This window comes from Nocardia jiangxiensis NBRC 101359, assembly GCF_000308615.1.
GTDB lineage: Bacteria > Actinomycetota > Actinomycetes > Mycobacteriales > Mycobacteriaceae > Nocardia > Nocardia jiangxiensis.
In genome coordinates this window covers 229,493-285,131 of the sequence record NZ_BAGB01000047.1, presented here as the reverse complement: position 1 = coordinate 285,131, position 55,639 = coordinate 229,493, and the positions used below count along the sequence as shown (strand labels likewise).

The following is a 55,639-nucleotide window of genomic DNA, read 5'->3' as shown; positions in this document are numbered from 1 at the left end:
GGCCGCTCCATGGTGCGCAATATGCAGATCGCGCAGGATCTGGGTTATCTGGAAATTCCGGACGGCGTGGTGGTGGATCTGGATCAGGCCGCCAACCTGCCGGTGCACAAGCTGGTGCTGATCTCCACCGGATCGCAGGGTGAGCCGCTCTCGGCGCTGTCGCGGATGGCGCGCGGGGATCACCGCCAGATCAACATCCGCGCCGACGATCTGGTCGTGCTGGCCTCCTCGCTGATCCCGGGCAACGAGAACGCCGTGTTCGGCGTGGTCAACGGCTTGGCCCGGCTCGGCGCGACCGTGGTCACCCAGCAGAGTGCCAAGGTGCACGTCTCCGGGCACGCGTCGGCCGGTGAGTTGCTGTACCTGTACAACGCGGTGCGGCCCACCAACGCGATGCCGGTGCACGGCGAGTGGCGGCATCTGCGCGCCAACGGTGCGCTGGCCGCGGCGACGGGTGTCCCGGTCGATCGGGTGATCCTGGCCGAGGACGGCGTGGTGGTCGATCTGGTCGACGGCATCGCCTCGATCGTGGGCCGGGTGCCGGTCGGACAGGTCTACGTCGACGGCCTCTCGGTCGGTGACGTCGGCGAGTCGACCCTGTCCGATCGCCTCGTGCTGGGTGAGGGCGGTTTCATCTCGATCACCGTCGCCGTCGACGCGACGACCGGTAAGGCGGTCAGCACTCCCGAGGTCAGCGGCCGCGGCTTCTCCGATGATCCCGACGCCCTGAGCGAGGCTCATACGCTGGTCGAGGCCGAGTTGGTGCGCCTGGCCGGTGAGGGCATCACCGACACCCACCGCATCGCCCAGAGCGTCCGCCGCGTGGTGGGCCGCTGGGTCGCCGACACCTACCGCCGCCGCCCGATGATCGTGCCCACCGTGATGGGGGTGTAGTAGCTCCGGCGCGGGGTCGCCCGGCGCTGTGGGTGTGGTTAGGGTTGGCCTATGAGTATGGCTCAGGACGAGCGGCGGGCGTTGGTCGTGGCGATGACCGCCGCCGGGCCGGACGCACCGACGTTGTGTGGGACCTGGAGGGTGCAGGATCTGGCCGCGCATCTGGTCGTGCGGGAGCGGCGGCCCGATGCCGCGCCCGGCATCATGATCAAATCCCTTGCCGGGTACCTGGATTCGGTACAGGCCAAGGCGGCGCAGCGGCCGTTCGCCGAACTGCTGGAGCAGATTCGCACCGGCCCGCCGTGGTGGTCGCCGCTGCGGCCGGTCGACGCGGTGGCCAACCTGACCGAGATGTTCGTCCATCACGAGGATGTGCGGCGCGCCGAGCCGGGTTGGGAGCCCAGGGAATTGGCCGTCGAGGATGAGCGGAATCTGTGGAATGCCCTGCGCCGCATGGCTCGTATGGCCTATCGCAAGGCCCCGGTGACGGTGGTGCTGGCGACCCCGGACGGTGAGCGCGTGACCGCGCACAGTGTCGATGGCTCCGAGGTGGTGCTCACCGGCCCGCCTTCGGAGTTGCTGCTGCACGCCTTCGGTCGCAAGGAGGTGCGGCTCACCGCCACCGGCAGCGACGAGGATGTGCGCGCGGTACACGACTGCGACCGGAGCATCTGAGCGGCGCTCGATCGCTTCCGAGGCCGGAGAATCGGTCGTCCGTCGGAACGTCGCGGGGCGTGTCGAGTGGGCGGCGGCCCGGTCTGCCGATATCCTGTGACACAGCTCTCGGCGGGATGTTCGTTGACATCGGTTCGCCGGACGGTCGCCCAGATTTCCCCGGCTGATGTGTGTGGGGTGGGTGTTGCGGATGGTCTGGATGGGGCTGTTGCGGCTAGCCTGAGGGTATGGCAGGCAAGTCCCGCAGCACCACGGCGTCTCGTTCGCGGGCGGGATCGGCGCGGGGGCGGGCTCCGGCACGGTCCCGTTCGGCCGGTTCGCGTTCCGGATCATCCTCGGCCAACTCTCGTAAGAATCCCGCGCCACGCGCGCGCAAGGCCCCGGCTCGCCGTCCGGCGCCGCGGGCCCGTTCCAACACCGCACCTTTGGCGGTTTTCCGGCGCGGCGTCGGCAACGGCTGGACCATGCTCGCCCGCGGGATGGGCGCCACCACTCGCACGCTGAGCCGTGCCGGGGAGATCGAGCACGGGCATCGCCGCGACGGAATCGCCTTGGCGCTGGTGGCATTCAGCGTGATCATCGCCGCGGCGGTCTGGCTGTCCGCGGGCGGTCCGGTCGGGCACGCGATCGATACGGCCGTGCGGCTGTTCACCGGATCCGCCTCGGCCGCACTGCCTCTCGTGGCCTGCGCGATCGCGGTGGTGCTGATGCGCACCGAACCGCGCCCGGAGATCCGGCCTCGACTGGTACTCGGCGGGCTGCTCGTCGCGCTCCCGGCCCTGGGGGTGTGGCATATCGCGGCCGGTTCGCCGGCCGATGCGCACGGCCGCGCGCACGCCGCGGGTTTCGTCGGTTACGTGATGGGCGGGCCGCTGCGCAACGGCCTGACCGCCTGGCTGGCCACCCCACTGTTGTTGCTGGCCATCGCATTCGGTGTGCTGCTGCTGACCGGGACTACGGTGCGCGAGGTGCCCGATCGCCTGCGCTGGCTGTTCGGCACCGACGCTCGCGACGAATACGACTCGTACGACGACCGATACGGGCGGTACGACTCGGACGAGTACGACGCCGACGGCCTGCCGGTGCACGAGCCGCGTCCGCGTCGGCGGCGCGGCCGCACGCCCGAGGAGAACTACCCCGCCGACGAATTCGGCGGATCCGATTCGGCCACCGAGGTCATGGGCGAACCTCCCCTGCAGGACGCCAAGCCCATCGCCGCGGAGAAGTCCGAGCCCGCACCCGAGCCGAAGCCGAAGCGCAAGGCTCTCAAGGTCATCGATCAGACCCCGCCGCCCCCGGAACCGCAGCAACTGGAATTCGTCACCGAACGCGAGGTCGACGGCGACTACCAGCTTCCGCCGCTGTCCCTGCTGACCGATGGCGAACCGCCGAAGAAACGCAGCGCCGCGAACGAATCGATGATCGAGGCGATCACCGAGGTGCTGGTGCAGTTCAAGATCGACGCCGCGGTCACCGGATTCGTGCGCGGCCCGACGGTCACCCGGTACGAGGTGGAACTCGGTCCGGGTGTGAAGGTCGAGAAGATCACCGCGCTGGCCCGCAATATCGCCTACGCCGTCGCCACCGAGAACGTCCGCCTGCTGGCCCCGATCCCGGGCAAGTCGGCCGTCGGCATCGAGGTGCCCAACGCCGACCGCGAACTCGTGCGCCTGGCCGACGTGCTCAAGGCGCCCTCCACCCGCAACGACCAGCACCCGCTGCTGATCGGCCTGGGCAAGAACATCGAGGGGGAGTACCTCTCGGCGAACCTGGCCAAGATGCCGCATCTGCTGGTCGCCGGTTCCACCGGTTCGGGTAAGTCGAGCTTCGTGAACTCGATGCTGGTCTCGCTGCTGCACCGCGCCACCCCCGAGGAGGTGCGGATGATCCTGATCGACCCGAAGATGGTGGAACTCACACCGTACGAGGGCATTCCGCATCTGATCACGCCCATCATCACCCAGCCGAAGAAGGCCGCCGCCGCGCTGGCCTGGCTGGTGGAGGAGATGGAGCAGCGCTATCAGGACATGCAGGCAAGCAAGGTCCGCCACATCGACGACTTCAACAAGAAGGTCAAGTCGGGGCAGATCACCACGCCGCTGGGCAGCGAGCGCGTCTACCGGCCGTACCCGTACATCCTGGCCATCGTCGACGAGCTCGCGGATCTGATGATGACCGCGCCGCGCGATGTGGAGGATGCGATCGTGCGCATCACCCAGAAGGCTCGTGCGGCGGGCATTCACCTGGTCCTGGCCACGCAGCGTCCCTCGGTGGACGTGGTGACCGGTCTGATCAAGACCAACGTTCCTTCGCGGCTGGCCTTCGCCACCTCCTCGCTGACCGACTCGCGCGTCATCCTCGATCAGCCCGGTGCGGAGAAGCTGATCGGTATGGGTGACGGGTTGTTCCTGCCGATGGGCGCGTCCAAGCCGACCCGTCTGCAGGGGGCGTTCATCTCCGACGAGGAGATCCAGGGCGTCGTCGATTTCGCCAAGAATCAGGCCGAACCCGATTACACCGAGGGCGTCACCGCCGCCAAGGCCGGGGAGAAGAAGGACGTCGATCCCGATATCGGCGACGATCTGGACCTGTTCGTGCAGGCGGTGGAACTGGTCGTCACCTCGCAGTTCGGCTCCACCTCGATGCTCCAGCGCAAGCTGCGCGTCGGTTTCGCCAAGGCCGGTCGCCTGATGGATCTGATGGAGACCCGCGGTGTCGTCGGTCCCAGCGAGGGATCCAAGGCGCGTGACGTGCTGATCAAACCCGACGAACTGGATGGTCTGCTCTACACGATTCGTGGTGGAGATCCGGCCGACGTGTCCGACGACGGCGCATCCGAGAGTGCGGAGTAGCCGAGAGTGCGGAGTAGCCGGGATCTTCGGGGCGGTACGACGACAGTCTCGGGCAACTGCTAGGTGCGGGACTGATCAGCCGGTGTAGGACCAGCCCGAGATTGTCTGCACGGCGATACGGACGACCGGGCCCTGTGGTGGATTGTCTTGGTACTGCGGGTATTTCGCGGTGAGCCAGGCGATCGGTGCGGTGTGGTCCGGGGGTTCGGTCAGGATGTGGGCCGTGCCGTCCAGGCGAACCCACCACAGCTGGGTCCAGTCCTCGGAATACTCGTCGGCCAGTAGCGAAATTCGTTCCGTGGCAGCGATATTCCGCAGGCGTCGCAGATTCGTCGTGGTCTTGGGTTTGTGATCGATGGCGAAGACCGCGACCGGCTCGGGCGTATCCGGGGCCAGAGCGAAGGTCACCGGGACGACGTGCGGTTGCCCGTCCTCGCTCACTGTGGCGAGGCGGGCGACCCGCGCGTCACGGAACCGCGTCAGCGCATCCTGTTCGGTCAACCGCACGTGATCAGGGTATCGACCATCGACGGCGGGTGGCCGATTCGCTCAGGCTCCGGCTGCCTCGCGCTGGATCCGCTCGGTCGCCTCGCGCTGAATCTGCTCGAACTGCGCGCCCATCGCCTCGGCCAGAGCGGTCGCGGCCGAGAGCGGGCGGACCATCACCGTGAGCTCGTCGACCTTGCCCTGCTCGTCCAGGTGGACGAAATCGCAACCGTTGACATGCTTTCCGTCGACAGTGGCCTCGAAGACCAACGCCGCGTCCCGGCCGTTCGCATCGACGATCTCCCGGACGTAGCGGAAGTCCTCGAACACCCGCAGCACCCCGCGCAGAATGGCCGCCGTGATCGCCTTACCCGGATACGGCTTGAACGCCACCGGACTCGTGAACACCACGTCGTCTGCCAATGTCGCCTCGATCGCCGCCGCATCGTGCGTCTCGACCGCCTGCCGGAATGAATGCATCGCCACCTCACCTATGCAACTGGTTGTATAGGTGCACTGTACCGAACCGTGCCGGTTGTGCGTAGTGCGTCAGGTAGCGGCACGCTCGAGTAACACCGAGAATCCGGCAGCGAAACGGATTTGTTCGCTGCCGGATTCGTGGCTGATTCGATGGTGAAATTGGTTGTGGTGCAGGGGGTTTCGGTGTGGATCAGTCGACGAACGCGCCCATGGTCGGCTTCCATTCCACGATGCGCGCCTCGTGCAGCAGGTCGTGCTTGGCGAACGGGTCCTGGGCGAACAGGGTCTGCGCGGCGGTCAGGTCATCGGCGCGGACCAGGATCAGGGCGCCGGAGCCGTCCGGGTAGGGGCCGCTGGTCAGGACGGTGCCCTGGTCGACCAGATCGTTGAGCCAGGCGCGGTGGGCCGGGCGGTGCTCGTCACGGCCCGCGGCCTGGGCCTCGGCGTAGGTGTAGAGGACGGCGAAGATGGCCATGGTGACTCCCGGGGCGTTCGGCGATGGGTGGTAGCGGAGGCTCGATCGTGCGATCAGAGGTTCAGCAGCATACGAGTATTGCCGAGGGTGTTCGGTTTGACGTAGCTCAGGTCCAGGAACTCCGCGACGCCGGTGTCGTAGGAACGGCACATCTCGGCGAACACCTCCGCGGTCACCGGCGTCCCATCGATCTCGGCGAAACCGTGCCGCTCGAAGAACGGCACCTCGAAGGTGAGCACGAACAGCCGGCGCAGCTGCAACTCCCGCGCGATCGCGATGAGCTGATCGACGATCAGGCGGCCGACGCCCTTGCCCTTGACGCTCGGATGCACCGCCACGGTGCGCACCTCACCCAGATCGGCCCACAGCACGTGCAATGCGCCACATCCGATCAACTCGCCGTCCAGTTCGGCGACCCAGAACTCCTGGACCGCCTCGTAGAGGGTGACCAGGTTCTTCTCCAGCAGAATCCGTCCGGCGTACACGTCGACCAGGGTCTTGATCGCGGGCACGTCCGAGGTACGGGCGCGGCGGACGATCGGGGCGTCCGCCACCGTCCCGTCGCTCGAACCGCTGTGTGTCGCCCGTGTCGTCATGGGGTGCACAGTAGTCGGGTTCGGTACCGATAGTCTGGTGTGGTGCCGCACATCCACTCCGCCCGCTCGCCCGAGGTTTTCCGGGCCCGTCCCGGACGAGGGTGCCGGTGAGCGTGCAGAGCGACGATATGGACGGCGGCTGGTCGGACTCGCTGCCCCCGCGGACCGAAACGCCCCGTTCGCGCCCGAATCTGGCCCCGGCCCCGGCCGTGCCGAGCACCGAACCCGCTGCGGTGCCGGTGCTGAACATCGCCAACATTCTGACCGTGTTGCGGATTCTGATCGTGCCGTTGTTCCTGGTGGCGCTGTTCACCGGGACCGGGCACGACACCGGCTGGCGGATTCTGGCCGCGGCGCTGTTCGGCATCGCGGCGATCACCGACCGCATCGACGGACAGGTGGCCCGCAAATACGGTCTGGTCACCGATTTCGGCAAACTCGCCGACCCGATCGCTGACAAGGCGTTGATCGGCGCGGCGTTGATCGGGTTGTCGGCGCTGGGGGATCTGGCGTGGTGGATCACCGTGGTGATCTGCGCCCGTGAGATAGGAATCACGCTGTTGCGCCTGGCCGTCGTGCGGCGCGGAGTCATCCCGGCGGGCCGTGGCGGCAAGCTGAAGACGCTCGTGCAATCGCTCGCCATCGCGGTGCTGCTGCTGCCGCTCTCGGGTGCGTTCGCCACGGCGGGACTGTGGTTGATGTACGTGGCCGTGGCGCTGACCGTGGTCACCGGCCTGGATTACGTCGTGCAGGCCGCGCGTCTGTGGTCGCGCTCGGCCAAGTCGCGATGACCGATCCGCTGACGGCGGCGGTCCCGGCCGCGGACCTGGTGCAACGCCTGCTGTCCGCGCGCGCGACGGTGGCGACGGCGGAATCGCTCACCGCGGGCCTGCTCTCGGCCACCATCGCGGGCGTGCCCGGCGCCAGTGCCGTCCTGCGCGGGGGCCTGATCGTCTACGCCACCGACCTCAAACACACCCTGGCCGGGGTGGACGAGCACCTCCTGGCCACCGAGGGCCCGGTCGCGGCCGGAACCGCCGAACAGCTCGCGGCCGGGGCGCGGCGGGTCTGCGGAGCGGACTGGGGAATCGGCCTGACCGGGGTGGCCGGGCCCGACTCACAGGACGGTCACGCGGTGGGTACGGTGTTCCTGGGGATGTCCGGTCCGGAGAGCACCGAGGTTTTGCGGTTGAAACTGGCCGGTGACCGGTGGACGATCAGATTGGGAGCGGTGCACGCCGCCGTGACCGAACTCGCTCGCGGCCTGGGCGGGGGATGAGCGCGTAGCGCTCGTGACGCCGGGGTACCGGCGAGGCAGCGGCCACGGTTGGGAACCAGCCGAGGGCATGTGACGTTGTCACTTGCATAGGCTCGTCCGGCCAGGCATGAACCGTTAGGAGAACGAGATGACGCTGCTGCGAGAGGCAATCGGAGATAGTTTGCGGCGTGCTCGGATCGCCCAGAGCCGGACCCTGCGGGAGGTGTCGACGTCCGCCCGGGTGAGTCTGGGATATCTGTCCGAGGTGGAGCGCGGTCGCAAGGAGGCTTCCAGTGAGCTGCTGGCGGCGATCTGCGAGGCCCTGGACGTGCCGTTGTCCGAGGTGCTGTCCGATGTGAGCATCAATATGGCAGAGCAGGATTTCGCCGCCGCGCGGACCCGGCGCGAACCGGCCGCGGCCGAGCGCGCCACCGCGTCCGCCGCACCGGTCGACGCCGCGCCCGCCCCGTCGCCGTCGACCTTCGCCCGGATCCCGGGTGAGACCAGGATCGTCATTCCGGCGCCCACCGCCGACAAGCTGGTGCTCGTCCAAGCGAACTGACCCGGTGAAGTTATTCGACCGGCAAAGGTATGTGATCGGTATCGGCGAGGCTGTGCGACGGAACGGAAACGGATAGATTCTCTACTGAGCATCGGTCCCGGGCGAGTTCGCTTGCCCGGGGCGCCGGGCAATGGAGGATAGGTACCACAGGGGTGCGTGACGGTCGCGCACCACAGTCGCGTTGGAGCGCGGCGCGTCAGATGGAGGCGGGATCAATCGATGGCTAATCCGTTCGTCAAGGCCTGGAAGTACCTGATGGCCCTCTTCGACTCCAAGATCGAGGAGCACGCGGATCCGAAGGTCCAGATCCAGCAGGCCATCGAGGAGGCTCAGCGGCAGCACCAGGCACTGTCGCAGCAGGCCGCATCGGTGATCGGAAACCAGCGTCAGCTGGAGATGAAGCTGAACCGTCAGCTCGACGAGGTGGAGAAGCTCAACTCCAACGCCCGTCAGGCGGTCATGCTCGCCGATCAGGCCACCACGGCCGGTGACACCGACAAGGCGATCCAGTACACCAACGCGGCCGAGGCGTTCGCCGCGCAGCTGGTCACCGCCGAGCAGTCGGTCGAGGACCTGAAGGTGCTGCACGACCAGTCGCTGCAGGCCGCCGCGCAGGCCAAGAAGGCCGTCGAGCAGAACGCGATGCTGTTGCAGCAGAAGGTCGCCGAGCGCACCAAGCTGCTCAGTCAGCTCGAGCAGGCCAAGATGCAGGAGCAGGTGTCCGCCTCGCTGCAGTCGATGGATTCGACGCTGGCCACCCCGGGCAGCACGCCGAGTCTGGACGCGGTGCGGGAGAAGATCGAGCGCCGCTACGCCAACGCGCTGGGTGCGGCCGAGCTGGCCGGTAACTCGGTACAGGGCCGCATGATGGAGGTGCAGCAGGCCAGCGTGCAGATGGCCGGGCACAGCCGGCTCGAGCAGATCCGCGCGTCGATGCGCGGTGATTCGCTGACCGCCGGCGATGCCACCCCGCAGGTCACCGCCCCGAACTCCAATCCGGCCGCCGCGCAGCCGCAGGCCAACCCGGGCCAGGCCGCCCAGCAGCAGTAGTCGTCCGTGCGGCGCTCGCGCCGAGTTCGAAAGGCATCGAGGTGATGGGGAGATCGCAGGCCGCCGACGAGCCTGCGATGGGCCGTGTCCGCGGCCGCGCATCCGGTGCGATGCGCTCCCGGGTGGCGCGAGAAGTGTTGGCGCAGTCCGGGATCGAGCCCGCACAGCTCGACCGCGCACGGCGGCTGCCCGACACCCTGCGCGAGGCGGGGGAGAGCGCGATGCACGCCGTGCGCGCCTGGGCAGATCCGCGTGAGCGGGAATTGCGACGGCGCAGGCGCGCACGGCGACGCAGTCTGCGGTGGAGTGCCGCCTCCGGAATCACCGCCCTGGGCGCCGCGGGACTGGCGGTCGTCTCGGCTCCGGCCTGGGCGGTGATCATGCTGGGCAGCGGTGCGGCGGCCATGGTGACCGGCGCCGCCGTCAGCACTCGGAATTATCTGCAACTTCGTCGAAATCCCTTGCCACAGGCGGCGTTCGTGCCGCGTCGCCTGCCGCCGGTCCGGTCGGCGGCGCGCGGGCCGATCGCGCGGCTGGTGCGCGCCGAGGCCGCGTTGCACGCCCTGAGCGGGCAGATCTCGCAGGGCGGCCGGATGCCCGCGGAGGATCTCGCCGACACCGTCGAGACCGCCGCCTCCTGCGCCGCGGCGCTGCACGCACTGGCCGCGGACATCGCCGCCATGGAGAAGACGGCCGAACTTGTGGGCGAGGGGGATTCGATCCCGGGCCTGGACCTGTCCGGTCAGGTGCGTGTGGTGATCGCCCGGCTCGACTCGGGCGTCACCGAATACGAGGCGTTGGTCGCCGCCGCGGGCCGTATCCTCGCGGTCCCCGAATCGGCCGCGGTCCTGTCCGAAACCGATTGGGCCCTACTGAATCTGCGCGAATCCGCCGACCGCCTGGACGGCTGGGCGCAGGCGCTGACCGAGCTGGCGGACAGCCGGTTCCGCGCGTAGTCTCCGGTCGACCGGAGCGGCGGCAGTTTCGCTGCGCCGCAACGTCTTTTACCCGACATGGCCGGAGCGGTTACTCCTCGGCGGTTATGTCGTGTTCCCTGTCGTAGGCCGCGCGGGCGGCGGTGACGGTATCGCGATGGCGGGTCGCCCATCCGGTCAGGCCCTGCAGGGAGTCGAGTAGTTCGGTCGCGATGTCGGTGAGGGCGTATTCGACGCGCGGCGGCACCGTGGGGTAGACGGTGCGGGTCAGCAGGCCGTCGCGTTCGAGTCTGCGGAGTTTGAGGGTCAGCATTCGGCGGCTGATTCCGGGCATCGCGCGGTGCAGGTCGGCGAAGCGGACCGGGCCCTGGGCGGCCGCGGTGAGGATGCTGATACTCCATTTGCCGCGTACATGATCGATCACCTCGGCGACCGGGCATGCGCGGCTGACCAGGGCAGGTACATCGATGTGACTCGGGGACACGAAAGTGCCTTCTTCCGCTCGTGCTGAACCGACACCACCATGGTCGCTGATACAGGACGGCCCTGGTCGAGTTGGACGCCCGATGCGCGAAATCCGCAGTGCCGGGAACCGCGCGGCTGGGCTTGCAGACGAGGAGGAACATGCGTATCGGCGTGAACATCGGCGGCACTCCGCCGTTCGAGGAGATACTCGCCACCGTCCGCGCGGTGGCCGAGGCCGGGCTCGACGGCGTGTACTTCAATCAGGTGCTGGGCTGGGATGTGCTCACCCTCGCCGCACTGGCCGGTCGTACCGCGCCCGGTCTCGAGGTCGGCACCGCCGTGGTGCCGACCTATTCGCGGCATCCGGTGGCCCTGGCGCAGCAGGCGCTGACCGTGGCGGCAGCCACCGGCGGACGGCTTGTGCTCGGCGTCGGGCCGAGTCACGCGGCGGTGGTGGAGCAGGTCTACGGCGTACCGGCCGAACGACCCGTCCGGCACCTGCGCGAGTATCTGGCCGCGCTGCTGCCGCTGTTGCGCGGGGAGAGTATCGAATTCGTCGGCGAGACACTGAAATCGACTGCCGGGGTGGATGTTCCGGGTGTCGAGGCACCGCCGGTGCTGCTGTCCGCATTGCGTCCGGCGATGCTGGAACTGGCGGGCTCGACCGTCGATGGCATCGTCACCGTCTGGACCACAGCAGAATTCATCGCAACGAATATCGCGCCCCCGCTCACCGCCGCGGCCCGCGCGGCGAATCGCCCGCAGCCCAGAATCGCCGCCATCGTCACCGCCGCTGCCGCCGCCGAGCCGGTGCGGGTCTCGCGGCAGGTCGCCGAACGCACCGCCGCCGCATCGAATCTGGCCAATTACCGTGCGCTACTGGAACTTCAGGCGCTGACCGGCGTGCACGAAACCGCGGTGATCGGCACCGAGACGGCGGTGGCGGCAGGGCTGCGGGCCTACGCGTCGGCAGGCGTGACGGATCTGCTGATCAGCCTCGCCGGTGACGCGCAGGACCGTGCCCGCACCCTCGCGTTGCTGGCGGACCTGCGCCGGGATCTCGCCGCGCCCGGCCATCACCAGGGCAGCGGCCCGGAGATGTCGAAGTAACTCCCGGTCGGGCCGTCCGGCGGGGTCTGGGCCATCCGGACGACGATCTCGGCGGCCTGCTCGACGGTCTGGTGCCCGGAGTGGCCGTTGAGATCGGTTGCGGTGTAACCGGGTTCGACGACGTTGATCCGCATCGCCGGGAATGCCTTGGCGTACTGCACGGTGAGCATGTTCACCGCGGTCTTGGAGGTCGGGTAGGCCAATCCGGGATAGGCGTGCGCGGGACTGTCCGGGGCCGAGACGGCGGTGAGCGAGCCCAGGCCGCTGCCCAGATTCACCACCACGGGTGCGGTCGAGCGCGCCAGCAGCGGCAGGAAGGCGTGCATCACTCGGACGACGCCGAATACGTTGGTGTCGAACACTTCTCGGATCATCTCGCCGGTCGTCTCGCCCGCGCCGGGGACGTTGTTGTCCGGGCCGCGGGTCTCGATGCCCGCATTGTTGATCAGTACGTCCAGCCCGCCGTCGGCCTCGATGGTCTTCGCCGCGGCGGCGACCGAGGCGTCGTCGGTGACGTCGAGCTGGACCAGGCGTCCGCCGATCTGCTCGGCCGCCCGGCGGCCTCGTTCGAGATCGCGTGCGCCGATGTAGACGGTGTGTCCGGCGGCGATGAGCCGCCGCGCGGTTTCCAGGCCGATTCCCTTGTTCGCTCCGGTGATCAGTGTTGTCGTCATGGCTCCAGCCTCTCTCCGCCCGAACCGCTCAGCCAGTCGCCTGGATGTCCTGGGACTGGCGGTACCAGGCACGACGCGATCGGATATCGCAGACTGGAACCATGACGACCTCGGAGTTCGGTGCCGCGATGCGGCGGTGGCGCGACCGGCTCGAACCGGGGGATGCCGGGCTGCCCGCGGGTGAGCGGCGGCGGGCTCCGGGACTGCGTCGTGAGGAGTTGGCGTTGCTGGCGGGGATTTCGGTGGACTACATCACCCGCCTGGAGCAGGGGCGGGCATCGAATCCGTCGGCGCAGGTGGTCGAGGCGCTGGCGCGGGCGTTGCGGTTGTCCGGCACCGAACGGGCGCATCTGTTCCAGCTGGCGAATCTGGCCCTGCCTGATCCGGATCTGGTCCCGCGCCGGATCACGGCCAGTGTGCAGCGCGTGTTGGATCGCCTGACCGGGACGCCGGTCGCGGTCTACGACGCGACCTGGCAACTTCTGCTGGCCAATCCGCAGCATGCGGCGCTGGTCGGCGATCAGTCCGGGCTGGTCGGCGTGCAGCGCAACGGGGTGTGGCGGCATTTCCTCGGGGCCGCGCCCCATGCTCGCCGCACCCCGGAGGCCCTTGCCGCCTACGAGACCGCGCTGGTGACCGATCTGCGCACGGCCGCGGCCCGTTATCCGGCGGATCGTCAGTTGCAGGAGTTGATCACCACCTTGCACACCGGCAGTGCCCGATTCGCCGAGATCTGGGATTCCGGTGCCGTCGGCCGGCGCGACGCCGCTCCGAAGATCATCGATCATCCGCTGGTCGGCCCGGTGACGCTGGACTGCGACATTCTCACGGTCACCGGCAGCGATCTGCGCATCATGATCTACACCGCGGAACCGGGCACCGAGGATGCCGAGCGCCTGGCCCTGATCACCGTGCTGGGGACGCAGACACTCACCGGGTGAGAGCGGGCCACCATGCCTCGCTCGCGCCTGCGGTCATGCGCTTCGGCGTGGTCGTCCGGGAGTGTGGTCGGCGGCAGGTAGGGTCGGCGGCCGTCGGTGTCGTCGATGGTGGGAGTGGGATCCATGCGCATCAGAGCAACACTTGCCGGAGTGGTCGTCCTGGCCGGATTCGCGGCAGTGGCGGTGACCGCACCGGCGGCCGGTGCCCGCCCGATCGCGCAGCAGAGGTACACCTGCACCGGTACGGACTGGTCCGGAAAACCCTTGCAGCCGCTCACTTTTCAGATAAAGGGCAATCGATATCAGGCCGCGCACCGGGCGCAGACCACCTGGCGCGGCGTGGCCAAGTTCTCCTCCATCGTCTGCCAGTCGAGTTGATCTGCACCGCAACCCGTCGACAACCGTACGCATACTCAGGTTAGGCTAAGCATCGCCGAGTAGGCCGCCGGTCGATTGCGCGGCGGCGGGTCGGATCGTGGCGAGGAAAGCCGAAGTGGTGCGAGCGAACACTCCCACCACTACGTTCTGCTGTCCGAACCGGATCTGGTCGCCGACGAGATCCGCCGGGTGGCCTCGAGAGATCCTCGGGAAGTACCCTGATTTTACCCTGATATCGGGGTTGACCTGGTGATTTTCTTCGGTGGGGTCGGCACTATGGAGGGTGTCGGATCACGTGAGGCGAGGTTCGACGGAAACCTTCGGGAGGAATGGACCAAATGAGCATGTTCTGGAAGATTCTGGGCGTGGTCGCAGTCGTGTGGCTGGTGTTGATCGTGGTCGGAGCGCTGGTGAAGGCGCTGTTCCCGATCCTGATGATCAGCTTGGTCGTGTTCGGGCTGTACCTGCTGTACAAGGCGGTGTCGGGCTCGAAGTCCACGGTCGACAAGCTGTAGATTTCGCTGCGCGGGCCGCCCGGATTCGGTTCCGGGCGGCCCGTTCGCATGTGCGGTGATTCAATGGGATTCATGGATCAGGTACCCGAGGACTGGCAGACCGGACTCGTCATCGTCGCGCATCCCGGCGACATCGAGTACGAGGCTTCGGCCGCGGTGCACCGATGGACGATGCAGGGCAAGCGCATTCGCTATGTGCTTGCCAGTCGCGGTGAGGCCGGTATCGCCGGATTGCCTCCGGGACAGACCGGGCCGCTGCGCGAGCGGGAACAGATCGCCGCCGCCAAGGCGGTCGGCGTGCAGGACGTGGAATTCCTCAGCTACCCGGACGGCAGGATCGAGGACGGCCTGGCGCTGCGGCGGGATCTGGCGCGGGCGATTCGCCGCCATCGTCCGGAGATGGTCGTACTGTTCAACTTCCACGACACCTGGGCGCCCGGCCGCGCCAACAGTGCCGATCACCGCGCGGTGGGGCGGGCCGCATTGGATGCGATCGCCGATGCGGCCAACGAATGGATCTTTCCGGAGCTGAGCGGGCTGCCGATCTGGACGGCCCGGTGGGCGGCGGTGACCGGATCGGTCGTCACCCATGCTGTCGACGTCACCGATTCGATCAAGGCGGCGACGGAATCCATTCTGGCGCACGGCCGTTACCTCGCGGCGCTGGGCCGGGTGTCGGTTCCCGAGCAGGCGCGGGCGATCATCGAGGAAGCCACCGCACCGATCGACGGTTTTCCGGCCGAGCGGGCCGTCGGATTCGAGTTGTTCTACGGCCGCGGCTGAGCCGCGACCCGTTCGATCACCGGCCGCCAGGATTCCAACGGTGCCACCGCGAGCCCGACGACCTTGCCCGAATCATCGGCCCGGCGCAGGGCCAGCGCGGCCGCGAACTCCGGATCGGCTTCGAATGCGGCGGCCTCGGCCTTGGTCATCGGGCCGCCCTGAGTGACGAGGGTGCGCTTGCTCGATGCGGACAGCCCGGCCGTGTGCTGCGAATCCGTCGCCGCCAGATAGCGTTTTGCGACGACGTGCAGTTCGACCAGCCGCGCCACCCGCGCGCCGAGCAGCTCGCGCACCGCGGCCGCGCCGGTGCGGCCGTGCCCGGCGTCGTCACCGGGGGCGAGCAGATGGCCGATATCGTGCACCAGCCCCGCGATCTGGAGCTCCTCGTCTTCGGGGTGATAGCGGCGCAGCAGTTCGGCGCACTGCCGGTCGTGATCGAGGATGTCGACCGGATCGCCGCTGCGATCGGGCATGTCCCAGACGTCGGCGCAGGTTGCGAGCAGCGACATCAGCTCGTCCACGGTGCCGGGTACGCCCCGCGCCTCGCGCTGATCGGTCTGCTCGCTCACGGCTTCCTCCTCGCGTCGGTGCCGTGATGGTAACCAGCGCGTGCCTACGGCCCGGCCCACGCCTGTCGGGGCGATGTGGCAGGCTGGGCGGATGCGAGTTGCTGTGGTCGCGGGACCGGATCCGGGGCATGCGTTTCCGGCGATCGCCCTGTGTCTGCGGTTGCTGGCGGCGGGGGACGAGCCGGTGCTGTTCACCGGTCCGCGCTGGCTCGACGCGGCGCGGGCGACGGGGATCGGCGTGCGGCGGCTGAAGGGGTTGGCGCCGCGCCCGCAGGACGACGATCTCGATGCCGGGCAGCGCATTCACGAACGCGCCGCGCACATCTCCACCGAGATCCTGCCCGAACTCGGGGCGATGCTGCCGGAGCTGGTGATCGCCGATGTACTCACCGTCGGCGGCGGGATGGCCGCCGAACGGATCGGGGTGCCGTGGGTGGAGCTGTCGCCGCATCCGCTGTATCTGCCGTCGAAAGCGTTGCCGCCCATCGGAAGTGGGCTGGCGCCGGGGGAGGGGTTGCGTGGGCGCGCGCGGGATGCGGTGCTGCGCGGTATGACCGGGCGGGCGATCGCCCGCGGTGAACGCCAGCGCGCGGCCGCTCGCGCGAGTGTCGGTCTGCCCGAACAGGATCCGGGCCCGGCCGCCCGGCTGGTCGCCACCCTGCCCGCGCTCGAGCTGCCGCGGCCGGACTGGCCGAGCGACGCGCAGGTGATCGGCCCGCTGCTGTGGGAGCCGACCGAGGAGGTGCTGGCGTTGCCGCCCGGGGACGATCCGCTGGTCGTGGTCGCCCCCTCGACCGCGCACACGGGTGTGTCCGGGATGGCGCAGACCCTGCTCGATGCGCTGGCCGGGGCCGGTGTGCGGGTTGCGGTGTCGACGCTGGACACGCCGCCCGCGGATCTGCCGCCGTGGGCGACCGCGGGACTGGGCCGTCAGGACGAGTTGCTGCGGCACGCATCGGTCGTGGTCGGCGGCGGCGGACACGGGCTGCTGGCGAAATCACTGCTGGCCGGTGTGCCGATCGTGACTGTCCCGGGCGGCGGAGATCAGTGGGAACTCGCCAATCGCGCTGTGCGCCAGGGTAGTTCGATGCTGGTTCGGCCCTTCACCGCCGAATCCGTGCGCGCCGCGGTGCGCACGGTGCTCGCGGAGCCGTCCTTCACCGCCGCCGCGCGGGCCGCCGCCGCGAGCGCTGCCGAGGTCGCCGATCCGGTGGAGATCTGCCATCGCGTCCTGGACCGCGCCAGTTCCCATTGAGCCGCGCGGGACCTGTAGCCTCGGCACCGTGCGGTTGACGGAATTCCAGGAACTGTTGCATACCGAATTCGGGGTGTCCCGCGGCGACGTCCTGCTATCCGATCATGTGCTACCCGCCATGGGTGGCCGCACCGGCGCCCAGGCCATCGAGGACGGCGTCGATCCGCGCGATGTCTGGCGCGAGCTGTGCCGCGAATTCGACGTTCCGCGGCCCCGCTGGTAGGAATCGGTGCGCTGACCGGGATGTCCGGTCCGGACGGTACGGCGAGCGCGCCGACCGGCCGTGCTGCTGTGCGGGTTTGACCAATAGCCCGATGCGTGGCGACTTCGGGGTGGATCATCATCGGCGGATCCACCCGTCTGCGCCGCGGTCGGTTATGTGCATTGGACATTGTTCGGGTCTCGTCGGTTGTCGGGTGAGATGCCGTGCCGGGTGCCGCGTGCCCGGCTGACATGCCGATCGATTCCGGTGTCGGCGGGCGGGTCCGGCCGATGGTTCGAACCGGTCCCGAGTGAGCAGATCAGGGGCAGCCGAGGTGTTGCCGAGGTCTGATCGGCACTGCTCGCCGACTTGGTCGAGATCAGGTGAAAACGGAGCTTCCGTCAGACGGAAATGCTACTCTCGTCACTTGTCCGAACTGCCGAACGTGCATGTTTGGTACTGGATGTGCACGCTGGGGCGTTGGTCGGGGGTTGCCGGATGAATGTCGAGGGTGTTGCCCGGGGCGGAATGTTGCTACAGTAACTGTGTTACGGAGGTAACATTCTCCTTTGAGGAGAATGGCGCTTCCTACCCCAGGAGGAGGCAGGATGCCGGGGCAACACCCTGACGGATCCGCCTCACCGATGCCGGGTGAGTACACAGCCCTCGTACAGCCCGAGCGCTCGGCATGCTGCGTCGGTCGCGCAACTCGCGGTTGCGGCATGGAAGTACGCCGGATCAGGGAGGAATCGATGACCGACAGTGCCGAACCCGATGCGAGTGAAGCGAGGCCGTGATGAGCGCACCAGCGGCCGGAATGGATGCAGCCGGACCGTCGGCGGTCGGTGAGGTCAAGCAGTGGATGGGTGGATATCTGCGCCGCCACCCGCTCGCCTCGCTGGAAACCGTTGGCGGACAAGTCATTCTCGCTGTTCAGGCCATCCGGTACCTGTGCACCGACATCGTCACCGGACAGTTCCCGTTCCGGGAGTTCGTGCAGCAGGCCACGTTCATGGCCAAGACCGCCTATGTGCCGACCGTCGCGGTGGCCCTGCCGATCAGCGCCACCATGTCGATCCAGTTCGGTCTGCTGGCCGGACAGGTCGGCGCGACGTCGCTGGCCGGCGCCGCGGGCGGCCTCGCGGTGATTCGTCAGGTCGCCCCGCTGGTCACGGCGATTCTGCTGGCGGCCGCGGTCGGCTCGGCGATCTGCTCCGACCTGGGCGCGCGCACGATCCGCGAGGAGATCGACGCCATGGAGGTCATGGGCGTCTCGGCGCTACGGATGCTGGTGGTGCCCCGGTTGGCGGCCGGGATCCTGGTCGCGATGGGGCTGACCGGCTTGAGCTGCTTCGTCGGATTCCTCGGCGGATATCTGTTCAACGTCTATGCCCAGAATGGCGTTCCGGGAAGTTATCTGGCGACGTTCTCCTCCTTCGCCACCATCGGTGATCTGTATCTGGCGATGGTCAAGGCCATCACCTTCGGGGTGATCGTCACGATCGTCTCGTGCCAGAAGGGATTGAGCACCAAAGGTGGACCGGGCGGTGTGGCCAATTCGGTCAACGCGGCGGTGGTCGCCTCCATCGTGCTGCTGATGATCGTGAACGCCGGATTCACCGAGCTGTACACCCTGCTGTTTCCGAGGACGACGCTCTGATGGCATCACGATATTATTTCCCGGGCACGAAAACGGTGGCGGTCGCCGGCAACGCGGCCTCGGCCCCGGTCATGCGACTGGGTTATATGGCCACATTCTTCTTCCGGATGATCGGTGGAATTCCCGTGGTGCTGCGACACTATCGGAACGAATTCCTGAAGATTCTGTCGAATGTGACCTGGGGTAACGGCTCCATCGTGGTCGGCGGCGGCACCGCGCAGGTGATCCTGGTCCTCGGCGCGGCGGCCGGAGTCGTGGTCGGCATCGAGGGGTTCAGTGCGCTGAAACTGCTGGGTATGGCCCCCGCGACGGGCATGATCGCCTCGACGGTGGCGACCCGCGAACTCGCGCCGATCATGGCCTCGATCGCCTTCGCGGCCCAGGCGGGCTGCCGATTCACCGCGCAGCTGGGATCCATGCGGATCGCCGAGGAGATCGATGCGCTGGACGCGATCGCGATCCGCCCGATCCCGTATCTGGTCACCACCCGGATGCTGGCCTCGATCGTCGCGATGATTCCGCTGTATCTGGCCTGTCTGGCGGTCAGCTATCTGGGCGTGGAAATCGTCGTCGGGGTGGCGGGCGGGCAGTCGCCGGGCACCTACGAACATTATTTCCGACTGGTACTCAGCGGATCGGACATAATTTATTCCCTGGTGAAGGCGATCGTCTTCGTCATCACCACCACGACCATTCAATGCTATTTCGGCTTCTACGCCTCGGGCGGCCCGCAGGGCGTCGGGGTGGCGGCCGGGCGGGCGATGCGCGCGAGCATCACCGTGATGATCTTCGTGGATCTGATGTTGACACTGACGCTGTGGGGGTTCAACTCCGGCGCGAGAATCAGCGGGTAGCCGATGTCCATTGCATTCGAATCCGACGGCAAGGTTCTGCCCAACTGGAAATTGTTCCTGCGCGGGCTGGGATTCCTCATCGTGCTCGCGTTGATCGGGGTCGCGATGATCGCCCGATCCCAGGGCGTGTTCGACAAGACCGTGCAGGTCACTGCCGACCTGGTCAACGTCGGCGACGGCCTGCCCGCGAAATCCGATGTGAAGTACGAGGGCGTGCTGGTCGGCATGGTGGACAGCGTCACCCCGGCCACCGACGGCGGGCCGAACCACGTGCACATCTCCCTGCTGCCGCAGTACTCCTCCGGAATTCCCGGTACGGTGACCGCGCGCGTGGTGCCCAGCAACGTGTTCGCGGTGCCCTCGGTGCAACTGGTCTACAACGGTCAGGGCCGGTCGCTGGCCTCGGGCGCGCACATCGCCGAGGACCGGAGCCTGGCGACGGTGCGGTTGCAGACCTCGCTGACCGCCCTGGACAAGATCGTCGCCGCCGCCGGACGTTCCGAGTCCGATCCGGTGCTGGGCATCCTGACCACCGTCGAACAGGCCACCGCCGGACACGGCGCCAAGGCCGCGCAGGCCGGCGCCGATCTGACCCGAATCGCCCAGGCGCTCAACGGAGTCATGGCTCCGGACGGCACGCCCTCGACGATCGACACCCTCGCCGCCGCGCTGACCGGACTGCGCGATTCGGCGCCGGATCTGCTCAGCGCGGTACACAATGCGGTGGGCCCGCTGCGCACCGTCGCCGAACAGCGAGATCAGTTGACCGCCTTGCTCAGCGGCGGCCTGACCACCACCGGGACGGTCGCCGCGGCACTCGAGCACAACACCGGAACCATCACCGGCCTGACCGGCAAGTTCTCCCCGGTGCTGGATGTACTGGCAAGGGGCAGTGCGAATTTCATGCAGATGACGACCTCGGAGACGATCCTGTCGAGCAAATTCCGTACCCTGTGGCATCCCGACGTACAGAACATGACCGCGAAGGTCATCATCGAACTCACTCCGCACAAGCAGTACACCCGCGCGGACTGCCCGCGATACGGCAATCTGGTGGGCCCGAGCTGCGCCACCGGCCCGGCCGGCGGGCCCACCATCGTCGCCCCGCACACCGCACCGGCGAGCTATACCGGCGGCAACGTCGGTGATGTCGGCAGTGCGCGCGAACAGCAGCAGATCGCTTCGATCCTGGGCGGAAAGCCCAATGTCGCAACGGATCTGATCGTCGGCCCGCTGCTGCGGGACAACGCGGTGACCGTCGCCCCGGCCGCGGATACGCAGCCCGCCGACCCGTCAGGAGCGCATCGATGAGCTACCGCAAACCGCTGATCGGCCTGATCCTGTTCCTGACCGTCTCGATCCTGCTGACCTGGACGGTCTATATCACGTTGGCGCGCAGCGTGAGTGGGCGCACCGACACCTACTCGGCGTTGTTCACCGACGTGTCCGGACTGCATTCGGGCGATGACGTGCGGATGGCGGGTGTGCGGGTCGGCCGCGTCAAGGCGGTCGAACTCGACGGGGTGAACGCGAAGGTGAGTTTCGAGGTGCAGCACGACCAGGTGCTGTACGGCAACACCTCCGCATCGATCACGTACCAGAACCTCATCGGGCAGCGCTATGTCGGTCTGTCGCTGGGCAATTACGGCGACCCGAAGGTGCTGGCGCCGGGCGGGCAGATTCCGCTCGCGCACACCGAGCCCTCCTTCGACATCTCCAAGCTGCTCAACGGATTCGAGCCGCTGTTCAGCGTGCTCGACCCGCAGCAGGTGGACAACATCACCCAGGCGGTGGTCCGGGCGCTGCAGGGTGACAACGGCGCGATCACCTCGCTGATCACCCAGACTTCCGCACTGGCACAAGCTTTTTCGGGTCCGGACCAGATCCTCGGGCAGATCATCGACAATCTCGCCGGGGTGATGTCGGATCTGGCGAAGCAGAGCGGCAATCTGCAGACGGTCGTCCAGCAGACGCGGCGGATCTTCGACGGCCTGTCGCAGGATCGCGACGCGCTGTTCGGGCAGGTCAGTTCGATCTCGGCCGTGGTGGGCCGGGCGGCGGCCGTGGTGCGCGGCTCGGCGCCGGCGATGAACGACTTCGTCGTCCGCCAGCCGGGATTCGCGCAACATTTCATCACCAACAAACAGAAGTTCGCGTATCTGGGATTCAACCTGCCCTTCATGCTGAAGGGCCTGTCCCGCATCACCAATACCGGTGCCTACCTCAACGCGTACGTCTGCAATGTGCAAGTGAGCGCCGTTCCCGGAATCGATCCGCTGATGTCGGCGATCCTCGGGGCGACGACGCCGAGTGGCAAGGTCGAGAATTCGGCGATCTGTCGATAGGGATTATGGTGAGACGACTCAGGCAAATGTGGCAGCGGATGCGCGGACGTCCGCTCGAGGAGTACGGCAAACTGCGCATCGGCATTGCCGCGATGGTCGTGCTCGCGGTCGTCGTCGGCGTCACGGTCTTCGTGAACTCGCTACATCTGGGCGATGAGACCTACACCGCTAATTTCGCTCAGGCGGCTGGCGTTTCGGCCGGTGACGCGGTGACGCTGGCCGGTATCCAGGTCGGCACGGTCACCGGCACCCGGCTCGACGGCGACCACGTCGTGCTCACCATGAAACTGCATCGGGATCTGCCGCTGGGCAAGGACACCAAGGCCGCGATCAAACTGACCACGCTGCTGGGATCGCGCTACGTCGAATTGCGGCCCGCGGGGCAGGGGCATCTGCACGACAACGTCATTCCGTTGTCCGACACCGAAGTTCCCTACGATCTACAGACCGCGCTGGCGAACGCCACGACCACCTTCGGCGGTATCGATGCCGACCGGATCGCCAGTTCCATGCAGGATCTGAGCACCCAGTTGCAGGGGACGCCGAAACTGGTGCCCGAGGTGCTGCAGAACGTCAAGGACCTGGCGACCGTCATCGCGGACCGGCGCAATCAGCTGGGTTCACTGCTGACCAGCACCCAGCAGGTGACCGACGTGCTGGTGCAGCAGAAGGCCGAACTCGCGCAGCTGATCGGTCAGGGCCGGGATGTGTTGTCGCAGATCATCTCCCGGCAGGCGGCGGTGGTGAATCTGCTCAATGCCACCACCACGCTGATCCAGCAGCTCGAGCCGATCGCGGCGGGCGACCGCGCCGAAATACAGCAACTGCTCACCAATCTGCGGCAGATGACCGGAATGCTGGCCGGTCACGACGATCTGCTGCGCAATCTGCTGCAGATCCTCCCGGTGCCGTGGCGGCTGTTCGCCAATGCCACCGGAACCGGCCAGGAATTGGTGGGCAACGGCCCCGACGGCGCGTTCATCGACTCGTTCATGTGCGCGCTGAGCGGATACGCCCAGAAGGTGAATCGACCCCCGTACCTCGAGGACTGCAGATGAGTTCCCTGAGTCGCGCGTTGAAGCTGCTTGTCGTCGTGATCGCCGGTGCCGCGGTGGCCGGCTGCTCGAGCGGGCCGGTCGGCGGTCTGGTCGATTCCTCGATCACCGTCACCGCGCAATTCGCCTCCGCGAACGGTCTGTACAACGGCAATACCGTTGCGGTGCTGGGGATGAAGGTCGGCAAGGTCGTCTCGGTCACCCCGCATCCGACGCACGTCGATGTGACCATGAAGGTGGACAGGTGGGTCAGGATCCCGGCCGACGCGATGGCGGTCACGGTCTCGGATTCACTGCTCACCGACCGGCACGTGGAATTCACACCCGTCTACCACAGCGGCCCGACCATGCAGGATAACGCCGTGCTGAGCACCGACCGCACCCGCACGCCCGTCGAGTTCGACAGTCTGCTGTCCATGGCCGACAGGCTGTCCCAGTCGCTGGGCGGGGACGGTAAGGGCAACGGCCCGGTCGCGGGTCTGCTCGATGTCAGCTCGCAGATCGCCACCGGCAACGGCAAACAGATGCGGGACGCGATGACCGAGTTGTCCCGCGCGCTGCGACTGGGTTCGGACAACGGCGCCGCGACCAAGGATGCGGTGACCACGATCGTGCGCAACCTGGACGTGCTGACCTCCGCCGCGTCGCGCAACGATCAGCAGATCCGCCAATTCGGTTCGGGCGTGGACCAACTCAGCGCAATCCTCGCCGATCAGAACCTGGGCAACGGGGACACCGGTAAGAAGCTGAACGAGATCCTGGTCCAGGTCACCGATCTGCTGCAGCGCAACCGGGACAATCTGCACGGCCTGGCGACCGATACCAACACCGTCACCAAGTCGATGGCCGACTACAACGACAACCTGGCCGAGTTCCTGGACATCTTCCCGATGGTCACCGACAACGTCTACAACGCCCTGGACACCAAGAACGGCGCGTTGCGCGGCACCGTCGGCTTGGACAAATTCCTGCTGGACGGCCAGATGGTCAAGGAGGTCTGCAACCTACTGCAACTGCACAATCTGGGCTGTGCGACCGGCTCGATGCGCGATATGGGGCCGGACTTCGGTATCGGCCAGATGCTCGCCGCGATGGCGGGAGCCCCGGCGAAATAGCAAGGGATACCGAGGAAATGATGACATTCGGACCGAGACGACGCGTCGCCGCCCTCGCCGCGGCGGTGGCGCTGTCGACCACCGCGTGTTCGGTGAGCCTGGACAAGATCCCGCTGCCCGCCCCGGGCGTGGGCGCTGATTCGTATTCGCTGACAGCGACATTCGCCAATGCGCTCAATCTGCCGACCAAGGCGAAGGTCCGGCTCAACGGTGCGGATATCGGTGAGGTCGAGTCGATGCAGGCGAAGAATTACACCGCCGTGGTGCATATGCGGATCAAGTCCGGGGTGCTGCTGCCGACGGGCACTTCGGCCGAATTGCGTTCCGCCACACCGATGGGCGATGTCTTCGTCGCGTTGACCCCGCCCGCGCATCCGGACCCGGACGCCCCGCGATTGGCCGACGGCGCGAGCATTCCCGAACAGTCCACCGCGGCTGCCGCCACCATCGAGGAGGTGCTCACCCGCGCCGCCCTGCTGGTGAACGGCGGCGCGATCGAGAACGTCACCACCCTGGCGAACAGTCTCGGCGAGGCGGTCGGCGGGCGCGGGGATCGCCTGGCCACCATGATCCAGCAGACCCGTCAGCTGGTGGACAGCCTGCTGGCCCGCACCGATCAGATACGCCGGATCCTGGCCACCACAAAGGATTTGAGCGCGACGCTGGCCGCGCACCGGCCCGATGTCGACAACGCGGTGGCCGCGGCCGGACCGGCGATCCAGGTCATCGGCGACAACACCCAGCAGATCGTCGACCTGATCGGTCAGCTGAACCGGATCAGTCAGCAGCTCTCGCGGTATCCCTCGGTGCAGGGCGCCAACGATCTGAGCCTGATCAAGTCGGTCAACGAGCTGGCCGCCAATATGAATGCCGCGGCTAACAATCCGAGGGCGGATCTCGATCCGCTGATCGGGATCCTGCCCATCGTGGTGAAGGTGACCGACGCACAGTCCGCGCACGTGAACGTCGACATCGCCCGCCTGGCCGTGGGCGCGGGAGCGGATCCCGGATATCCGGGCGATCCCGGCGCCACCGCGCCGACACCCACCGATTGGACGAATTTCGTGGGATCGCTGGAGTACACCCTGAACAGATTGAAGGACCGGGTGACGGTGCCAGGGGCGCCGACTGCACCGGGACCGGCGGCTGCGCCGGGGCCACTGCCACTGCCGGTACCGGGACGAGTGACGGGACCGGGACGAGTGACGGGACCGGGACGATGAGTATCTCCGCGGTGTTCGAACCGCCCGCACGAGTTCTGGTGTTCGGCGCGCGTCAGCTCACGCGTCACCGGCTGCTGACCTCGATGGTGGGCCTGGCGCTGGTGTTCGTGGTCGGTGCGGGCTATCTGCTGCTGGGTTCGTTGAAGATCGATCCGTTGCATTCGCAGTACCACGTGCGGGTCCAGCTGGCCCAGTCCGGTGGGCTGCTGCCCAATCAGGATGTGACGCTGCGGGGTGTGCCGGTCGGTCGCGTGCAGTCGGTGAGTGTGGACGGCGACAAGGTCGTCGCGATCGCCGACATCGATGACGGGGTGCACATTCCGGTGGGCGGTGACGTGCGGGTCGCGGCCCTGTCGGCCGCGGGGGAGCAGTATCTGGACTTCCTGCCCACCACCGACAAAGGGCCCTATCTGACCGACGGCGCGGTGGTCTCCCCGGATCGGACTTCGACTCCGGTTCCGCTGGCGACCCTGCTCGACCATCTCAACGGTCCACTGCAACAGCTGGATCCGGCGAAACTGAAGGCCATCGAGAACGAACTCGGGGTGGGGCCGCAGGGGCCGGAGAAGCTCTCGGCCATCCTGGACGGCGGCATGTTCATGCTCTCGACGCTGGATTCGGTGCTGCCGCAGACGGTTTCGCTGCTGCACAACAGCAAGACGGTGCTGACCACGATGAGTCAGGTGAGTCCCGGACTGCGGGCGACGTCGCGCAATCTCGCCGAGATCATGGCTGGCGTCGGCTCGATGACCGGCGGCTACCGGACGATGGTGAACACCGTGCCGGGGATGACGACCGCGCTCGATCAGATCATCGCCGACAACTCGCCGACCATGGTGCAGCTGCTGGGGAATCTGACGACCACGTCGCAGATGGCCTATCTGCACATTCCGGCGTTGAACGAGTTCTTCTGGCCGCAGCAGCGCGCCGGGTCCGCACTCGACGCCATCTCCTCGGCCTTCCACGACGGCGGGGTCTGGGCCGAGGTGAGCGTCTATCCCCGGACCGCCTGCGATTACAACGTGCCGCGTCTGCCGGGGTCGGTGCCGAACACGCCCGAACCGTATCTGAACGTGCGGTGTACGAGCCCGGCCCCGAATCTGGTTCGCGGCGCGGCGAATGCGCCCCGTCCGCCGGGCGACAACACCGCCACCGCACCTCCCGGCTCGAATCCGCTGCAGCGGGCGGATCCGACCCCGACCGGACCACTGTCGATTCCGGCCCCGTACGGCGGCGTGCACGCGCACGGTTGACATGCGCCGCGGTGATCGCACGAGGCTCGACGATTGGAGATACGAATGAACGACCAGACCGCGGTGGTGACACCGGACGAGTCGCGGGCTGCGAAAGAAACTGCGGCCGTGGGGGAGTCGGAGGATGCGGCCGAAGAGGCTGCGGTGGAGAAGTCGGCTGTCGGCGATGGGACGGTGGTCGCGGAATCCCGGTGGCGGCGATTCGTACCCCGGCCGGTCACCGCGGTGCTGTTGTTCCTGCTGATCGTCGCGGTCGTCCTCGCGGCGGTGTTCGGGTGGAAACTGAAGGCGCGCAACGACGACGAGGCGGCCGGGCAGGCCGCGATGGCCGCGGCGAAGGATTACGCCGTCGCGCTGACCAGTATCGATTCGGCACACATCGACGCCGATTTCTCGACCGTGCTGAACGGGGCGACCGGGCAGTTCAAGGATATGTACAGCCAGTCCGCCACCCAGCTCAAACCGCTTCTGTTGCAGGCGAAGTCGGTCAGCAAGGGGAATGTGGTGGCCGCGAGCGTGCAGTCCGCCTCGTCCGATCACGTCGTGGTGATGCTGTTCGTCGACGCCCAGATCACCAACGTGACCAATCCGGACCCCCGCGTCGACCGAAACCGCATCCTGATGACCATGGATCGGGTCGGCGGGCGCTGGCTGGCCAGCAAGGTGGACCTGCCCTGAGGCGATGCGCGTGACCGCGGCCGGAAATGGCTGCGGTCAGCGGCTTTTCGCGTAGGGCGCGCTGACCGCGGGCGTCGCGACGCCCACCTCCACCCGCACCCGGTCCTGATAGAAGGCGATGTGCCCGCGCAGCAGCGCGACCTCCGGATACGGTTCGGCGTATTCCCAGGCGATCGGTTCCGCGCCGTCGCTCGCGCGCCAGTACCGCGCGGTGCCCTTGAACGGGCAGCGGCTGGTTGTCTCGTTGGGGACGAGCAGATCGAAACGGACATCGGCCCGGGGCAGGTAGAACGCGATGCCGTGATCCTGTTCCGCGACGAGCAGACCCGCGCTCGTCTCGGCCAGGACCCGATCCCCGGCGGTCACCCGGATCAGATTGCGGACCCGCTGCACGTCCACTCGGTAGTCCGGCCAGTCGACATACCCCGACGGCTTCATGATCCTGCCTTTCTCCTGGTCGGGCGCGGCGCCGGGCGGCACCGGGACAACGCGTGAACCCGGCACCGGAGCGTTGTCCGGTACCGGGTTCACGATAGATGTGCGATCAGCCGACCCGCTGGGCGTAGGCCGCGGCGTACTCCTTGCGGGAGGTGGTGGAGGTGTCCACATCCTTGGCCTGGGCGCGCAGCGCGCCGACGCTCGCCTGCTCCTTCGGGATGTGCGCGAACGGATCCCAGTTCAGGAAGCGGCAGGCGTTCTGCCAGGTGATCTTGTCGATATCGGAGTCGTCGGCGTCGACGGCCTGCAATTCGTCCAGCACGAATTCGGGCGCGTTGGGCCAGATCGAATCCGAGTGCGGGTAGTCGCACTCCCAGGCGATGTTGTCGATGCCGATCTCGTGCCGCAACTTCAGCGAGGTCTTGTCGGTGACGTAGCAGGCGACGGTGTGCTCCCGGAACACCTCGCTGGGCAGCTTGCCGCCGAAGTCGCGGCGCAGCCAGCGCTGGTTGGTGTAGTGCCGGTCCGAGCGGTCCAGGAAGAACGGAATCCAGCCCACGCCGCCCTCGGAGAAGGAGACCTTCAGGCCCGGGTAGCTGCGGAACGCCGGGCCCCACAGCAGGTCCTGGGCGGCGATCAGCGAGACGCTGGGCGCGAGCACCATCAGATTGTCGATCGGCGCGTTGGGCGCCAGGTTCAGCACCCGGAAGCCTTGTCCGATATGCAGATTCATCACGGTGCCGTGATCGGACAGCGCCTGGAACACCGGGCCCCAGTACTCGATGTCGTGGTAGCTGGGCAGGCCGTCCAGATGCGGCAACTCGGGCATGGACACCGAGTGGCAGCCCTTCTCGGCCACCCGCTCGATCTCCGCGACGGCCAGCTTCGGATCCCACAGCGGCAGGATCGACAGCGGGATGAACCGTCCCGGGTACGCCCCGGCCCAGTCCTCGATGTGCCAGTCGTTGTACGCCTGGATCATCGCGACGGTGATCTCGTCCTTGAAGTAGGCCAGATGCCCGGCGCTGAACCCGGCGAAGGTCGGGAAGCACATCGAGGCCAGGATGCCGTTGGCGTTCATATCGCGGATGCGCTCGTGCACGTCGTACACCCCGGGACGCATCTCGGCGTATCCGGCTGGGTCGTAGCCCCACTCCTCGGCGGGCCAGGAGACCACGGCGTTGAGGCCGGTGACGCCGGTCGGGCGGTCACGGTAGACCCACCGGTCGATGCCCTTCTCGTCGACGATCACCTTCGGGGCCAGATCCGCCCACTTCTTCGGGACATGGCCGTCGAACATGTGAATCGGTTCGACCACATGGTCGTCGATGCTCACCAGGATCATGTCGTCGATATTCACGGGACTCCTCGCTAGTTCGTGCGGAATGTCGTATGGGTCGACCTCGGCTGCCTCTTGGAGATGAACAATCTCCGTCAAAGAGAATGATACTCTCGCGCCCCTCCCGGCCGCCAGGGGAGCCGGACGATGTGGTGGTGGTCGAAGTCGTGTCGGACCACGATCAAAACCTCCCATTGCCATCTTGGAGAATGATATTCTCATTTAAGTTATACGAGTGCGCTGCCGGAGGCGTTTTCGATCGGTGTCGTTCTCGTCGGAGTTCCCGCAGGGGCTGGATGGATGGAGAAACACGTGCGAACGACGACGTACAGCGCGCGGGCCGAGACCTTGAATTCGCTACGCGAGGGCCTGCGGGTGCAGGCCACCCGCACGGTCGTGCTCTACTCCGCGGTCGCGGCCGATCTGGGTATCACCGTCGCGGATCTGACCTGTCTGAATCTGTTGTGGATGCGCGGGCGGCTGACGCCCGGCCGGCTCGCGGAGTTGCTCGGCATCGCCCGGGGTGGCGCGATCACCGCCGTGGTCGACCGGCTCGAGCGCGCGGGTTACGTTCGGCGGACCCGTGATTCGGAGGATCGCCGCAGGGTGTGGGTGGAATTGGTGGCGGTGCGCGCGGAGGTCGCCGTCGCCCCGCTGTTCGGTGAGCTCGCCGCGCTGGACGAGACCCTGCCGCAGGACGAGGAGAGTCTGGCGACGCTGGTGGATTTCGTCGAGGAGGTCAATACGGCGCTGGCGCAGGCGACCGCGCAGGTTTCGGGCAACCGCGCGCTCTGAGTGGTCCGGATCGGCGCGGATCGCGCCCTCGCCGATCCCTTCGCACGGATCTCGTCAGAACGACTCGCTTCCATGGGGAGAATGATATTCTCGCCCTGATGCCGCCCCGGCTCCGGCGAAGGATGGAAATCATGGTTGCTCACAAATCCGGTCCCCGCGATTGCGTCCCCGGCGAGGTGTACTCGGTCGCCGGCTGGCGGGCGCATTCCCGCAAACACCTGCTGCGGTACCGGCTCGCGGTCGTCGCGTCCGATGCCGTGGAGGCCGTCCGGCACGTCGGCGGCTGGATGTACGACCGGACCATGGCGGGCTGGGAGGTGACCGCTCTGCTGGCCGACACCACCGATGTGCGCCCGCTGCGGATTCTCGGTGCGGCGGTGCTGGATCTGGAGGATTCGCTGGCCTCGCCGGTGCACGACATCTGGCCGCACGCGGTGGCCGTCGCGCCGGAGTTGATCGCGAACGATCTCCGGGTGCGTCGCGGTGTGCTCGAATCCCTCGAACAACGGCGTACCGAGGTGGCGCTGTGGGGTGCGGATCTGCCCGCCGAACTCGACGGGCGCCTGGATCTGGCCCAGCACCGGCTCAGTGTCGCCGCGCGGGCGTTCAAGAGCGCCGCGCTGGCCGCCGCGGGTGAACCGGCGGCCGAGGTGGGCGGCGTCGAGGTGTTCCACTGCGGCGAACTGCTGCTGACCGGACTGTGGGGCGGGGCGGATCTGACCACGCCCGCCTGAGCCACCATGGCGGATATGTTATTCTCGTATAAAGAGAATGGCGATACCGCACCTCGGAGGGATCCGCGCGGATCGTCGTGGCCGAGGAAAGGATCGCAATGGTCAAGAACGGCAATCGGCTACGCAGCCAGGTGTGCGATACGGAGGTGATCGTCGTGCGGGCTTCGGACAGCCTCGACGATCTGCGTGCCGGAGGTGTTCCTATGATTCCGATCGACGGGAAGCCGGAACCGGGCGCGACGGTGGCCGCGGACCTCAGCGACGGCAATCTGCTGGGCAAGCGGTACGTCGACGAGTCCGGAGCCGAGGTGCTGGTGACCAAGGCCGGTGCGGGCACCCTGAGCATCGGCGCGACGCCGCTGGCGCTCAAGGAGGCCAAACCGCTTCCCGCCAGCGATTGAACCGGGAAGGATTTCCGTCATGAACTCGAAGATGCTCGTATTCTCCAATGCCGTTGCCGGACAGGACGATGCGTTCAACGACTGGTACGACAACACACACCTCGCCGACGTGGCCGAGGTGCCCGGCGTGGTGCGTGGTGAGCGGTACGAGATCGTGCCCAGCGCCCTCGGCGGCGGCGGTGAGCCCGCGCACCGCTACCTCGCGGTGTACGAACTCAGCGGTGATCCCGAGGATGTGGCCAAGGCGTTCGGCGCGAAGGCGGCGACGGGGGAGATCAAGCTCAGCCCCACCCTGGACATGTCGACGCTCTCGGTCCAGATCTGGCGCGCCCGCGACACGGGCAGCAGCGCGGACTGAACGTTCGCAGGATCCGAAAAACCGTGTGGCCCGGCATAAATGCCGGGCCACACGGTTTTTCAGGATTCGGGGTCGGCGAGCCGGATGATGGCATGGGCCGGGCAGTCCAACAGGGCACGCATCACTCCGTCGCGATCGGCGGGATCGACCACGCCGTCGCCCTCCAGCGAGGCGTAACCCCAGTCGTCCAGGGAGAAGTATCCGGGTGCGTGCTTGGCGCAGATGCCGAATCCGTCGCACATCGTCCGGTCGAGTCGAATCTTCACGGCACCAGTACCTTTCGTGCGTCGAACGGCCGATCGGCCAGGTAGAGCTGCTGTGCGCAATCCGGGCACCGGCCGTCGAGGTGGGTGGCGACCTCGGCCGGGAATCGGGTCAGCAGGGTGGCGGCGGTATTGCACGCGCCGTCCAGGGTGCCGCAGGCGCCGCGGCCGCGCAGCACCACCGACCAGCGTTGCAGGCGTTCGACATCCGCGTCGGTGGCGCGTCCGTCGCGCAGGGCGGCCGCCACTGCCGCCATGGCCGCGGTGCCGTTGAAGCAGGAACCGCACTGTCCGGCGTTCTCCCGGTCGAAATATCCGAGTACCGAGGCCGCCACCGCGACCGGGCATTCGCCGGTGATCAGCGATATCGCCCCGCAGCCCAGGCCGTAGCCCAGGCCGCGGATCGCTTCGTGGTCCAGGGTGGCGTCCAGGATCGCGCGATCGGCCATCCCCGAGAAGTAGCCGCCCATCAGCGCGCCGCGCACGTCCTGTGGTGAAATCCGATGTAAGGCAAGCAGATCGGCGAACCTCGCGCCGTGCGGGAGTTCGTAGAGACCGGGCCCGCGGCCCGCGCCGGTGACCGTGATCAGGAAGGTGCCGGGCGATCCGGCGGTACCCTCCTCGCGGAACGCCTGGCCGCCGTGCCGATGGATGAACGGCAGATTCGCCAGGGTCTCCACATTGCTCACCGCCGTGGGCAGATCGTCCACGCCGGATTCGAACGGCCGCGGCGGTTTGTCCGAGGGTTTGGCCGGGCCGCCGTTGATCGCGCGGATCGCCGCGGTCTCCTCTCCGGCGACGTAACCCGGTGCGACGGTGACCAATTCGATCCGCACTCCGATGAGGCCGGTGCCGTCCAACTCGGTCAGCGCCGCGTCGACGCGCCGCGCGGCCTCGGCATCGGAGACGTACACGTAGGCGTGCGCCGCACCCGCGATCGCGGCGGCCAGGCGCAGCCCGTCCAGCACCAGATGCGGGCGGTGGCACAGCAGCCAGCGGTCCTTGACCGAGGCGGGTTCGCCCTCCTCGCCGTTGGCGACCACCACGGTCGCGCTGCCGCGCAGGTGCGCGTCGCGCACCGAACCCAGTTTGATCGCCGTCGGGAACGCCGCGCCGCCGCGGCCGCGCAGACCGCTGTGCCGGATCTCCTCGAGCAGCTCCGCCACCGAGTCCGACGCGCGATAGCCTCCGCTCGCACGGTAGGCGGCCAGATCCTCCACCTCCGATCCGGCGCGGAGCAGACGTGGTTCGATACCGGGGGCGGCGAGCACCCCGACCGGGTCGAAAATCTCTTGCATGGCAACCTCTTTCGGCTGGAAACAGGCCAGTGGGCGGAAGGTCGGCCGCGGGCTGGTGGGTGCGCCGAGCCGGTGGTTACGCTGGCAGACATGAGAACCGCAGTGCTGCGCATCGATGTCGACCCGGCCCGGGAGCTCACGGCGGCCCGGTGGGCGCAGGGGATGGGCGCCCTGCGTGCCGACGCCGCGACGCTCGGGGCCGAAATTCAGGGGGACAGTGCGGAACTCCCGCCGCGACGCGAGGTGCAGCTGCTGATCGACACCGCCGACGCCGACGCCGGCGTGCGCGAGGCAGTGCTGTTGTGTGCCAAGGCATTCGGCACCGAACCGGTGCCCGCGGCGGTGACCTACGTCAGCCGCGGCACCGACGACGACGCGCACGGCGTCCTGGCGGGCTTCGGCCTGACCGGCGAGGTCGTGCGCGAGGCGGACGCGGACGGCTTCGACATCGTGCACATCACGCTGCGGTCCGCCGACCTCGAACGCATCCCCGAGAGCCGGATCCACACCGCGCTCGAGGCGGCGCTCAACTGCGAGGTCCGCATCAGCACCCGGTGAGGGGCGGGCGGCCTGCGTCATCGGCGGTCCAGGAATTCCAGGATCGGCGGGGCGGCCTGCACCCAGGTGTCGAACAGGTTGAAGTGATCGACCCGCCCGCTGCCCTGATCCTCGACCGCGCGTTCCCAGGCGTCCTCCGGCCACGGCGGTTCGATCACCGTCGAGCCCGCGATCAGGCAGCTCACCTCGAGCGAGGTCCGCTTCGGATGATCCAGATCGCCGACGCCGCCGCGAATGATCAAGGTGGGCACCGTGATTCGCTCGAACATCTCGTCGTCCACCCCGGCGATGGTCTGCCCGGGTTTGGGCACGTACGCATTGAGCCAGCGCAGCGACAGTTTGATGAACTCGTCCCGGTCCAGATTCCGCAGGCGCTGGTCGTTGCGGGGATTGGCAGCCACCCGCTCGCGCCACTCCCGCATCTTCGGCAGCGCCTCGGTGCCGCCGCCGCGCACGGTCTGCAGGCTCGGCAGCACGTAGAACGCGCCCAGATTGAACATCCCGTAGACGCCGCCGACGATATTCCACAGCGCGAGTTTGGTGACCCGCTCCGGATACAGCATCGCGGTGAGCATCGAATCGCGCGCACCGCCCGAGCCGCCCGCGAGGATGCACGGACCCTCGTCCAGTGCGTCGAGCAGGCCGTCGAGCGTCTCGGCGCGCATATGCGATTCGGACTGCCCGTAGAACTGCACATCCGAAGCGCCGCAGTTGGGCCGATCCCACAGCAGCACCCGATAGCCGCCGGCCACGATCGCCTCGGCCAGCGGGCGCAGTCCCGGAACATTCATGCCGAATCGGCCACCCGGCGTAAGGACGACGAGATCGCCTGCCTCACCGAGGATTTCGTAGACGACCTCGCCGCCGTTCACCGTCACCGAAGCCATGGGCATCCTCTCTCACGCCAGCACGACGACGGAATCGCCGACGACCCGCACCGGATAGGTGCGGATACTCCATTCGGGTTTGACCGCCGTGGTCCCGGTCGCGAGTTCGAAACCCCACTGGTGCCACGGGCAGTAGATGTACTCCTGATCGCGCACCATGACCTGGTCGCCGGGCACGGAGTCGTCGACGATCGTGCGCCCGCGCGCGCGTCCGGAACACAGCGGGCCGCCCTCGTGCGGGCAGTAATTCGCGATCGCGTAGAACGTGCCGTTGACGTTGTAGACCCCGACGCCGTGCCGTCCGATCGGCACCACCTTGGACGACCCGGGCGGAATCTCCTCGACCGTCGCGACGACGTGTTCGCGCCCTTGGGCCAGCCGGGACGGTTCGTGCTCCTCTGTCATCAGAACACCGGCCTGCGGCCGTCGAGCGCGGGCACCGACTCGGGCAGGTGATAGGTTTCGATGCCGTTGAGGTACATGACCCGATCGCGCGCGTGCACCGGCAGGTGTTTGACCAGCCAGCGCGGATCGTCGAACGTCCAGTGCGGATAGTCCGAGGAGTACAGCAGGATCTTGTCCGCCTCCATCCACTCGAACGCCCGGGTCAGTTCGGTCTTGTCCTCGGGGTAGTCCAGCGGCTGGGTGGTGAACCGGATGTGCTCCTTGACGTACTCCGAGGGCTTGCGCCGAATTCCGGTGAAGGACTTGCGCGCTCGGTAGATCGCGTCCATCCGCCACATCAGCGGCAGGATCCAGGTGAACGCGTGCTCGACGAATACGATGCGCAGGTTCGGATGCCGGTCGAACACGCCGTCGAAGATCAGGCTCATGATCTGATTCGCCGCCAGCAGCGAGTAGGTGACCATGAAATCGTGGTTGTAGCTGGGGAATCCGACCGGCGGCATGGGCATCGTCTCGTACGCGCCGCGGCCCAGATGACAGCTGACCACCAGATCGTGTTTGGTCGCCGTGGCCCAGATCTGGTCGTACTTGGGATCACCCCAGGACGGCCGCGGCTCGGCCTTGATCAGGATCTGCGACATGAAGGGATGTCCGGCCCATTGCTCGATCTCGCGGACCGCCTGCGCCGGATCGTCGATGGCCGCGCAGATCGATCCGCGCCACCGCTGATGCCAGTTGTTCTTCGAATCCAGCCAGTGATTGGCCAGCCAGTGGTTCACCCCGGTCGCCATCGCCGAGGTGGCCTCGGGCAGCCGGGTGGCCTTGACCGTCGGTTCCAGGATCGCGATATCGGATCCGGCCTCGACGATCAGCTGCCGGAACGCCAATTCCGGGTCGCTGCCCGGGAATTCGCCGCCGTCGGGGAAGGTGTCCGCACGCATCGCGTAGGTGTGCGCGTAGTCCGGGGCGTCGTAGATGATCGTGTCGCCGACGCGGTGGCTGAGGAAATACGAGCTGCGGTACGGCTCGGGGAGGTACTCCACGAGCTCGCCGCGGCGCGGTACCGGATGGACGTCCGAGTCGACCACCCGGACCGCGGTCTGCTCCGCGGCCGGTGCGCGATGCTGCTGATGAGCCAGCGTCATGGTGCTCTCCTTCACACGGTGGCCGAGGCGGCCGGGACGTCGATGCCGTAGAGGCGGGATGCGTTGCGCCAGCACAACTTCTCCCGCTGCTCGGTGCCGAGCGCGGACGGCAGCTCGTCGACGTCGCCGCAGTGCCAGTGCGGATAGCTGGAGCCGAACATCACCATGTCCTGTTTGCCGGTGAAGTCGAGCCATTCGGCGGCGAAGTCGGCCTCGCCCGGACCGTCGAGACTGTTGTGCACGAAGTACACGTGTTCGGGCAGATAGTCACTGGGCATCCGCGGCGCCCACGGGGTCTGCTCCAGATGCGGTCGCCCGAAGGTGTCCATCCGCCAGGTGAACGGCGTGAGCATGTCCGCCGCGCCGTCGGCCCAGACGAATTTCAGCTCCGGAATCCGCTCGAACACGCCCTCGGCGATCATGTTCATCAGGTGATAGATGTAGTTCAGTGAGGTGAAGCCGAGGTACTGCTCGTAGGTGCGGGTGTGCCCCGACGGCGTCGGCGGGAACGCGACGCTCTCGCCGGTCTCGCTGTGCACGGCCACCGGCAGGCCCGCGTGCGCGGCGGCCTCCCACAGCGGCCAGAACTGCGGCTTGCCGTACAGCTCACGCGACTGCAACGGAACCCCGAGCTGCACGACGCCGGGATGGCTTGCCCACCGGTCGATTTCGCGCAGGGCGCCGGTGATGTCCTCCGGATTCACCCGGATCGTGCCGCGGAACCGGTCGGCGTACGGATTGGATTCCAGCCAGCGCGAAACCATCATCTCGTTGTGCGCGGCCAGTACGGCCGTGGTCAGATGCCGGTCCGGCAGGATGCCGCGGGTCATCGGATGCAGCACCGCCACATCCACGCCGCGGCCCCCGAACAGCGCCTCGCCGACGAGTTCGGGGTCCGAGCCCGGGTACTGCTTGTTCGGCCCGCGGGTGCCCTCGGCGTATTCCCCGCCCGGCGCCCCGTACCAGTCCATCTCCACATCCGGGATGCCCCGGCTGGCGAACGGCTCGCGCAGGAATCCGCGCATATCGCGATTCGACCCGAAGAAGATGTGCACGCTGGCATCGATGACGGGTATGCGGGTCCCGTCGGCTAGTAATCTGCTCATCCGCTCTCTCCCGGTGCGCTGTTCGCGTCAGTCGATCCGCGCGATATCGGGCCGCTCCGTCACGGGTGCGGCGAGTTCCTGTGTGTCGCAGATCTTCTGGAGCTTGTCCAGGGTCTCCTCGAGTCCCGCGCCCTGGCGCTTGCCGGGGGTGAAGGTGGCCGGGAGATTGCGCATGCCCTGGATGACGCCGATGGTCTCGTAGTGCACGGTGCCCTCGGGGTCGCACTGGTAGTCCGGCATCCGGTCCAGCACCGCGGTGAGCATCTTCTTGAACACCGCGCGCGCGACGTTCGAGCCGATGCAGCGGTGGATGCCCAGGCCGAAACTGAAGTGGCGGTTACCCCTTCGGTCCAGCACCACGTCGTTCGGGTCGGGGAAGACCTGCGGATCGCGGTTGGCCATCGCCCAGGACAGCCACAGCCGGTCGCCTTCGGCGAACCGGGTGTCCGCGACGGTGACATCGGCGGACATGGTGCGGCCGTCACCGGGCGCGGGGGTGAAGTAGCGCAGGAATTCCTCGGTGGCCGGATCGAGCAGATGCTCGCGCTCCTTGCTGAGCATCTCGCGCTGGTCCGGATTCTGCGACAGCCACTCCAGCGAATGCGCGGTGAGCGCGGTGGTGGTGTCGAAACCGCCACCGATCAGCAGGCCGAGCATGCCCAGGATCTCGAGGTCCGGGGCGGGCTCGCCGTCGAGGCGGAGTTTGATCAGGCCGTCGACCAGGCCCGGTCGCGGATTCGCCTTGATCTCGACCAGACTGTTCAGCAGGTCCAGCCCCATCGCGCGGTGCATCTCGGCCACGCGGGCGGCGTCCGGGGAACTCTCCGGGGTGTACACCGCGGCGTGCACCGGCTCGCTGTAGAGCGACCACCGCTGCAACGGGATGCCGAGCATGGCCAGGGTCAGCACGGCCGGGACGATATTGGCCAGGTCGTCCACGAAATCGATGCGGCCGGACTCGATCTTCTCGTCCAGGGCCGCGCGCACGATCTCGTCGATGACCGGATCCCAGCGCTTGACCGCGGCGGGGGACAGGTACGGGTTGAGCACCTGCCGGTACAGCCGGTGTTCGGGGTCGTCCATCTCCAGCATGCCGCCGCGCACGGCCTGGGCGCGCTGCGCGGTGGGGATCGAAATGCCTTTGTAGCCATTGCGATCGCCGGTCAGGTCGTGGTCGTTGGACACGTGCGGGCAGCGCGCGAGTTCGAAGACCGACGTGCTGTCCGCGGCCACCCAGTGCCCGCCGTGCGTGTCGCTCCAGGCGACCGGGCACTTGGCCTGCATCTCCTGGGTGATGTCTTCGAACCGGTGCCGGTATTCGGGGGTGTGCCGGTCGAAGCTGTATCGGTTCTTCTTGCGGTCCTGGTCGACGGTGGTGTCTTCGATGCTCACGTTGTTCTTCCTCCGCTACTCACGGATTCGGTGCGCCCTCGCGGGCACCGCGGGTGCGGTGCGCGGCGAGGGCGCGTGCCGGGACGATCACATGTGGTAGTCGTACAACTTCAGGTAGCCGCCGCCGTCGACGCGCATCTGCGTGCCGGTGACGTAGCGGGCCTCCTCGGAGGCCAGATAGAGCACGGCGTTGCTGATGTCCTCGGGCTCGACGTACGGGATGCGCATGGACTGCTGCACGCCGAACACCGGTTCGGCATCGGCGCGGGTGGGGTGCTCGAGGTCCGGGCGGAACGAGCGGTACATCGGTTCGCTCTGCAGCATCGGGGTGTTGCAGTTGGTGGGGTGCACGATGTTGGCGCGGATGCCGCGTTCGGCGAGCTGGCGCGCGAGCTCGTAGACGTAGGCGGTCAGCGCCCGCTTGGAGTGCACGTACGCCGAACCGCCGGGATCCTTGCCCGGCTGATCGACCTTGGAGATGTCCATCAGCGCGGCGGTGGAACCCGTCGCGATGATCGATGCGCCCTCTTTCAGATGTGGCAGCGCGACCTGGATGGCGTTGATCGTGCCGACCAGATTCGTATTGATCACATCGGTCCACGCCTGCATCGCCGGCTGGCCCTTCATGCCGGCCACACCGGCCTGGGCGACGACGATGTCCAGCCGGCCCAGTTCGGCGATGCCGGTTTCCAGCGCCGTCTGCAACTGCTCGGCGATGCGCACGTCCGCCTTGGCGGTCACCACCCGACGACCGGTCGCGGCAACCAGTTTGGCGGTCTGCTCGAGATCCTCGGGCCGCGCCAGCGCGTATCCGATGGTCGAGATGTCCTCGCACAAATCCACCGCGATGATGTCGGCGCCCTCCTCGGCGAGGCGGACCGCATGACTGCGACCTTGCCCGCGCGCTGCGCCGGTGATGAACGCGACCTTGCCCTCGACACGTCCCACAGCTGACCTTCCAATCTCTATCCCCGGGGTGGCGGTGCCGCCGCGACGGATCGCCCGTCCCCGCTGGTTGCCGCGGCGGCCGATGCATACGACATCGGCCGCTTCATGATCTCGCCATAGAAGAATTTTCCTTGCGGTGAAAGAGAACATTACTCTCGCGCTGAAGTTGCCGCAAGGTCTCGACATTGGCTGTCGGCCATGGGGCGCGGGGGAGATTTTCAGGGGGAAGCACTGTCGTTTCGGCGGATTTCCGGGCATTTTCTGCGAAAGTGACCTTTGCATCTGACGAGAACGTTATTCTCGTCTACATCGAAGGGGTATGCCTCCGATGCCCGAGTGAGTGAGAGCCGAGATGCGAACCATCCCCGAGGAATTGAGCCGCCGCTATGAGCAAGCGGGCTGGTGGCGGCCCGAGACGCTCGGCGACCTGCTGAGCCGCGGTCTTGCCGCCGCGCCCGAGGCCGAGTTCCGGGTGCATTCGCGGGTCAGGCCGTGGTCGGGCACGGTGGCCGAGGTCGAGCGCACCGCGCGGCGGCTCGCGGCCGGCCTGCGCGCACGCGGCGTCGGGCCCGGCGACGCGGTCGCCTTCCAGTTGCCCAACTCGATGGAAGCCGCCGCAACCTTCTGGGCCGCAGCGTTTCTCGGCGCGGTGGTGGTGCCGATCGTGCACTTCTACGGCGATCGCGAGGTCGCGCACATCCTGGCCACGGTCCGCCCGGCGGCATACCTCACCGCGAAGCGATTCGGCGCGCGCAGCTTCGATCCGGACCTGGCCGCGAAGGTTCCGGTGGTGGGCGTGGTCGGACGGGATTTCGACGCGCTGCTGGCCGACGAGCCGATACGCGGCACGATCGCCGTGGATCCCGCGGGCCCGGCGCTGATCGCGTTCACCTCCGGAACGACCAGCGCGCCCAGGGGGGTGGTGCACAGTCATCAGACATTGGGTTGCGAGGCAAGGCAATTGGCCGAGCAGAACGCCCTCGACGAGGGCAATCAGCTCACCGCGACCCCGGTCGGCCACTTCATCGGCATGCTCGGCGCGTTCCTGCTTCCGGTGCTGGGCGGCAGGCCCATTCATCTGCTGGACGTGTGGGAACCGGGGCACGCGCTGGCGTTGATGAGTGAGTACGGCCTGTCGGTCGGCGGCGGCCCGCCCTACTTCGTGACCAGTCTGCTCGATCATCCGGATTTCACGCCCGCACATCTCGAGCACGTGCGGTACGTCGGTCTGGGCGGCTCGGCGGTGCCCGCCGCGGTCACCCGAAGGCTCGCCGATCTGGGGCTGATCGCCTTCCGGGCGTACGGCAGCACCGAACATCCCTCGATCACCGCCTCGCGCTACACCGCGCCGGAGTTCGAGCGGCTGTGCACCGACGGGCGGCCGCTGCCGGGTGTGGAGATCCGGCTGGCGCAGGACGGCGAAATCCTCAGTCGCGGACCGGATCTGTGCCTGGGCTACACCGACCGGGAGTTGACCGAGCGGGTTTTCGACGCCGAGGGCTGGTACCACACCGGCGATATCGGCGTCCTGCACCGGGACGGTCATCTGACGATCACCGATCGCAAATCGGACGTCATCATTCGCGGCGGCGAGAACGTCAGCGCGGTGGAGGTGGAGGAGGTGCTCGCCACCATGCCCGCGGTGGCCGAGGCGGTCGTGGTGGCCGTGCCGGACGAGCGGCTCGGCGAGACCGTCGGCGCGGTGCTGCGCATTCGTCCCGGGCACGTCCTGCCTTCGATCCAGGCCGTGCGCAGGCACTTCCAGGCCGCGGGCGTCGCGCGGCAGAAGTGGCCCGAGCGGTTGTTCGAGGTGAAGGACTATCCCCGCACCCCGAGCGGCAAGGTCCGCAAACAGCTGATCCGCCAGCAGATTGCCACATCCAACTGACGAGAATATGATTCTTCTCATTCGCAAATGGAGGTCTCATGGCTAGCCGTGCAAACGATGCCGACACACCCGAATCCGAGGTCGACGTCGTCGTACTGGGCAGTGGTGCATCCGGCCTGACCGCGGCGCTGACCGCCGCGGTCCGCGGCGCCTCGGTGGCGATCGTCGAGAAGGCCGCGACCGTCGGGGGAACCAGTGCGGTTTCCGGTGGTATCGCATGGATTCCGGCGCACGACCGATCGCCCGACGGGCCGTTGAGCGTCCAGGACGCACTGCGCTATCTGCGTGCCCAGTCGCTCGATTCGATGGACGACGAACTGGTGGAGACCTTCGTGCGCACCGGCGCGCGGATGGTCGAATTCGTCGAGAAGCACAGCGGCCTGCGTTTCGAGATCGCCGACGGCTTCCCGGATTACAAGCCCGAACTGCCCGGCGGGCGGCCCGGCGGCGGTCGTTCGCTGAGTCCGGTCGCCTTCGACCGGTCCCGGCTGGGGGAGTGGCGCGAGCGGATCACCGCCTTCCCGGAGGACTGGAGCAACGTCGGCTTCGACGCCGAAACCCGGGCTCGGCTGCACGCCGGGACCGATACCGAGTCCACCGATCTGGTCGTGGCCGGAGCCGCCCTGGTCGCCGGGCTGCTGTTCGGCGTCCTCGAGGCCGGGATCGTGCCGCGCACGAGAGCCCGTGCGGTGGAGCTGCTCTCGGAGGGCCGGACGATCACCGGCGTGCGGTTCCGGACGCCCGAGGGTGAGTCGATTCTGCGGGCCCGCCGGGGGGTGGTCCTCGCGACCGGCGGTTTCGAATGGGATCCGGGACTGGTCCGGGCCTATCTGCGCGGTCCGATGTCCGGACCGGTCTCCCCGCCCAACAACACCGGCGACGGTCTGCGCATGGCGATGGCGCACGGCGCGGATCTGGGCACCATGAGTGAGGCGTGGTGGGTGCCGGTCGTGCAGATTCCGGGTGACACCATCGAGGGCAAGCCGCGCAGCCGCAGTGTGCGGCTCGAGCGCACCCGCCCGCGCAGCATCATGGTCAACCGCGCCGGACGGCGGTTCGTGAACGAGGCATCGGAGTACAACTCGATGGCCGGGGCGTTCCACTATCTCGACCCCAAGGGCGGCTACGTCAACGATCCGGGCTGGATCGTGTTCGACGCCGAGCATCTGCGCCGGTACGGCTTCCTGGGCATCGCGCCGGGCGAGGCGGTGCCCGAATGGTTCTGCGAATCAAAGGATCTCGACGAGCTGGCCGCGAAGACCGGGATCGATCCGCAGGGCTTGGCCGCGACGGTCGAAGCCTGGAACGCCAGCGTCGCCGCCGAAGCCGATCCCGACTTCGGCAGGGGCGCAAGCGCTTACGACGGCTGGTGGGGCGATGAGAACGCGAGCACGGCTGCGGGCCGCACCCTCGGCCCGCTCGACACCGGGCCCTACTACGCGGTGCCGGTCACGGTCGGCGCGATGGGCACCAAGGGCGGGCCGCGCACCGATCGCGACGGCCGGGTGCTGCACGTGGACGGCGAGGTCATCCCGGGCCTGTTCGCGGTCGGCAATGCGATGGCCGGTGTCACCGGACGGGCCTACGGCGGTGCGGGCGGGACCATCGGCCCCGGCATGGTGTGGGGCTTCCGGGCCGGGCACACCGTCGCGACCGGTACGTCGGCAGACGCCTGAGCAGCGAAAACAATCAGCGCGCCCGAGTCGCCAGGACGGGCAGGCCGGATTACGGAGGTTACGAGTTGTCGGAGTACGAGAGCATCTGGAGCGATCTGCAGGGTGTCGCGTTCACCCAGGGATATCTGGACGTCGGCGGTGTGCGCACGCGCTACTGGCACGCGGGCGACAAGGCAAAACCGGCGCTGGTGCTGCTGCACGGGTCCGGCGGGCACGTCGAGGCATACTCCCGGAATCTCCAGGCGCACGCCGAACACTTCTCCACCTGGGTGATCGATATGCTCGGGCACGGTTACACCGCCCGGCCGGGGCACCCGCTCGAGGTGAAACACTATGTGGCACACCTGATCACGTTCCTGGACGCGGTCGGCGTCGAGCGGGCGAGCATCAGCGGTGAATCGCTCGGCGGCTGGGTGGCCACGCGCACCGCGATCGATCACCCCGATCGCGTCGAGCGGCTGGTGCTCAACACCGCCGGGGGATCGCAGGCCGATCCCGAGGTGATGAAACGCATCATCACGTTGTCCATGGCCGCGGTCACCGAACCGACCTGGGAGACGGTGCAGGCCCGGATCCGCTGGCTGATGGCCGACAAGACCAAGGATTACGACGACGTCGTCGCCAGTCGCCAGCGCATCTACCGTCAGCCGGGATTCGTCGAGGCCATGAGAGACATCATGGCGCTGCAGGATCCGGAAATCCGGCAGCGAAATCTGGTGTCCCCGCAGGACTACGGCCGGATCACCGCGCCGACCCTGGTGCTGTGGACCAGTGACGACCCCACCGCCGACGTCACCGAGGGACGCCGCATCGCCTCGATGATCCCGGGCGCGCGCTTCGAGGTGCTGCCGGACTGCGGGCACTGGCCGCAGTACGAGGATCCGAAGAGTTTCAACGCCCTGCATCTCGACTTCCTGCTGGGCGGGTAGATCGTGTCCGAGCAGTCCCCTTCCGCACCCGGCACCGACGTGGACGTGCTGGTGGTCGGCGCCGGCCCGGTCGGGCTGACGCTGGCGAACATCCTGGGTATGTACGGGGTGCGCACCCGTGTGGTCGAGGAACGTCCCACGCTGATCGACTATCCGCGCGGGGTCGGGCTGGACGACGAATCGCTGCGCACCTTCCAGTCCATCGGCCTGATCGAGCAGATCCTGCCGCACACCACGCCGAATCAGTTCATGCGATTCGTCGACGGCCGACGCCGGTTGCTCGCCGAAATCGCCCCCACCGACGCGCAATTCGGCTGGCCCAAGCGCAACGGTTTCGTGCAGCCGCTGGTGGACGCCGAACTGCTGGCCGGACTGTCCCGGTATCCGCACGTCGAGGTGGTCTGGGGCGCGGGGATGAGCTCGGCGACCGATTCGGGTGATCGGGTCGCTGCCGAACTCGTCACCGCCGCAGGCACTTCCGCAGTCACCGCCCGCTATCTGATCGGCTGTGACGGCGGCCGGAGTGCGACCCGGCGGCAGATGGGCGTCTCGTTCGAGGGCACCACCTCCTCGACCCGCTGGCTGGTGGTCGATCTGGCCACCGATCCGCTGGGCCATCCCAATCTCGAGGTGGCCGCCGATCCGGCCCGGCCGAATGTGTCGGTGTCCATCGCGCACGGTATCCGCCGCTTCGAATTCATGATCCACGACGACGAATCCGACGAGCTCGCCGAGGATCCCGCCTTCGCGCAGCGTCTGATCGCGCCGTTCGTGCCGCATCCCGATCGGCTCGAGGTCATCGGGCGACGGGTCTACACGCATCATTCCCGGATCGCGGGTTCCTTCCGCAACGGCCGGATGTTCCTGGCCGGTGACGCCGCGCATCTGATGCCGGTGTGGCAGGGGCAGGGGTACAACAGCGGTATCCGGGACGCGGCCAATCTCGGCTGGAAGCTCGCCGCGGTCGTCACGGGTAAGGCCGGAGACGGCCTGCTCGACAGCTACGATCTCGAACGCCGCAAACACGCGCGGGCGATGATCGACCTGTCCACCATGGTCGGCAAGGTGATCTCGCCGACCGACCACAGGGTCGCCGCGGTGCGCGACGTACTGGTTCGCGCGGCTGCCGCGATCCCGCCGGTGCGCCGGTACGTGCTGGGCATGCGGTTCAAGCCGATGCCGAAGTACGAACGCGGCGCGGTGGTGCACACCTGGTCTCGCACACCGAAATCCGCGGTGGGCACCTTGTTCATCCAGCCCCGGGTGGATACCCGCGATCAGTCGAACGTGCTGCTGGACGAGGTGCTCGGCCCCTGGTTCGCGGTGCTGTGCTGGAACAACGCACCCCGCCGGGTCCTCGGCGACGATCCGTTCGAACAGTGGAAGGCGTTGGGGGCCAGGTTCTTCGAGATCCTTCCGGTCAATCAGCTGCACTGGACCGGGCACGACGATCCGGATGTGACCGTGCTGGCCGATCGCGGTGGCGCGCTGAAGAAATGGTTCGACGGCGAGCAGGACTCGGTGCTGTTCCTGCGCCCGGACCGTTGTATCGCGGGCGCGACCATCGCCCAGCTCGCCCCGGAACTCAGCGCGGATCTGCTGCGCACCCTGGCCGTCGCCCCGGGAGGAGGACACGATGCCGCTGGCCCTGTGCTGCGTCTCGCACAGCCCTCTACTTGACCTGCCCGGACCGGACCGGGAGCTGCTCGACGATATCGGCGCGGCCCTGGACCGGGCCGCGGAATTCGTCCGCGAGTTCGATCCCGACCTGGTCGTGACGTTCTCGCCCGATCACTACAACGGGTTCTTCTACAAACTCATGCCGCCGTTCTGCATCGGCGCGGCGGCCTCGGGCGTCGGGGACTACGGCACCCATTCCGGACCGCTGGACGTGCCCGCGGATCTGGCCCGCGACCTGGCCGAATCGGTGCTGGATGCGGGCGTGGACGTCGCGATGTCGATGACCATGGAGGTCGACCACGGCACCGTGCAGCCCTTGCAGCGGCTGCTGGGCGCGGCCACCGCGCGGCCGGTGATTCCGATCTTCGTCAACTCGGTCGCGGTACCGCTCGGTCCGCTGCGTCGGGCCGCCGCGCTGGGGGCGGCGGTCGGCGATTACCTTGCGGGCCTTGGTAAACGGGTCCTGGTGGTGGGATCGGGCGGGTTGTCCCACGATCCGCCGGTGCCTGCCCTGGCCACCGCGACCGGTCCGGCCCGCGAACGAATTCTGCACGGCGGCACCATGTCCGCGCAGCAGCGCGCCGCGCGGCAGGAGCAGGTGATCGCGGCGGCACGCGAATTCGCTTCCGGGAGTGGGCAGTTGCGCTCACTCAACCCGGACTGGGACCGCCGGGTGCTCGCCGCGCTCGACGACGGGCGACTGGACGAGTTCGAGGACTGGTCCAATCCGTGGATCACCGAGGTTGCGGGCAATTCCGCGCACGAGGTGCGCACCTGGGTCGCGGCCTTCAGCGCACTCGCGAGCCAGGGCCGCTACCGGACCACCGTGCGCTACTACCGGCCCGCCCCCGCGCTGATCGCCGGATTCGCCGTGCGCACCGCGCTCCCGCAGCGCGATCTCGATTCGACCAGCAGGAGGCAGCCGTGACAGCAGAGAACACCGGCACCGGCACGCCGGAAAACGGTGCCGCACAACAGGATGACGCCTTCGACCGCACCGTGGACGTACTGGTGATCGGTTCCGGCGGCGGCGGAATGACCGCGGGTCTGGCCGCACAGGCCGCGGGTCTGCGCACCCTGATCGTCGAGAAGTCCGCGCACTACGGCGGATCCACCGCACTGTCCGGCGGCGGTATCTGGGTGCCGAACGCTCCCGCACAGGTCCGCGACGGCTACAGTCCCGACCCCGAGGGCGTGGTCGAATATCTGCGCACCATCACCCAGGGGCTGGTCACCGAGGAGCGGTTGCGGGCCTATGTGGACACCGCGCCGGAGATGATGGAATTCCTCGAGCGCAGCAGTGACTGGCTCGAATTCGTCTGGAAGCCGGGCTATGCCGACTACTACCCGGAACTCCCCGGTGGTTCGGGCGAGGGCAGCACGATCAATGTGCCGCCGATAGATCTGCGCAAGCTCGGCCCCGACGAGGAGCAGCTGCTGCATCCACTCGCGCTGGCTCCGAAGGGAATCTGGCTGGGGCCCAAGGATCTTCGGATGTTCTATCAGGTCCGGCAGAACTGGCGCGGTAAAGCGGTGCTGGTCAAGCTGGTGTGGCGGATGTTCCGCGCCAGGGTGTTCGGCGATCGCATCGCCGCGATCGGCCAGTCCCTGATGGCCCGGATGCGCCTGGCGCTGCGTGAACACGACGTGCCGCTGTGGCTCGACTCCCCGATGACCTCGCTGATCACCGGCCCGGACGGTCAGGTGCTGGGCGCGGTGATCGAGCAGGACGGTCGCGAACTGCGGGTGCGCGCCGAGGGCGGTGTCATCCTGGCGACCGGCGGATTCGAGCACGACATGGTGTGGCGCAAGGAGTTGTGCCCGGAGGTCGACCAGGACTGGAGTTTCGGCAACCCGGCCTCGATGGGCGACGGAATACGCGCGGGTCAGCAGGTCGGCGCGGACACCGATCTGCTGGACGAGGCGTGGTGGTTCCCGTCGATCCAATGGCCCGACGGCCGTATGCAATTCATGCTCAACGAGCGGATGATGCCCGCCCAGTTCATCGTCAACGGCGCGGGCGAGCGGTACATCAACGAGGCCGCGCCGTACATGGACTTCGGCCACGCGATGATCGAGGGGCAGCGCTCCGGCGTCACGCACATCCCGAGCTGGCTGATCACCGATGCGCGCTCCTGGCGCCGGTACGTCGTCGCCGGGCATCTGCCCATTCCGAAGGTTCCGTTCGCGCCGGTGCCGACGGGCGGGAAGATCCCGCAGGCGTGGCTGGACTCCGGCGTGGTCAAGCAGGCGAACTCGTGGGCGGAGCTGGCCGCGAAGATCGACGTGCCCGCCGACCGATTGGCGGCTACCGCAGCGCGTTTCAACGAACTCGCGCGCAACGGCCACGACGACGACTTCCAGCGCGGGGACAGCGTCTACGACAACTACTACGGCGACCCCACGCTGCCCAACCCCAACCTCCACCCGCTGGGCAAGCCGCCGTACTACGCGTTCCGGATGGTGCCGGGCGATCTGGGCACCTCCGGCGGTCTGCGCACCGACGAGTTCGCCCGGGTGCTGCGGGCGGACGGGACGGTCGTGGCCGGTCTGTACGCGACCGGGAACACGACCGCGGCGGTGATGGGCCGCAGCTATGCCGGGGCGGGGGCCACCATCGGTCCCGCGATGACCTTCGGATACATAGCGGCCCAGCACATTTCGGGGATAGACCGAGCCGACGACAGCGGTTCGGCACAGGTGACGAGCACCCATTCCAATGGAGGAAGTAAATGAAGATATCGCTGTTCTACGAATTCGCCCTGCCGCGGCCGTGGGTTCCCGACGACGAGCGGCAGATGTTCCAGGACGGACTGGACGAGGTCGAGGCCGCCGACAAGGCCGGCTTCTCCACGGTCTGGCTGACCGAGCACCACTTCCTCGAGGAGTACTGCCACTCCACCGCGCCCGAGATGTTCCTGGCCGCGGCGAGCCAGCGCACCAAGGACATTAGCCTCGGCTTCGGCGTCATGCACCTGCCGCCCGCGATCAACCACCCCGCGCGCGTCGCCGAGCGGGTCGCCTCACTGGACCTGATCTCGAACGGGCGTGTGGAATTCGGCACCGGCGAATCGTCCTCGGTGGGTGAGCTCGCCGGATTCAACATCGACCCGGCCGACAAGCGCGGCCAGTGGGAGGAGGCGCTCGACGTCGCCATCCGCTGCATGATCGAGGAGCCGTTCACCGGTTTCAAGGGCAACCACATCGAGATGCCCCCGCGCAACGTCGTGCCCAAGCCCGCGCAGCGTCCGCATCCGCCGGTGTGGGTGGCCTGTACCAGGCCCTCCTCGGTGCAGATGGCGGCCCAGAAGGGCATCGGCGCACTGAGTTTCGCGTACACCGGTCCCGGCCCGCTGGCCGAGCGCGTGCGCGGCTACTACCAGGAGTTCGAGGACAAGGCCGAGCCCACCATCCCGATCCTGAACCCGAACATCCTGGCCATCGGCGGCGATCTGTCGATGATGGTCGCCCCGACCGACGAGCAGGCCCTGCAACGCCTCGGCGTCGGCGGCGGGTTCTTCTCCTTCGGCATCATGCACTACTACATGACCGGCCAGCACATTCCGGGCCGCACCGGGGTGTGGGACCGCTACCTGGACGCGGTCAAGCAGGACGAGACCCTCGCCTATGGTCCGGGCCGCGGCGCGATCGGCTCGCCGGACACGGTGCGCGAATTCCTGCGCGGCTACGAGGAGAGCGGGGTCGACGAGATCATCCTGCTGCTCAATCCGCGCAGCCACGAGGGAACCATGGAGTCCATCGAGCTGATGGGCAAGCATGTGCTGCCCGAATTCATCGAACGCGACGAGAAGCAGGTCGCGGCGAAGGCCAAGCGGCTCGAGCCGGTCATCGAGAAGGTCGAGGCACGTCGTAAGCCCTTGGCCGCACCGGAATTCGACGAAACCTACTCCTTCGGCGGGCTGCCCACCGGCCGCGGCGGCAAGTTCACCGCGAGCGAGATTCCCGAGGCCATGGCCGAGATCAACGAGGGCCGGGTGCAGGCCGCCCAGCGCGCCAAGGACGAGCAGTAGCAGCACGGCGAAGACGAGGTATCCGAGATGGGACGAACAGATCAGCTGTGGCGGTACGACGGCCGCCGGGTCGTGGTGACCGGATGCTCCTCGGGCATCGGCGCGTGTGTCGCCGAGCAGGTCCGCGACCTGGGTGGCACGGTGATCGGCCTGGATGTGGCCGAGCCCTCCGGGGAACTCGACGAGTTCCACCGGGTGGACATGGCCGACGCCGCATCGATCGATCGTGCCGTCGCGGCGATCGGCGCCCCGCTGGACGCGTTGTTCAACGTCGCCGGGGTGTCCTCGGGCATCGGGGATCCGCTCGAGGTCGTCACCATCAATTTCCTGGGCCTGCGCCGGTTCACCGAGGCGCTGGCCGAGCGGATGGGCCCGGATTCGACGATCGTGAGCGTGTCCTCCCTGGCCGCATCCGGGTACCTCGACCATCGCGAGCAGTCCGACGGGCTGCTCGCGACCGCCGACATCGACGACGGGATCGCTTGGTGCACGAGCCATCCCGAGGCGATCGCGGACGGCGGATACCGGTTGTCCAAGGAGGCGATCATCTACTACACGATGCGCAACGCCGTACCCCTCGGGGCGCGGGGCATCCGGATCAACTGCACCGGTCCGGGGGTCACCGAGACCCCCATCCTGGACCAACTGCGCTCGGCGTACGGGCCGCAGTATCTCGACACCATCCCCAAACCGCTCGGCCGCGTCTGCGAGCCGGCCGAGCAGGCGGCCGTCCTGGTGTTCCTCAACAGCCAGGCTGCCAGCTATGTGCACGGCCAGGTGCTGTGGGTGGACGGCGGCAATGTGGCCGCGCGCATCGCGGGCACACCCACCACAGAAGGAGAGGCATAGTGGCCACCCTGACCGAATTCCGGCGCGTCGCCGAACAAGTGCGCAACTGGGGCCGCTGGGGCGCGGCCGACGAACTCGGCACGCTCAACTTCATCACCCCGGACAAGATCGCCGAGGCGGCGAAGCTGGTGCGGCACGGGCGGGTGTTCCCGCTCGGGGTCGACTTCGACTCCTCGGGTCCGCAGGGGGCGTTCAAGTTCCGGCAGAACCCGGTGCATGTGATGACCGTCGACGGCGGCGACGCCCGCACGATGGCCGAGTACGGACCACAGTGGGCGCGTAACGGATTCGGGCAGGAGTTCGGCGGTTTCTTTGCCGGAGAGGACAATCCGTTCCGGTTCAACGACGACATGATCGTCATGCCGTTGCAGGCGGCCACGCAGTGGGACGCCCTGTCGCACGTCTACTACGACGACAAGCTGTACAACGGCTTCCCGGCCGATTCGGTCACCAGCGCCGGGGCGTTCCACTGCGGTATCGACAAGGTCGACGGCAAGGGCATCACCACCCGCGGCGTACTGCTGGATCTGGTGCGCCATCGCGGCGCGGACGTCTTCCTCGAGCCCGGAAACCCGATCACCCCGGACGAATTGGACGAGGTGGCCAAGGCCCAGGGCGTCGAGATCGGCCGGGGTGACATCGTGCTCGTGCGCACCGGCTGGTGGTCCCGGTTCCAGGAGACTCGCGACGGCGCGGAGCCGTATTCGGGCCTGGACTGGATGTGCGCCAAGTGGTTGCACGAACGCGAGGTCGCCGCCGTGGCCGCGGACAACCTGATGGTCGAGGACGTGGTGTCCGGCGTCGAGGGCACCTTCCTGCCGATGCACATGCTGTGCCTGCGCGATATCGGCCTGATGCTCGGCGAGTACTGGGATCTCACCGCCCTGGCCGCGGATTGCGCCGCCGACGGCGTGTACGAATTCCAGCTCGTCGCACCGCCGTTGCGGGTGGTCGGCGCGGTCGGCTCCCCGATCAACCCCATCGCGATCAAGTAACCGAGCCTGGAGGTTTCGATGTAGCGGTTCTCCCGCCTGAAGGCGGGAGATTTCCAGCTCAGACCGCAACCGAACCATCCACCCGCAGGAGGTGATCCGATTGTCTGACGTCTTCGACACTGACGTGGCCCCGTTCTGCCACGGCCAGAATCACTCTGGCAGCGTTTCGGTCCCGGCTGTCGGCGTAACCGCAGTCCGGGCACCGGAAGTTCCTCTCGTGCAGTTCGAGTCGCTTGGTTCTCGCGAAACACTGGCTGCACGTCATGGTCGTGTATGCGGGCCGGACCATCACCACCTTCCGCCCGGCCCGCCTGGCACGCTCGATCAGTTCACGCTTGGCCGCACTGATCGCGGCGTCAGCGGCTTTGCGCGCCAGGGTCGACTTGGCCAGGAACCTCGGTTCGAAATCCTCGATGGCGATCAGGTCATGGTGGTCGACAACGCATTTGGTCCACACCCGCGAGTCGTGGGCGGTTCGGCGGGCAGCCTTCTTCGCCAGCCGGGCAACATGCCGCTTGGCCTCGGCATAGCCCCGCGACTGCGAGCGGCCCTTGCGGTGACGTCGCGCCATCGTGCGTTGCGCCCTCGCCAACTCCGCAGCGCATCGCCTGCGATGGCCGAGATGCGGGAGATCGAAGAAAGGATCGGTGGTCGTCGCCGTGGTGGTCACACCCCAATCAATCCCGATATTGCCCTGACCGTGCGGATGAGGCCGGATCTCACGGCGCACGACGAACGAGGCGTACCAGTGCCCGAGACTGTCCCGACTGACGCGAACCGACGTCGGCTCGGACGGCAAATCGCGCGACCAGACAACCGGAACCGTAACGTCTTTCGGCAACACCAAGCGGCCCGCACGGATCGAGAACCCTCGCCTCGTGTACTCCAGCGACGGCTGAGAACTCTTGCGGGACTTGATCTTCGGACGACCACGCCCCTTCACCGTAAAGGACTGATCCAACGCTCGCGCGTAATCACGCAGCATCTGCTGCTGGGCGACCTGCGAACCCTCGCGCAGCCACGGCATCGCCCCTCGTGCCCGGGTCAGCAGCTTCCCGAGCTTAGCGAACGTCGGTTTCTGCCCGGATCTCTGCTGGTGGACTGCTTCGTTCCACAACCATCGACAGCGCCCCCAGTCGGCCAGCAGCGCTTTCTCGGCGGCGCGCCCGGGCCGAAGCCGGTACGTGTACCGCACCACCTCATCCATTCGAACATACTATCGAAAGGTGCTGTTATGCGACACAAACGACACCCCCACCTATTGCTCTCTGCCGTCAACGACCTTGTATCCAAGGCGGATGCCCGATGACTGCAACTACGACCAGTGTGAACCCTGTCGCGGACCACGACGGGCGGCCGTTCGTCGTCGGCCTCGGCGGGACGTTGCGCGCGGGCTCGTCGACCGAGCGGGCGCTGCGGCACTGCCTGGCGGCGGTCGAGCGGCAGGGCGGTCGCACCGCGTTGTTCTGCGGCGCGGATATCAACCTGCCCATGTACAACCCGCACGATCCGGATCGCACGCCGGAGGCGATCGCGCTGATCGAGGCGTTGCGGAGTGCGGACGCCGTGGTGATCGGCTCGCCCGGTTACCACGGCGGCATCTCCGGACTGGTGAAGAACGCCCTGGACTACATCGAGGATCTGCGGGGTGACCCGACGGTGTATCTGGACAACAAACCGTTGGGCTGCATCACCTGTGCCTTCGGCTGGCAGGCCGCGGTGGGCACGCTGGGGCAGCTGCGGGCGATCGGGCACGCCCTGCGCGCGTGGCCGACTCCGCTCGGCGTGCCGATCAACTCGGCCGATCCGATCTGGGATGCCGAGGGAAATCTGTCCGACGACACCGTCGCCGCGCAGCTGGAACTGCTCGCGACCCAGGTGCTCACCTTCGCCCCGGCGGGCGGTGCGCGGGCGTGAGGCCCCGGACACCGGACCCGGCCGCGGTGCGCGCGGCGATCACCGCGCTGCGCCGCGGTCGAATGGTGTTGCTGGTCAGCGAGATCGACGGCGGGTATCGCGGTGATCTGGTGCTGGCGGCCGAGCGGGCCACGGCCCAGTCGGTCGATCTGCTCACCGGTATCGGTCGCGGACTGGTCCAGGTGGCCATGCGTTCATCGGAGCTGGATCGGCTCGAGATACCGCCCGCCGATCCCGCCATGACCGGGCCGGGCCGGGCACGGTTCCGGGTTCCGGTGGGTGCGGCCGCGACCGGCGCGCACGCGTCGCAGCGGGCGAAAACCATTCGCGCCCTGGCTGATCCGTCGAGTACGCCGGGTAGTTTCGGTCGGCTCGGGCACGTGTTCCCGCTCGGTTGCGCGGAGCGGGGCGTACTGGACGCGCCCGCGCCGCCCGAGGCGGCGATGGATCTGGCCGAGCAGGCGGGTATGTCGCCCGCGGGTGTGCTGTGTGAGGTGTGCGGGGCCGACGGGGAAGCGGCCCGGCTCTCCGAACTGCTCGAACTCGGCAGCGTGCACGGGCTGCCGGTGGTCTCGATCGAGGATCTGATCGCCTATCGGCGGCGCGAGCTGTGCCGGGTGGAACGTCGCGGTGTGGCGCGAATCCCGTTGCCGGTGGGTGAATTTCGCGCGGTCGGATTCATCGACGGGCTCGGTCGCGACCACATCGCCTTCGTGCACGGCCAGCCCCGGGCCGATCGCGTGCCGCTGGTGCGGGTGCATATGGAATGCCTGTTCGGCGATACGCTGGGCTCACTGTTCTGCGACTGCGGGGCGAAGGTCGATCGCGCGCTGGAGCTGATCGCGCGGGCGGGACACGGCGTGCTGGTCTATGTGCGCTCCCGCGACGCGGTGTTGCGCGGCCTGCCGAGCCTGCTGTCCGAAGGTGACACCCACACTGCCGCAGCGCATCCGGTGGATCCGGGCGATCTGCTGTCGGCGTTCGAGATCCTGGACGAGCTCGGCATGCACGAGATCCGCCTGCTCACCGCCGCCGACGAGGACGACTTCACCCCCGATCAGGTCCGCATCCTGGACCGGATCGCACTGCCCGATGACCTGCCCGGCGCAGGACGGGTCCGGCTACCGGTCCGGCCCGGCGCCTCGCACGCTGCCGGTCCGATGGGGAGGGTCTCGTGATGCGCAGAGACGGCGCGCAGACCCGGTCCTGCGGGGCGGTATCCGAGAACCGCCGAGAACTATGCGCCGTAAGGCTTGTGGCACGCATCTGCGGGGCGGGCGGGTGCCCGCACCGCAGCCGACAGGGAAAGGGCACCGCCGATGAATCAGGAATCGGCCGTACCGCGCACACGCGGCGCACAGCGCAGAACATTGATCGTGGACGGTTCGGTGACCAGCTATCTGGAGGCCGGAACCGGTGAGCCGGTCGTACTGCTGCACGGCGGTGAATTCGGCGCGGGCGCCGAAGTCGGCTGGGAACACACCATCGATGCGCTCGCGCAACGCTATCGCGTGCTGGCCCCGGACATGCTGGGGTTCGGCGAGTCGGCCAAGGTGATCGACTTCACCGACGGCCGGGGCCTGCGAATCCGGCACATCGCACGGTTTCTCGAGCTGTTGGGCGTGGAATCCGCGCATTTCGTGGGCAATTCGATGGGCGCGGTGAACATGTTCGCCGATATCACCTCCGCGACGCCGCGCCTGCCGATGCGCAGTATGGTCGCGATCTGCGGCGGCGGGGAGATCCAGAGCAACGAGCACATGCGTGCGCTCTACGACTACGACGCCACGCCGGAAGCCATGCGGAGGATCGTCACCGCGCTGTTCCACTCGGAGAAGTATCCCGCCGACGAGCAGTACGTGCGTCGGCGGTACGAGGCGAGTATCGCCCCGGGAGCGTGGGAAGCGTTGGCGGCGGCGCGTTTTCGCCGTCCCGGTGCCGACGCGCCGTCCGGGCCATCGAGTCACCGTGCGTACGAACGCATCTCGATTCCGGTCCTGGTGGTCGAGGGCGGCTGCGACAAGCTCCTGCCGCCCGGCTGGGCCGCCGTGATCGCCGGGGCGATCGCCCGCGGACGACACACGGTCGTCCCGGAGGCCGGGCACTGCCCGCAGATCGAGCAGCCCGAGGTGGTCAACGAGTTGTTGCTGACCTTCCTGGACGAGCAGTCCCGCACGACCACCGAGTCCGACCGGCCCGCCCCGCTACGGGCCTGACATCGCAGACCGCGAGTTCGGCTGTGGCCGAACCGAATCGAAAGGATCGCAAG

Annotated in this window: 58 protein-coding genes and 1 pseudogene (1 of these 59 only partly in view); 41 read left to right on the top strand and 18 right to left on the bottom strand. The window is 67.7% G+C overall.

What is annotated here, in order from left to right; translation table 11 throughout:
• The 3 genes from ON40_RS21780 to ON40_RS21770 form a co-directional block, all read left to right on the top strand.
• Window positions 1-894, top strand: partial view of a ribonuclease J gene (locus ON40_RS21780; RefSeq protein ID WP_040825517.1) — the end only. 1,176 nt of this gene lie to the left of the window's left edge; the window shows 894 of its 2,070 coding nt (coding positions 1,177-2,070); the start codon falls outside the window, past its left edge; it ends in the stop codon at window positions 892-894.
• Window positions 895-945: 51 nt separating this feature from the next.
• Window positions 946-1,569, top strand: coding sequence for a TIGR03085 family metal-binding protein (locus ON40_RS21775; RefSeq protein WP_040825516.1), 624 nt, complete (start codon window positions 946-948; stop codon window positions 1,567-1,569).
• A gap of 227 nt (window positions 1,570-1,796) precedes the next feature.
• Window positions 1,797-4,421, top strand: a complete 2,625-nt coding sequence (locus ON40_RS21770) for an FtsK/SpoIIIE family DNA translocase (RefSeq protein WP_040825513.1) — start codon at window positions 1,797-1,799, stop codon at window positions 4,419-4,421.
• 75 nt (window positions 4,422-4,496) lie between these two features.
• On the opposite strand, the gene ON40_RS21765 is transcribed toward ON40_RS21770, so the two are convergent.
• The 4 genes from ON40_RS21765 to ON40_RS21750 all read right to left on the bottom strand — a co-directional run bounded on the left by ON40_RS21765 (window position 4,497) and on the right by ON40_RS21750 (window position 6,458).
• Window positions 4,497-4,928 (bottom strand): TIGR03668 family PPOX class F420-dependent oxidoreductase, encoded by a 432-nt coding sequence (locus ON40_RS21765; RefSeq protein ID WP_085997762.1) that lies wholly within the window; start codon window positions 4,926-4,928, stop codon window positions 4,497-4,499.
• Between the two features lie 42 nt (window positions 4,929-4,970).
• Entirely contained in the window at window positions 4,971-5,387 is a 417-nt protein-coding gene (locus tag ON40_RS21760) for a nuclear transport factor 2 family protein (protein WP_040825996.1), read from the bottom strand.
• 190 nt (window positions 5,388-5,577) lie between these two features.
• Window positions 5,578-5,862: a YciI family protein gene (locus ON40_RS21755; protein ID WP_040825511.1), complete on the bottom strand. Its 285-nt coding sequence runs from the start codon at window positions 5,860-5,862 to the stop codon at window positions 5,578-5,580.
• Window positions 5,863-5,915: 53 nt separating this feature from the next.
• Window positions 5,916-6,458: an amino-acid N-acetyltransferase gene (locus ON40_RS21750; RefSeq protein WP_040825509.1), complete on the bottom strand. Its 543-nt coding sequence runs from the start codon at window positions 6,456-6,458 to the stop codon at window positions 5,916-5,918.
• A 107-nt stretch (window positions 6,459-6,565) separates the two neighbouring features.
• On the opposite strand from ON40_RS21750, the gene pgsA reads away from it, so the two are divergent.
• The 5 genes from pgsA (at window position 6,566) to pspM (ending at window position 10,284) form a co-directional block, all read left to right on the top strand.
• A complete protein-coding gene (gene pgsA, locus ON40_RS21745) occupies window positions 6,566-7,249 on the top strand; it encodes a CDP-diacylglycerol--glycerol-3-phosphate 3-phosphatidyltransferase (protein ID WP_373281955.1) in 684 nt (227 codons plus the stop codon).
• A complete protein-coding gene (locus ON40_RS21740; protein ID WP_040825994.1) occupies window positions 7,246-7,737 on the top strand; it encodes a CinA family protein in 492 nt (163 codons plus the stop codon). Before pgsA ends, ON40_RS21740 begins: the two co-directional genes overlap by 4 nt.
• A gap of 127 nt (window positions 7,738-7,864) precedes the next feature.
• Window positions 7,865-8,278: a helix-turn-helix domain-containing protein gene (locus tag ON40_RS21735; RefSeq protein ID WP_040825507.1), complete on the top strand. Its 414-nt coding sequence runs from the start codon at window positions 7,865-7,867 to the stop codon at window positions 8,276-8,278.
• A gap of 219 nt (window positions 8,279-8,497) precedes the next feature.
• Entirely contained in the window at window positions 8,498-9,328 is an 831-nt protein-coding gene (locus ON40_RS21730) for a PspA/IM30 family protein (protein ID WP_040825505.1), read from the top strand.
• 44 nt (window positions 9,329-9,372) lie between these two features.
• A complete protein-coding gene (gene pspM, locus ON40_RS21725; RefSeq protein WP_245567923.1) occupies window positions 9,373-10,284 on the top strand; it encodes a phage shock envelope stress response protein PspM in 912 nt (303 codons plus the stop codon).
• Between the two features lie 70 nt (window positions 10,285-10,354).
• On the opposite strand, the gene ON40_RS21720 is transcribed toward pspM, so the two are convergent.
• Window positions 10,355-10,747, bottom strand: a complete 393-nt coding sequence (locus tag ON40_RS21720) for a winged helix-turn-helix transcriptional regulator (protein ID WP_040825503.1) — start codon at window positions 10,745-10,747, stop codon at window positions 10,355-10,357.
• A gap of 140 nt (window positions 10,748-10,887) precedes the next feature.
• Here ON40_RS21720 and ON40_RS21715 point away from each other — a divergent pair, with 140 nt between their 5' ends.
• Window positions 10,888-11,838, top strand: coding sequence for a TIGR03564 family F420-dependent LLM class oxidoreductase (locus ON40_RS21715; RefSeq protein WP_051193386.1), 951 nt, complete (start codon window positions 10,888-10,890; stop codon window positions 11,836-11,838).
• Here ON40_RS21715 and ON40_RS21710 read toward each other — a convergent pair.
• Window positions 11,805-12,512, bottom strand: a complete 708-nt coding sequence (locus ON40_RS21710; protein ID WP_040825501.1) for an SDR family NAD(P)-dependent oxidoreductase — start codon at window positions 12,510-12,512, stop codon at window positions 11,805-11,807. The genes ON40_RS21715 and ON40_RS21710 overlap by 34 nt on opposite strands.
• Before the next feature lie 101 nt (window positions 12,513-12,613).
• Here ON40_RS21710 and ON40_RS21705 point away from each other — a divergent pair, with 101 nt between their 5' ends.
• From ON40_RS21705 to ON40_RS21690, 4 genes are all read left to right on the top strand, one after another.
• Window positions 12,614-13,453, top strand: coding sequence for a helix-turn-helix transcriptional regulator (locus tag ON40_RS21705; protein WP_040825499.1), 840 nt, complete (start codon window positions 12,614-12,616; stop codon window positions 13,451-13,453).
• Between the two features lie 123 nt (window positions 13,454-13,576).
• The gene (locus ON40_RS21700) at window positions 13,577-13,831 is read left to right on the top strand and encodes a hypothetical protein (protein ID WP_040825497.1); all 255 of its coding nucleotides are present in this window, start codon (window positions 13,577-13,579) and stop codon (window positions 13,829-13,831) included.
• Window positions 13,832-14,169: 338 nt separating this feature from the next.
• The gene (locus ON40_RS51985; RefSeq protein ID WP_157116702.1) at window positions 14,170-14,346 is read left to right on the top strand and encodes a hypothetical protein; all 177 of its coding nucleotides are present in this window, start codon (window positions 14,170-14,172) and stop codon (window positions 14,344-14,346) included.
• Window positions 14,347-14,418: 72 nt separating this feature from the next.
• On the top strand, window positions 14,419-15,129 hold the full coding sequence (locus tag ON40_RS21690) for a PIG-L deacetylase family protein (RefSeq protein WP_040825990.1): 711 nt from the start codon (window positions 14,419-14,421) through the stop codon (window positions 15,127-15,129).
• Here ON40_RS21690 and ON40_RS21685 read toward each other — a convergent pair.
• Window positions 15,114-15,698: an HD domain-containing protein gene (locus tag ON40_RS21685; protein ID WP_245567922.1), complete on the bottom strand. Its 585-nt coding sequence runs from the start codon at window positions 15,696-15,698 to the stop codon at window positions 15,114-15,116. The two genes, ON40_RS21690 and ON40_RS21685, sit on opposite strands and share 16 nt — an antisense overlap.
• 91 nt (window positions 15,699-15,789) lie before the next feature.
• Between ON40_RS21685 and ON40_RS21680 the strand changes: the two genes are divergently transcribed.
• The 11 genes from ON40_RS21680 (at window position 15,790) to ON40_RS21630 (ending at window position 27,338) form a co-directional block, all read left to right on the top strand.
• Window positions 15,790-16,953: a glycosyltransferase gene (locus ON40_RS21680; RefSeq protein WP_174435056.1), complete on the top strand. Its 1,164-nt coding sequence runs from the start codon at window positions 15,790-15,792 to the stop codon at window positions 16,951-16,953.
• A 28-nt stretch (window positions 16,954-16,981) separates the two neighbouring features.
• On the top strand, window positions 16,982-17,176 hold the full coding sequence (locus ON40_RS21675) for a DUF3046 domain-containing protein (protein ID WP_040825493.1): 195 nt from the start codon (window positions 16,982-16,984) through the stop codon (window positions 17,174-17,176).
• 796 nt (window positions 17,177-17,972) lie between these two features.
• On the top strand, window positions 17,973-18,815 hold the full coding sequence (locus ON40_RS21670) for an MlaE family ABC transporter permease (RefSeq protein WP_040825988.1): 843 nt from the start codon (window positions 17,973-17,975) through the stop codon (window positions 18,813-18,815).
• Window positions 18,815-19,669, top strand: a complete 855-nt coding sequence (locus tag ON40_RS21665; protein WP_040825491.1) for an ABC transporter permease — start codon at window positions 18,815-18,817, stop codon at window positions 19,667-19,669. Before ON40_RS21670 ends, ON40_RS21665 begins: the two co-directional genes overlap by 1 nt.
• A 3-nt stretch (window positions 19,670-19,672) precedes the next feature.
• Window positions 19,673-20,980, top strand: coding sequence for an MlaD family protein (locus ON40_RS21660; protein ID WP_040825489.1), 1,308 nt, complete (start codon window positions 19,673-19,675; stop codon window positions 20,978-20,980).
• The gene (locus ON40_RS21655) at window positions 20,977-22,014 is read left to right on the top strand and encodes an MlaD family protein (protein ID WP_040825487.1); all 1,038 of its coding nucleotides are present in this window, start codon (window positions 20,977-20,979) and stop codon (window positions 22,012-22,014) included. Before ON40_RS21660 ends, ON40_RS21655 begins: the two co-directional genes overlap by 4 nt.
• A 38-nt stretch (window positions 22,015-22,052) precedes the next feature.
• On the top strand, window positions 22,053-23,072 hold the full coding sequence (locus ON40_RS21650) for an MCE family protein (RefSeq protein WP_245567921.1): 1,020 nt from the start codon (window positions 22,053-22,055) through the stop codon (window positions 23,070-23,072).
• Window positions 23,069-24,184, top strand: coding sequence for an MCE family protein (locus tag ON40_RS21645; RefSeq protein WP_040825483.1), 1,116 nt, complete (start codon window positions 23,069-23,071; stop codon window positions 24,182-24,184). The genes ON40_RS21650 and ON40_RS21645 overlap by 4 nt, the downstream gene beginning before the upstream one ends.
• Before the next feature lie 20 nt (window positions 24,185-24,204).
• Window positions 24,205-25,407, top strand: a complete 1,203-nt coding sequence (locus ON40_RS21640) for an MCE family protein (protein ID WP_083895847.1) — start codon at window positions 24,205-24,207, stop codon at window positions 25,405-25,407.
• A complete protein-coding gene (locus tag ON40_RS21635) occupies window positions 25,404-26,660 on the top strand; it encodes an MlaD family protein (protein ID WP_040825479.1) in 1,257 nt (418 codons plus the stop codon). The genes ON40_RS21640 and ON40_RS21635 overlap by 4 nt, the downstream gene beginning before the upstream one ends.
• 45 nt (window positions 26,661-26,705) lie before the next feature.
• Complete coding sequence (locus ON40_RS21630) at window positions 26,706-27,338, top strand: Rv1363c family protein (RefSeq protein WP_040825477.1); 633 nt, start codon at window positions 26,706-26,708, stop codon at window positions 27,336-27,338.
• A 36-nt stretch (window positions 27,339-27,374) separates the two neighbouring features.
• Here the strand turns inward: ON40_RS21630 and ON40_RS21625 are convergent, their stop codons facing one another.
• Together ON40_RS21625 and ON40_RS21620 are read right to left on the bottom strand one after the other, a co-directional pair.
• Complete coding sequence (locus ON40_RS21625) at window positions 27,375-27,776, bottom strand: DUF427 domain-containing protein (RefSeq protein WP_040825987.1); 402 nt, start codon at window positions 27,774-27,776, stop codon at window positions 27,375-27,377.
• A 106-nt stretch (window positions 27,777-27,882) separates the two neighbouring features.
• Entirely contained in the window at window positions 27,883-29,136 is a 1,254-nt protein-coding gene (locus ON40_RS21620; RefSeq protein ID WP_040825475.1) for an amidohydrolase family protein, read from the bottom strand.
• A gap of 291 nt (window positions 29,137-29,427) precedes the next feature.
• Between ON40_RS21620 and ON40_RS21615 the strand changes: the two genes are divergently transcribed.
• The 4 genes from ON40_RS21615 (at window position 29,428) to ON40_RS21600 (ending at window position 31,403) form a co-directional block, all read left to right on the top strand.
• A complete protein-coding gene (locus ON40_RS21615; protein WP_245567920.1) occupies window positions 29,428-29,910 on the top strand; it encodes a MarR family transcriptional regulator in 483 nt (160 codons plus the stop codon).
• A gap of 131 nt (window positions 29,911-30,041) precedes the next feature.
• Entirely contained in the window at window positions 30,042-30,644 is a 603-nt protein-coding gene (locus tag ON40_RS21610; protein WP_373281954.1) for a hypothetical protein, read from the top strand.
• 98 nt (window positions 30,645-30,742) lie between these two features.
• On the top strand, window positions 30,743-31,045 hold the full coding sequence (locus ON40_RS21605) for a hypothetical protein (protein WP_040825473.1): 303 nt from the start codon (window positions 30,743-30,745) through the stop codon (window positions 31,043-31,045).
• A 19-nt stretch (window positions 31,046-31,064) separates the two neighbouring features.
• Window positions 31,065-31,403: a hypothetical protein gene (locus tag ON40_RS21600; protein WP_040825471.1), complete on the top strand. Its 339-nt coding sequence runs from the start codon at window positions 31,065-31,067 to the stop codon at window positions 31,401-31,403.
• Between the two features lie 71 nt (window positions 31,404-31,474).
• On the opposite strand, the pseudogene ON40_RS21595 reads toward ON40_RS21600, so the two are convergent.
• Window positions 31,475-31,669 (bottom strand): annotated as a pseudogene (locus ON40_RS21595) (ferredoxin); the annotation flags it as partial.
• Entirely contained in the window at window positions 31,666-32,964 is a 1,299-nt protein-coding gene (locus ON40_RS21590; protein ID WP_051193382.1) for an NADH-ubiquinone oxidoreductase-F iron-sulfur binding region domain-containing protein, read from the bottom strand. The pseudogene ON40_RS21595 and the gene ON40_RS21590, both read right to left, overlap by 4 nt.
• Window positions 32,965-33,054: 90 nt before the next feature.
• On the opposite strand from ON40_RS21590, the gene ON40_RS21585 reads away from it, so the two are divergent.
• Window positions 33,055-33,522 carry a hypothetical protein gene (locus ON40_RS21585; protein WP_040825468.1) on the top strand — a complete coding sequence of 156 codons (468 nt, stop codon included), beginning with the start codon at window positions 33,055-33,057 and terminating at the stop codon, window positions 33,520-33,522.
• 17 nt (window positions 33,523-33,539) lie between these two features.
• Here ON40_RS21585 and ON40_RS21580 read toward each other — a convergent pair whose 3' ends face one another.
• From ON40_RS21580 to ON40_RS21555, 6 genes are all read right to left on the bottom strand, one after another.
• Window positions 33,540-34,409 (bottom strand): alpha/beta fold hydrolase, encoded by an 870-nt coding sequence (locus tag ON40_RS21580; protein ID WP_040825467.1) that lies wholly within the window; start codon window positions 34,407-34,409, stop codon window positions 33,540-33,542.
• Between the two features lie 12 nt (window positions 34,410-34,421).
• Window positions 34,422-34,814, bottom strand: a complete 393-nt coding sequence (locus ON40_RS21575) for a Rieske (2Fe-2S) protein (protein WP_040825465.1) — start codon at window positions 34,812-34,814, stop codon at window positions 34,422-34,424.
• Window positions 34,814-35,959, bottom strand: coding sequence for an amidohydrolase family protein (locus tag ON40_RS21570; RefSeq protein ID WP_040825983.1), 1,146 nt, complete (start codon window positions 35,957-35,959; stop codon window positions 34,814-34,816). Before ON40_RS21570 ends, ON40_RS21575 begins: the two co-directional genes overlap by 1 nt.
• A gap of 11 nt (window positions 35,960-35,970) precedes the next feature.
• On the bottom strand, window positions 35,971-37,065 hold the full coding sequence (locus tag ON40_RS21565) for an amidohydrolase family protein (RefSeq protein ID WP_040825463.1): 1,095 nt from the start codon (window positions 37,063-37,065) through the stop codon (window positions 35,971-35,973).
• Window positions 37,066-37,092: 27 nt separating this feature from the next.
• Window positions 37,093-38,457, bottom strand: coding sequence for a cytochrome P450 (locus ON40_RS21560; RefSeq protein WP_040825461.1), 1,365 nt, complete (start codon window positions 38,455-38,457; stop codon window positions 37,093-37,095).
• A gap of 87 nt (window positions 38,458-38,544) precedes the next feature.
• A complete protein-coding gene (locus tag ON40_RS21555) occupies window positions 38,545-39,405 on the bottom strand; it encodes a mycofactocin-coupled SDR family oxidoreductase (protein WP_040825460.1) in 861 nt (286 codons plus the stop codon).
• A gap of 352 nt (window positions 39,406-39,757) precedes the next feature.
• Here ON40_RS21555 and ON40_RS21550 point away from each other — a divergent pair, with 352 nt between their 5' ends.
• From ON40_RS21550 to ON40_RS21510, 9 genes are all read left to right on the top strand, one after another.
• Window positions 39,758-41,293 (top strand): AMP-binding protein, encoded by a 1,536-nt coding sequence (locus ON40_RS21550; RefSeq protein WP_040825982.1) that lies wholly within the window; start codon window positions 39,758-39,760, stop codon window positions 41,291-41,293.
• Between the two features lie 38 nt (window positions 41,294-41,331).
• The gene (locus ON40_RS21545) at window positions 41,332-42,969 is read left to right on the top strand and encodes an FAD-dependent oxidoreductase (RefSeq protein ID WP_040825458.1); all 1,638 of its coding nucleotides are present in this window, start codon (window positions 41,332-41,334) and stop codon (window positions 42,967-42,969) included.
• 65 nt (window positions 42,970-43,034) lie between these two features.
• On the top strand, window positions 43,035-43,898 hold the full coding sequence (locus ON40_RS21540) for an alpha/beta fold hydrolase (protein WP_040825981.1): 864 nt from the start codon (window positions 43,035-43,037) through the stop codon (window positions 43,896-43,898).
• A 3-nt stretch (window positions 43,899-43,901) separates the two neighbouring features.
• Entirely contained in the window at window positions 43,902-45,578 is a 1,677-nt protein-coding gene (locus ON40_RS21535; protein WP_040825456.1) for a bifunctional 3-(3-hydroxy-phenyl)propionate/3-hydroxycinnamic acid hydroxylase, read from the top strand.
• Window positions 45,535-46,506, top strand: coding sequence for a 3-carboxyethylcatechol 2,3-dioxygenase (locus ON40_RS21530; protein WP_051193381.1), 972 nt, complete (start codon window positions 45,535-45,537; stop codon window positions 46,504-46,506). The genes ON40_RS21535 and ON40_RS21530 overlap by 44 nt, the downstream gene beginning before the upstream one ends.
• Complete coding sequence (locus ON40_RS21525) at window positions 46,503-48,314, top strand: FAD-binding protein (RefSeq protein WP_083895821.1); 1,812 nt, start codon at window positions 46,503-46,505, stop codon at window positions 48,312-48,314. Before ON40_RS21530 ends, ON40_RS21525 begins: the two co-directional genes overlap by 4 nt.
• Window positions 48,311-49,609, top strand: coding sequence for an LLM class flavin-dependent oxidoreductase (locus ON40_RS21520; protein ID WP_040825454.1), 1,299 nt, complete (start codon window positions 48,311-48,313; stop codon window positions 49,607-49,609). The genes ON40_RS21525 and ON40_RS21520 overlap by 4 nt, the downstream gene beginning before the upstream one ends.
• Window positions 49,610-49,636: 27 nt before the next feature.
• The gene (locus tag ON40_RS21515) at window positions 49,637-50,458 is read left to right on the top strand and encodes a coniferyl-alcohol dehydrogenase (protein WP_040825453.1); all 822 of its coding nucleotides are present in this window, start codon (window positions 49,637-49,639) and stop codon (window positions 50,456-50,458) included.
• Entirely contained in the window at window positions 50,458-51,453 is a 996-nt protein-coding gene (locus ON40_RS21510; RefSeq protein ID WP_040825452.1) for a cyclase family protein, read from the top strand. Before ON40_RS21515 ends, ON40_RS21510 begins: the two co-directional genes overlap by 1 nt.
• A gap of 58 nt (window positions 51,454-51,511) precedes the next feature.
• Here the strand turns inward: ON40_RS21510 and ON40_RS21505 are convergent, their stop codons facing one another.
• Complete coding sequence (locus ON40_RS21505) at window positions 51,512-52,660, bottom strand: RNA-guided endonuclease InsQ/TnpB family protein (protein ID WP_040825450.1); 1,149 nt, start codon at window positions 52,658-52,660, stop codon at window positions 51,512-51,514.
• Window positions 52,661-52,758: 98 nt separating this feature from the next.
• On the opposite strand from ON40_RS21505, the gene ON40_RS21500 reads away from it, so the two are divergent.
• From ON40_RS21500 to ON40_RS21490, 3 genes are all read left to right on the top strand, one after another.
• On the top strand, window positions 52,759-53,370 hold the full coding sequence (locus tag ON40_RS21500) for an NADPH-dependent FMN reductase (RefSeq protein ID WP_051193380.1): 612 nt from the start codon (window positions 52,759-52,761) through the stop codon (window positions 53,368-53,370).
• Complete coding sequence (locus ON40_RS21495) at window positions 53,367-54,548, top strand: 3,4-dihydroxy-2-butanone-4-phosphate synthase (RefSeq protein WP_157186364.1); 1,182 nt, start codon at window positions 53,367-53,369, stop codon at window positions 54,546-54,548. The genes ON40_RS21500 and ON40_RS21495 overlap by 4 nt, the downstream gene beginning before the upstream one ends.
• Window positions 54,549-54,689: 141 nt before the next feature.
• Complete coding sequence (locus tag ON40_RS21490) at window positions 54,690-55,586, top strand: alpha/beta fold hydrolase (protein WP_051193378.1); 897 nt, start codon at window positions 54,690-54,692, stop codon at window positions 55,584-55,586.
• Window positions 55,587-55,639 lie beyond the last annotated feature (53 nt).

What these genes read in the sequence shown, in the direction of transcription:
- ON40_RS21775 (WP_040825516.1), top strand. Translation starts at nt 946, where the DNA reads ATGAGTATGGCTCAGGACGAGCGGCGGGCGTTGGTCGTGGCGATGACC.
- ON40_RS21770 (WP_040825513.1), top strand. Translation starts at nt 1,797, where the DNA reads ATGGCAGGCAAGTCCCGCAGCACCACGGCGTCTCGTTCGCGGGCGGGA.
- ON40_RS21760 (WP_040825996.1), bottom strand. Translation starts at nt 5,387, where the DNA reads ATGCATTCATTCCGGCAGGCGGTCGAGACGCACGATGCGGCGGCGATC.
- ON40_RS21755 (WP_040825511.1), bottom strand. Translation starts at nt 5,862, where the DNA reads ATGGCCATCTTCGCCGTCCTCTACACCTACGCCGAGGCCCAGGCCGCG.
- ON40_RS21750 (WP_040825509.1), bottom strand. Translation starts at nt 6,458, where the DNA reads ATGACGACACGGGCGACACACAGCGGTTCGAGCGACGGGACGGTGGCG.
- ON40_RS21740 (WP_040825994.1), top strand. Translation starts at nt 7,246, where the DNA reads ATGACCGATCCGCTGACGGCGGCGGTCCCGGCCGCGGACCTGGTGCAA.
- ON40_RS21735 (WP_040825507.1), top strand. Translation starts at nt 7,865, where the DNA reads ATGACGCTGCTGCGAGAGGCAATCGGAGATAGTTTGCGGCGTGCTCGG.
- ON40_RS21730 (WP_040825505.1), top strand. Translation starts at nt 8,498, where the DNA reads ATGGCTAATCCGTTCGTCAAGGCCTGGAAGTACCTGATGGCCCTCTTC.
- pspM (WP_245567923.1), top strand. Translation starts at nt 9,373, where the DNA reads ATGGGGAGATCGCAGGCCGCCGACGAGCCTGCGATGGGCCGTGTCCGC.
- ON40_RS21715 (WP_051193386.1), top strand. Translation starts at nt 10,888, where the DNA reads ATGCGTATCGGCGTGAACATCGGCGGCACTCCGCCGTTCGAGGAGATA.
- ON40_RS21710 (WP_040825501.1), bottom strand. Translation starts at nt 12,512, where the DNA reads ATGACGACAACACTGATCACCGGAGCGAACAAGGGAATCGGCCTGGAA.
- ON40_RS21705 (WP_040825499.1), top strand. Translation starts at nt 12,614, where the DNA reads ATGACGACCTCGGAGTTCGGTGCCGCGATGCGGCGGTGGCGCGACCGG.
- ON40_RS21700 (WP_040825497.1), top strand. Translation starts at nt 13,577, where the DNA reads ATGCGCATCAGAGCAACACTTGCCGGAGTGGTCGTCCTGGCCGGATTC.
- ON40_RS51985 (WP_157116702.1), top strand. Translation starts at nt 14,170, where the DNA reads ATGAGCATGTTCTGGAAGATTCTGGGCGTGGTCGCAGTCGTGTGGCTG.
- ON40_RS21690 (WP_040825990.1), top strand. Translation starts at nt 14,419, where the DNA reads ATGGATCAGGTACCCGAGGACTGGCAGACCGGACTCGTCATCGTCGCG.
- ON40_RS21680 (WP_174435056.1), top strand. Translation starts at nt 15,790, where the DNA reads ATGCGAGTTGCTGTGGTCGCGGGACCGGATCCGGGGCATGCGTTTCCG.
- ON40_RS21670 (WP_040825988.1), top strand. Translation starts at nt 17,973, where the DNA reads ATGGATGCAGCCGGACCGTCGGCGGTCGGTGAGGTCAAGCAGTGGATG.
- ON40_RS21665 (WP_040825491.1), top strand. Translation starts at nt 18,815, where the DNA reads ATGGCATCACGATATTATTTCCCGGGCACGAAAACGGTGGCGGTCGCC.
- ON40_RS21660 (WP_040825489.1), top strand. Translation starts at nt 19,673, where the DNA reads ATGTCCATTGCATTCGAATCCGACGGCAAGGTTCTGCCCAACTGGAAA.
- ON40_RS21655 (WP_040825487.1), top strand. Translation starts at nt 20,977, where the DNA reads ATGAGCTACCGCAAACCGCTGATCGGCCTGATCCTGTTCCTGACCGTC.
- ON40_RS21650 (WP_245567921.1), top strand. Translation starts at nt 22,053, where the DNA reads ATGCGCGGACGTCCGCTCGAGGAGTACGGCAAACTGCGCATCGGCATT.
- ON40_RS21645 (WP_040825483.1), top strand. Translation starts at nt 23,069, where the DNA reads ATGAGTTCCCTGAGTCGCGCGTTGAAGCTGCTTGTCGTCGTGATCGCC.
- ON40_RS21640 (WP_083895847.1), top strand. Translation starts at nt 24,205, where the DNA reads ATGACATTCGGACCGAGACGACGCGTCGCCGCCCTCGCCGCGGCGGTG.
- ON40_RS21635 (WP_040825479.1), top strand. Translation starts at nt 25,404, where the DNA reads ATGAGTATCTCCGCGGTGTTCGAACCGCCCGCACGAGTTCTGGTGTTC.
- ON40_RS21630 (WP_040825477.1), top strand. Translation starts at nt 26,706, where the DNA reads ATGAACGACCAGACCGCGGTGGTGACACCGGACGAGTCGCGGGCTGCG.
- ON40_RS21625 (WP_040825987.1), bottom strand. Translation starts at nt 27,776, where the DNA reads ATGAAGCCGTCGGGGTATGTCGACTGGCCGGACTACCGAGTGGACGTG.
- ON40_RS21610 (WP_373281954.1), top strand. Translation starts at nt 30,042, where the DNA reads ATGGTTGCTCACAAATCCGGTCCCCGCGATTGCGTCCCCGGCGAGGTG.
- ON40_RS21605 (WP_040825473.1), top strand. Translation starts at nt 30,743, where the DNA reads ATGGTCAAGAACGGCAATCGGCTACGCAGCCAGGTGTGCGATACGGAG.
- ON40_RS21600 (WP_040825471.1), top strand. Translation starts at nt 31,065, where the DNA reads ATGAACTCGAAGATGCTCGTATTCTCCAATGCCGTTGCCGGACAGGAC.
- ON40_RS21590 (WP_051193382.1), bottom strand. Translation starts at nt 32,964, where the DNA reads ATGCAAGAGATTTTCGACCCGGTCGGGGTGCTCGCCGCCCCCGGTATC.
- ON40_RS21585 (WP_040825468.1), top strand. Translation starts at nt 33,055, where the DNA reads ATGAGAACCGCAGTGCTGCGCATCGATGTCGACCCGGCCCGGGAGCTC.
- ON40_RS21580 (WP_040825467.1), bottom strand. Translation starts at nt 34,409, where the DNA reads ATGGCTTCGGTGACGGTGAACGGCGGCGAGGTCGTCTACGAAATCCTC.
- ON40_RS21575 (WP_040825465.1), bottom strand. Translation starts at nt 34,814, where the DNA reads ATGACAGAGGAGCACGAACCGTCCCGGCTGGCCCAAGGGCGCGAACAC.
- ON40_RS21570 (WP_040825983.1), bottom strand. Translation starts at nt 35,959, where the DNA reads ATGACGCTGGCTCATCAGCAGCATCGCGCACCGGCCGCGGAGCAGACC.
- ON40_RS21565 (WP_040825463.1), bottom strand. Translation starts at nt 37,065, where the DNA reads ATGAGCAGATTACTAGCCGACGGGACCCGCATACCCGTCATCGATGCC.
- ON40_RS21550 (WP_040825982.1), top strand. Translation starts at nt 39,758, where the DNA reads ATGCGAACCATCCCCGAGGAATTGAGCCGCCGCTATGAGCAAGCGGGC.
- ON40_RS21545 (WP_040825458.1), top strand. Translation starts at nt 41,332, where the DNA reads ATGGCTAGCCGTGCAAACGATGCCGACACACCCGAATCCGAGGTCGAC.
- ON40_RS21530 (WP_051193381.1), top strand. Translation starts at nt 45,535, where the DNA reads ATGCCGCTGGCCCTGTGCTGCGTCTCGCACAGCCCTCTACTTGACCTG.
- ON40_RS21520 (WP_040825454.1), top strand. Translation starts at nt 48,311, where the DNA reads ATGAAGATATCGCTGTTCTACGAATTCGCCCTGCCGCGGCCGTGGGTT.
- ON40_RS21515 (WP_040825453.1), top strand. Translation starts at nt 49,637, where the DNA reads ATGGGACGAACAGATCAGCTGTGGCGGTACGACGGCCGCCGGGTCGTG.
- ON40_RS21505 (WP_040825450.1), bottom strand. Translation starts at nt 52,660, where the DNA reads ATGGATGAGGTGGTGCGGTACACGTACCGGCTTCGGCCCGGGCGCGCC.
- ON40_RS21500 (WP_051193380.1), top strand. Translation starts at nt 52,759, where the DNA reads ATGACTGCAACTACGACCAGTGTGAACCCTGTCGCGGACCACGACGGG.
- ON40_RS21490 (WP_051193378.1), top strand. Translation starts at nt 54,690, where the DNA reads ATGAATCAGGAATCGGCCGTACCGCGCACACGCGGCGCACAGCGCAGA.